The sequence below is a fragment of the Streptococcus sp. AS14 genome, from assembly GCF_000286495.1.
Classification (GTDB): domain Bacteria; phylum Bacillota; class Bacilli; order Lactobacillales; family Streptococcaceae; genus Streptococcus; species Streptococcus sanguinis_P.
Genome location: NZ_ALKI01000013.1, coordinates 1 through 56,923, shown reverse-complemented (window position 1 = coordinate 56,923; position 56,923 = coordinate 1). Strand labels below are relative to the sequence as shown.

The window sequence follows — 56,923 nt, the reverse complement described above, 5'->3', positions numbered from 1 at the left end:
CAAAATCGAATGATAGCGCATAACCGGCTGTCCATCCTCTAGCCCCTCATAGATAGGAGATTTTCCCTCAAAACGCAGAATACTTTGTTTGCCGTGCATGACTTTGGGAGCCAATCCTAGCTTTCCGCCAAATACTTCTGCAATGGCTTGGTGCCCCAAGCAAATCCCCAATATCGGCTTTTTACTAGTAAAATCACGGATAAGTTCTTCCATCCGTCCTGCATCTGCTGGCCAGCCTGGACCCGGAGATAGAACCAAAGCATCAGCTTCTTCTGCCGCTTGATAAAGGCCTGCATCATCATTACGCAAGACCTTAACTTCTGCAAAATTGCCGATATACTGGGCTAGATTGTAAGTAAAAGAATCATAATTATCAATCAATAAAATCATTGCATCTCTCCTATCTTGGTCATTGATTTGGCCTTGTTGATGGTTTCTTGGTATTCATTAGTAGGGATCGAGTCATAAACAATACCCGCTCCAGCTTGAACGTAAGCTCTGCCATTTTTCAAAACCATAGTGCGTATAGTGATGGCAAAATCCATATCGCCTGTCGCAGACAGATAGCCAATAGCCCCCGCATAAACGCCACGTTTTTCCTGCTCTAGCTCATAAATCCGTTTCATGGCTCGAATCTTAGGCGCACCCGAAACGGTGCCGGCCGGCAGGGTTGACTTGAGCGCATCCATAGCTGTCAGTTGAGGCAGAAGCTGACCACGGACCACACTGGTCAGGTGCATGACATAGCGGAAATACTCTACCTCCATGTACTTAGTGACTTCCACGCTGTTATTCTGGGCAATTTTACCGATATCATTACGCCCTAAATCAACTAACATACGATGCTCAGCCACTTCCTTCTCGTCAGCCAGCAACTCCTTCGCCAAGGCTTTATCTTCTCTTTCATCCTGCCCGCGCGGTCTGGTCCCAGCAATAGGATTGGTCGTAACCTGCCCCTGCTTGACAGAGACCAGACTTTCTGGGCTGGCTCCGATGATCTGATAATCCCCGAAATCATAAAAGTAGAGATAGTTGGAAGGATTGGTCACACGCAGATTGCGATAGTAATCCAGTGGCCTACCAGAATACTCTGCTGAAAAACGCTGACTGAGAACGCATTGGAACATGTCTCCCTGCCGAATCAAGCTACGCGCTTCTTCCACCATTTTTTCAAAAGTTGCTTGCTCGATATGACTCTGGAAGTTCAAACTGGATAGTTCCAGCGGTGAAAATTCATCTACCGCTGGCTGCGCCAGCTCAACCATAATCCTCTCCAGACTGGCAGCTAAATCAGCTTCGCTTCTATCACTGTAGAGGGCCTCCTCAAGGATATAGACCTTGTCTTTTTTATGGTCAAAAACCATGTAACTCTCATAGACGAAAAAGTGCATATCCGGCGTCCCAATCACATCAGCTGGAATCTGGCCAATCTCCTCATAGAGGGAAATCATATCGTAACCGACAAAACCGATGGCTCCACCGCCAAAAGGCAGGTCTGAATGATGATCTTTTTTCACTGCCAACTCATGCAGATAGTCCAATGGATCTGCCTCGATTACTTGCCCGTTCTTTGTTAACTGGCCGTTTTCATAGCGAACTTCAAAGACCGGGTTATAAGCTAGGATAGAAAAGCGAGCTGTCTCGCTATCTCTCGGAATACTCTCCAAAATCACCTTGTGGTCGCCCTGAATCCGCATATAAGCTAGAATCGGCGATAAAATATCAGCTGGTAAAATCTTTTGCATAATTTTTCTTTCTATTTAAATCAGAAGCGTTTAAGGAGGAACAAACTGCTAGCTATGACCGCATTCCACAAGAACAGATAGCACCTGTCTACTGTCATAACTTGCTCCAGAACTACAGAAAAACGCCCGCACAGTTCATCCTGTGAGGGCGTATCATCGCGGTGCCACCTCAGTTATGGAGTTTTCAGGCTCCACATCTCATTTACTTATTTACAGTCATTTAGCTTCCTTTTAGTAGAAGGCAGCATACTGGTTTACAACAAAGCATGCTAACAAAGTAATAAAAGATCAACTAAATGACAAAATTTTGACTCCAGCAGCCCATTTCATAACTTCTCCTGCCTGTTTTCAGCAACCACAGACTCTCTGAAAGGAGGGATGTTACTACTCTTCTGCTGGGTATTTTATTTCCGTTTTTCTAGATAGTCGGCAATGGCTGCCACATCCTTGTCTCCACGACCGGATACATTGATAATGATGATTTGGTCAGATGACAGTTGCGGAGCTCGCTTGATGGCTTCAGCAATGGCGTGAGAACTTTCGATTGCTGGCAAAATTCCTTCCTTTTGTGTCAAGAGAAGCAAGGCGTCCACAGCTTCATCATCTGTCGCTGCCACGTATTCTACTCGACCAGAATCTTTAAAGAAAGCATGTTCAGGACCAACTCCAGGATAGTCCAAGCCTGCCGAAATGGAGTAAACCGGCGCTATCTGACCATCTTCAGCAAAGACAGCGTAAGTCTTCATACCGTCCACTACTCCGACACTTCCCTTGGTCATGGTAGCTGCGTGCTGGTCTGTATCAAGACCACGCCCGGCTGCTTCAACACCAACCAGCTTGACTTCTTCATCCGCTACATACTGAGAGAAAGCGCCGATAGCATTGGAACCACCACCTACACAGGCGATTACATAATCCGGCAAGCGGCCTTCCTTGTCCAAAATCTGACGGCGTGATTCTTCACTAATCACCTTTTGGAACTCATGGACAATCGTCGGATAAGGGTGAGGTCCGACAGCCGAACCCAAAACATAGAAGGCTTCCAAATCACTCATCCAAGCTCCAAAGGCTGCATCCACTGCATCCTTGAGGGTTTTGGTGCCTGTTTCCACAGCGTGAACAGTCGCTCCCATCATTTCCATGCGGAAGACATTGAGGCGCTGACGTTCTACATCTTCTGCTCCCATGTAAACATCGCACTTCATACCAAACTTGGCTGCGGCTGCCGCAGTTGCCACACCATGCTGGCCAGCTCCAGTTTCAGCGATGACTCGGGTCTTGCCCATGCGCTTAGCCAGAAGAATCTGTCCCAAAACATTATTGAGCTTGTGTGAGCCCAGATGATTGAGATCTTCCCGCTTCAGATAAATCTTAGCTCCGCCTAGGTGCTGGGTCAGACTTTCTGCATAGTAGAGCGGGGTTTCCCGACCTGAATAATCTGCCAAATAATGTCGGTATTCATTTAAAAATTCTGGATCATCCTTGTACTTCTCAAAAGTAGCTTCTAATTCATCCAGCAAGGTCTGGATAGGCTCTGGTACAAAGGAGCCACCGAATTGCCCAAAATATCCTTTAGTTTCTGTCATATTAACTGCCTCTTTTCTTTATTTTCAAGCAAAAGCAAAACAAAAGCCCACACACAGAAAAAACTCTGTGTGAGGGCGTAAAATCGCGGTGCCACCTCAATTATGGAGCAAAGTATAGACTGCCTCCATATCTCTGTCTTGTCTAACAACAAGCTGCACTATAAGGTGTGCTCACCGAATTTTTATTGCTTCAAATTCATTTTTTGCATCAGCCCATTTCATAACCTTCCACTGCCTGTTTCCACCAACCACAGACTCCCTGAAAGTAGAAAAATTATTACTTTTCTGATGATTTATTTTATTATAGGCCTTTCCCTTTTTCTTGTCAAGAAAAAATTTATTTTTTCTCCCAAATCCGAACCTTTCGCTGGCTAATCTCTTTTGAAAGCGTCGTCTTGACGATTTTTCCAGATTTTCTGACCAAGCTGAAATGCCCGCCAAGCCAGATAGCCACCCAAAGTGTTAGTCCAGAGATCATCAATCTCAAAGACTCGATTAGCGTTGATAAGGAGGTCCAGCAGAATCTGAGTCACTTCGATAGACAGACTCATCCCAAAGCTCAGCCATACAATCTTCTTGGTCTTCCGCAATTTCGGAAAGAGGCAAAGCAATTGAAAAATTAAAGGCGATAGCAGAAAGATATTGGCTAGATTTTGGATAAATACCTTGACCAGCTGAAGCCAGGAAGTAATCTCCCCAATGTTGACAAAGGAATTAAAAGGAATTAACAAAACCACTATTCGGCCAAAGTACTGGATTCCCGGCGTCTCCATTCCCGGCTCTGGAACTTGAGGAATAAAGCACAAAATGCAAAGCATCAAGAAATAGAGCCAGTTTCCCCCTACCAGCAATCTCCGTCCCTTAGCAGTCAGCTCACCGTCTGAAGTCAGATAGTTCTTAAGGCTGAACATTTTCTACCAATGCTTTCTCGCGATCACGCTTCATGGTATTCGAACGCAGCTGACCGCAGGCCGCATCAATATCTGTACCATGTTCCTGACGAACAACACAGTTGACTCCGTTTTTCTTGAGGGTATCGTAGAAGGCCATCACGCGCTCTTTGGGACTGCGACTGTATTGGTCGTGCTCGCTAACTGGATTGTAAGGAATGAGATTGACATAAGATAGTTTCTTAATGTTCTTGAGTAGCTCAGCCAGCTCCTTGGCCTGCTCTACCCCGTCATTGACTTCATTGAGCATGATGTACTCAAAGGTCACACGACGGTTCGTCGTCTCAATATAGTATTCGATAGCTGCAAAAAGCTTTTCGATAGGGAAGGACCGGTTAATCCGCATGATGCTGGTCCGTAAATCATTATTCGGGGCATGGAGGGATACAGCTAGATTGACCTGCACACCTTCATTAGCAAAGTCACGAATCTTATGAGCCAGCCCTGAAGTTGAAACCGTGATATGGCGGGCACCGATAGCCAAACCTTTGTCATCATTGACCGTCCGGACAAACTTGAGCACATTGTCATAATTGTCAAAAGGCTCACCGATTCCCATAACCACGATATGACTGACCCGCTCATCCTGACCACGCTCGTCAAAATACTTCTGAACCAGCATAATCTGAGCTACAATCTCACCGTTATTGAGGTCTCGTTGCTTTTTAATCAAGCCAGAAGCACAGAAGGTACAGCCGATATTGCAACCAACTTGGGTGGTCACACAGACAGAAAGTCCATAGTGCTGGCGCATGAGCACCGTCTCAATCAGCATACCGTCCGGCAGCTCAAAGAGGTACTTGACCGTACCGTCAGCAGACTCCTGAACAATGCGCTGTTTAAGCGGATTGACGACAAACTGATCATTTAACTTGGCAATCAAGTCCTTGGATAGATTGGTCATCTCTTCAAAAGACTGGACCCGCTTGCGGTAGAGCCACTCCCAAATCTGGGCAGCACGGAATTTCTTTTCTCCCTGAGCTTCCGCCCATTCAATCATTTCCTGGCGCGTTAAGCTATAAATAGATGGTTTCATTTTTCTCCTTTATTCTGGCGAATCACAAAATGGCGATTGCTGTCTTTTTGCTTTTTCTGCCTATCTTGCTGGGAATTGTTGCGAGAGCGCTTATTGTCTCTTTTAGAGCGGCTGTCTCGGTCTCGCTCGCTTCTGCGATTGCGGTTGCTCCCAGAACGGCTGTTGCGAGAACGTTTTGACCGACCTTCTGTCTCTTTCTTGCCATGCGATTTCTTATCAAAGGAAGCGCGCTGGGGATTTGGATTTTCTAAGACAAAATAAGCACAGCCATAACTGCAGTACTCCAGCAAATAGTCTTCTAAGCGGCTGATCTTCTCATCGCTTTCATTAGCCCGCTCGTCCTTGTAAAAACCACGCAGGCGCAGCTGCTCATTGCCCCAGTCACCGACAATATAGTCAAACTTGGTGAGAATTTCTGAAAAACGCTGATGAAAGGCAGTCAAGTCAAAGCCTTCCTTATAGTTCTCAATCAATTCAAACTCGAATTTTTCTGCAACAATCTTGCTATCAATCTGTTTAAACTCCGGTCCTGGGAATTTATTATAATTATACAATTCAGGTGAAATATCTTTACGCATACTCTTCCTTTAACAATCTTGGATAGTTTATCTACAACACTTTATTTTATCATAAATCAGCCAGTATTTCGCGGACTTTTCATCAAAAATATCTTTCTGAAAAAAGTCAGACGATTTAAAGTAGAAAAGGTCGTCTAATTTTGTCTATTTCACAAGAAAAATCTTAGCAAAAGCTAAGATTTTATTTGTTCTTTTTCAGATAGTCAATGGCGTCCTGCAGCGTTTTAACTGGAACAATTTTCATATCCGTTTTAATCTTCTTGGCTGTCTCCAGAGCCGTTTGGTAGTTGTTTTTCCCATTTGGAGAAAGCTTCTTCTCTTCCTCTGTAAGTTCATTGTTGGGTGCAAAGAAGATATCTGCTCCGCTTTGGGCTGCTGAAACAACTTTCTTATCAATTCCGCCGATTTCGCCAACTTCACCTTCCCGACTGATGCTGCCGGTCCCTGCAATATCGCGGCCGTCACGAAGAGTCGGATCAGCCAACTGGGTATAAATAGCTAAGCTAAACATGAGACCAGCACTAGGACCGCCGATACCTTCAGTTGAAAATGTAATCGGAATATTACTGCTGACTTCCGTCCTGTCTATCAGACTAATCCCAATCCCGTTCTTACCGTTCTCCAACTTGATAATCTTGCCGGTTGCTGATTTCTCCTGACCATCTTCTTGGAAAGTCACCTTGACCTTATCTCCAAGCTTCTGCGAGTTGACATACTTGACCAGCTCCTCAGAGCTTTCAAAGATCTTGTCATTGACACCGGTTACCGTATCAGCAATATTGAGAACTCCCTTGAAAGTTGAGTTATCTGCCACCTGCAAGACATAAACTCCCAGATAGTCCATCTTGATCTCTTTACCAGCCGTCGTTAACCCTTGATATTTGGCCATATTTTGCGATGTTTCCATGTAAAATTGGTTGATCCGATTAAACTCATCGTCCGTGGAGCCACCGGTCATATCCTTAGCGGAATAAATATCTGTAAAAGGGGTCAGCCAAGCATAGACCAGATGAGCAAAGGTTGCCTGCTCTACTCCGACCGTCACAAAATTGTAGGAGCCCGCTTCCTTGTCGGCCTTATTATCAACTATCAAGACCTGACGAACATCCTCGGCACCACCAGGAACTTCTATGTAATAAGGCAGACGAACGTAAAGAGCTGCTATAAAAAAGGCAATAGTGACGCCAATGACCGTCGGCAATATAAACTTCTTAATTCTTTTCATTGTTGATTCTTTCTAATTCTTTGATTACACTTTGGGGCACATAGGCCGCGATATCCTGCTGAAAAGCAATCAGCTCACGAATACGTGATGAACTGATATGCTGATAGACTGGCTTGCTGAGTAAGAAAATCGTCTCCAGCTCTCCTGCTAGTTCATGATTGAAAAAGTTCATATTGGCTTCATAGTCTAGGTCTTGACTATTGCGGAGACCGCGTACAAAGGCCTGGGCTCCCAGTCTTCTGGCCACTGTCACTGCTAGCTCATTCTGAGAAGTGATGACCTCGACATTATCCAAATGCTGCAGAGCTTCTTTGACCATGCGCTCTCTGGCCTCAATTGTAAAAAAACCTGACTTTTCCCGGTTATAGAAAATCCCTACATAGAGCTTGTCAAAAAGCCTGCTGGCCCGCTCAATCAGGTCCACATGGCCCTTGGTCATCGGGTCAAAAGACCCTGTGAATAATCCAATCTTATCTGACATACACCGTCACCTTTGAAATTCCATATATCTTCTGCTTCCAAATGCCCAGCCCTGCAATTTCTTCTGGCAATTCAACATCCTTATCTGTCTCACAGACTACTAGGGCATCTTGACTCAAGAGCTGGCCTTCCTCCAGTTTCTCAAGGTCTGCCACAATCTGCTCCTTAGCATAAGGTGGATCTAAGAGAACCAAGTCAAAAGCTCCCGTCAAGGTATCTAGAGCGCGGCCAGACTCCATCTTGAGCAAGTCAAAACGTTCCGGCTCCTTGGTCATCTGAATATTCTCTGAAATAATAGCCTGAGCTCTGCGATCCTTTTCGACTAAGACAGCTTCCTCCATGCCTCGCGAAATAGCTTCAATGGCCAAACCCCCGCTCCCAGCATAAAAATCCAGCACCCGACCGCCATCAAAATAGGGACCAATCATATTAAAAATCGCCCCCTTGACCTTATCAGTCGTAGGCCTGGTCGTTTTGCCGTCCAAAGTCTTGAGGGGCCTACCCCCATATTTACCTGCAACAACTCTCATAAAAAACATTATAACACACATCTTACAAGAGGCCAATTTTTTGAAAACTTGACAGATTAAAAACAGAAGCACCCCAAATTAGAGACTTCTGTTTTCTTTTAATTTCAGTAAAAAATCAATTAATTCAGGCTGACAGTCTGCCTTATCCAAGATCAGTCCCATTGACCGACCAACCATAATATAAAAAGTTTCTGGCTTGTCTATAATCGCCATAATATCTTGGTAGTCAAATCTGGCATTGTTATTCCGATTAACGACACGAAAGTCTGTCTCATAGAAGCTAAACTCCTGCTCTATATCATGCCAGAGGGGGTTGCCTCTATAAAACTTTTTAATATGTCGATTCATGGACAGATAGTAAAGAAAAGGAAGGACTGCCACAGTAACAAGAAAAGCTACGCCTGGCAAAGGTTCCCCGATAAAAAAACAGATTGCACCGCATATCAGCACCACTATCTCAGGGAGAATCAGTGAGAAGATGCCATTCTTTTTATACCAGAAATTGGTCCAAGCGAAACGGCGATAAGCTTCTTCTGTCATGATCGTCTTTGCTGTCATAGGAAACATCTCGCTACCTCCAGGTTATATTCCTCCCTACAGTTTACCACACTATTGCTAGAAATAACAATACTCAAAAAAGAACTTGCTTTTCTTGATTCCATTTGTTATACTATATGTAACTTTTAAAACGTTACATAGGAGGTGGATATGTTTTCTCATGAAAAATTAAAAAAACGCCGTTTGGAGCTTAATCTGGCACAGGCTTCCATTTACCAAGAGCTGGGCATCTCTCGAAAGACTTACTCTGCTTGGGAAAATGGTCTAGCAGAACCCCACGCAAAAAATCTCAGGAGGTTAGCCACCTGTCTCAAGGTCCAAGAGAACTACTTTGTGGATGAGACCAGCGCGCTCTACACCTACCCTTTACTAACCCCACCGCATAAAAAAGAAGTAGACCAGCTCGCTAGTCAGCTCCTAGAAAGACAGCGCAAGGTTAGCTCTCTTACAGCCTATAAGGTTCTATCAGTTGAGCTGGCTGCAGGTCTCGGTCACAGCTACTATGACAATGAAACAGACTATGAAACTGTCTACTTTGATCAAGATATCCAGCACGACTTTGCATCTTGGGTCTCTGGGGATTCTATGGAGCCCAAGTATCCCAATGGCTCTGTTGCCCTTATGAAACAGACGGGATTCGACTACGATGGGGCTGTATATGCTCTTATGTGGAATGGCAAGACCTATATCAAAAAAGTCTATCGAGAAGCTGAAGGACTTCGTTTAGAGTCTATCAATCCTGACTACGAGGATCTCTTTGCTCCCTACGAAGACCAACCTAGCATTGTTGGTATCGTAGTCGGACATTTTCTGCCGATTGAGGTATAAGCTATGGTCCTATTTGATTATTCACGCGAGCCCCGTTCAGATATTGCTTTTGTGGATATGAAAAGTTTTTATGCCTCTTGCGAATGCATTTCCCTCGGCCTTGACCCTTTAAAAACCTCGCTCTGTGTCATGAGCCGAATTGAAAATTCTGCTGGACTGATACTAGCTGCCACCCCTCTCTTTAAAAAGAATTTCGGCAGCCAGAATGTCAGCCGAAGCTATAATCTTCCTTTTGATGTCCACACCCGCAAGTTCAACTATGCTGCTGCTCGCAAGCAGGGACTGCCTATTACAGCAGATTATGTGCGCTTTATTGAAGATGCTGCTCAAAAGACCTTATTGGTCCCACCTCGGATGAACTACTACATCCAGAAAAACATGGAAATCCAAAAAATTTTCCAGGATTTCGCAGCTCCCGATGATATTTTCCCCTACTCAATTGATGAAGGCTTCCTAGATTTGACAAGCTCTATCAACTACTTCATTCCTGATCAGACGCTGGACCGCAGGACCAAACTGGACCTGCTGGCTGCCCGTATTCAACAGGCTATCTGGAAGAAAACCGGGATTTATGCCTCTATCGGCCTGAGCAACGCCAATCCTCTTCTCGCCAAGCTAGCCTTGGACATTGAAGCCAAACACACAAAAAAGATGCGGGTCAACTGGTCCTATGAGGATGTTCCCAGTAAGGTCTGGACTATTCCGACCATGACAGATTTTTGGGGCATCGGCCACCGAACAGCCACCCGTCTTAAGAAGCTAGGCATCCACTCCATTTATGATTTGGCCCACTTTAACCCCGACATTCTCAAAAAGGAAATGGGAGTCATGGGCCTACAGCTTTGGTTTCATTCTCACGGTATTGATGAAAGCAATGTGCACAAGCCTCATCAGGTCAAGTCACATGGCCTGGGAAATTCGCAAATTCTCCCCCGAGATTACAGACAGCAGGCAGAGATTGAGTTGGTTTTCCGAGAAATGGCTGAGCAGGTCGCCATTCGGCTCAGACGCTCTGGTAAGAAATGCCAGCGTGTCTCCATCTATGCCCGTTATTCCAAGCAGGAGCTCCTGCCTTCCATTCATACACAGAAAAAAATTGAGCCCACTAACAACAGCGATCGATTGGCTCAAATCGTCGTTCAGCTTTTCCGTTCCAAATATCAGGGCGGGGCTATCCGCCAGATTGGCGTTTTTTACAGTGACTTTGTCGATCAAGGTTATGGTCTGATTTCTCTCTTTGACGATCCTCTGCAAATTCAAAAAGAAGAGGAGCTCCAGCTGACGATTGACCGCATCAGAGATCGCTTCGGCTTTACCTCTCTGCTTAAGGGAAATGCCTTACTGGGCTCCTCCCGTGCCATCGCTCGAAGCAAGCTGACAGGTGGCCATTCGGCTGGAGGGCTGGAGGGCTTATCATGACCGACCGCTCCTACCTCCCCTATCAATCAGCTCGTGACTTTCAGGATCGAGGCATGGCTAAGTGGGCTGGCTTTTTCCTCTCTGAGCACAGCACTTCTTTGGCCAAAAAAGAACTAGATATGAGCCAATTGCCCCAACTTGATAGACAGGAAAAATTCCACTTACTCAGTCAAGCCTACAGCCAGCAAGTTCCCATCCGAATCACCTTTCTTAATCAGGAAAAGCTGATTGACGTTACTGCTACCGTCTTTCATCTGGACTGCAAGCAGGTCCTCCTGCAGGAAGGTGACCGTTACAAAGGCCTTGCTATCCATCAGATTCTTTCGATACAAGCTTCAGGAGGCGCAGATGACCACTCAGAATCTACATGAGGAACTTCAATTTGACTATTTTTCTCAGAATTACTATCAATTTCAAGAAGATTTTTATCAATTCTCCAATCTTCACCAGCCTCTGATGGCCATGGAAGACGATATCCTCCGCCATATGGCTAGCCGCCAGGTCACTTATTTCAAACTCTCTAAGGCTAAAAGTTTAGATCAGAAAGACCATTACTTCCACTTTACCATCAGCCGTCCAGACCAGGCAAAGCGGCTCTGCATTTACCACTATCAAGGCCAAACAGAAGATATAAAACACTAAGCTCCCAAACTAAGTCTGGGAGCTTATTGTATAGAGCTGGCCATCTACTAGTATCTTCTCAATTATTTCTTGCTTTAAGTCAGGCAAATAACACTAAAGATTTGAGCCAGCTATATTTAAAGCCAAGAAGCGCCATTCTTTTTAGGTTATCTATTCAGTTCATTTGTATAAACTAATTTCATACTAAAAACACCCCTATCGTTAGATTTTCTGTCTAACTTTTGGGGTGCGGGTCATAGCAATTTGTCTTTTCTTTTATTTTTTATCGATTTCAAGATTTTTACAAGAATTATTCATCAAAAAGCCCTTGCAAACCGGCGAAAGGATTGTTCTTCTCTTTTTGAGCTTCTTGAGCAGCGGCGAATTCCTCTTCCGTCATAACCTGCCAGTCCTGACCAGACAGAAAACCTTGACCAGCTTCTTCCTCAGCTGTTAGGATTTTCAGTGGAATATTCAGCAAGATATTATCAGCTACACTCTCGGCTACATTAATCTCGCCATTTTCAATCGGCAGCACCAAGTCCTGATCAATCATATCCTGCGATGCGGCCTGTCCTTCTTCCATGAAAATTTCGTTGACTAGATAAGACTCCTTGAGCTCCACCGGCTCCATGCTGCGACTGGACGTCAAGGTAATGGTATAAGACAGGTCATAATCTAGAAAATAAAGGCCGTCTTCATATTGAACCTTTCCACTGGCTACAATATCCTGAACATCTAAAATCTCAGGATTGCGCTCTTTTAACTCCTCTGCCAAGTCCAGCTTTTTCTCAAAGGCTAGTCCATCTGGATTCTTCCGAATTTCTTGAATATGCAACATAAGTTCCTCTTTGTTTTTTTCTTTTATTATATCATGTTTGGGCGCTCCGCTGTTATTGAAAATTATTTTGTTATAATAAATTGCAAGGAGGGAAGACAATGGAACATCTAGGACAGGTTTTTAGATTTTTTCGAGAGGCTAGGCACATCTCTTTATCCGAGGCCACTGGTGGAGAATTTTCAAAATCTATGCTCTCTCGCTTTGAAAATGGGCAGAGCGAACTTTCGGCACAGAAACTTTTTAGCGCGCTCAGCGCTATCCACACGGAAACGGAAGAATTTACCCTTGCAGCCGGCATCCAGAGCCATCATTCTCACAAGGAACTCTTAAGCCAAATCCACGACCTGCTGCAAGCCAATCAGCTTAAGCTCTTAGAAGAACTTTATCTGGAAAAAGAAAAAATTACTCAAAAAAGCAAGCGCGCTAGCGATTGGGTTGAGCGCCTAATTGTAAAGGCCTATCTCTGTGCCCTCAAAGAGTCTGAAAAGGCCAGTCCAGGCGAGCTTGATTTCCTGCATGATTACCTCTTTTCAGTTGATATTTGGGGGCGCTACGAGCTCAATCTCTTCTCTGTCTGAACTCCGGTTTTATCTCTAGATTTGTTTTCCCAATACACCAAAGAAATCCTCTCAAGAAAGGATTTCGCAGCCTTGTTTGCCAACAATCGCAACACCCTGCACACTACTTTTCTTAATGGTTATCTTCTGGCCATCAGTCAGGAAAATATCACCCAGGCAGACTATTTCCAACAAGTCATTGAGCGACACTTTTACGAAGAAAATGAGACTTACTTCCGAATTGTCTATCTCTTTGCTCAGGGAGAGTTAGCTTGTTTGAAAGGGCAAAAAGAAGAGGGACTCACTCAAATGAAGCAAGCTGTCGACATTTTCCGAATCTTGAACTGCCAGCATAGCGCTGACTATTATCAAGAAGCTCTTGATACTGCTTTTCAAAAATATAGCAAATAATGCAAATCTCCACTTTTAAACTCAGCGATGTTGAGTTGGGAAGTGGTTTTTTTGATGCAAAATACACTCCAAATTACTCATTTTAACAATTACACTCAAAAACCGTTGAATATATGCAACATATCCTGTGGCTTAGATTTTCTATTTTATACTAAAAACAGAAAGAGCTAGCGCAAGTCACTTTTAGAATTTTACCACTTACTTACGAGACCTGACCAGTTGCCGAAAAGTCCTTGTTTTTAGCCTTAAACAGTCTATAATGTTCATCAGAAAGAGAAAAAACAAAAGCCAGATTACAGATGCACCCAATCAGCTTTTATACAATCTTGCAGTTTAGAAAAGGAGTCTACGATGAAATTATTTTTTAAAAATGGGGTCTTTGCCTCACTCAGTCTTTCCCGAATCTTCAACACCTTGGGAGCTTCTATTTTCAATATTGTTTTTGTGGTATTTGCTTCCAGCATGCCCAATCCCAAGTTTGCTATTGCCGTGGCTAATTTTATCGTTCTGGTTCCGACCTTCTTTACTATCTTTGCTGGTATCAAAGCTGACAAAACCGTCCATAAGGCTCGCTGGCTGATTTATTTCGGTTATCTTCAAGCCCTGCTCTTTGTCCTTGTTGCCTTCATGACTCGCTCCAGCTCTTATCTAGCCTTTTCAGCCGTCTGCTTGATGAATATTCTTTCAGATATCATCAGCGATTACCGCAGCGGCCTGCAAATGCCGATTTTGAAAAAGAATGTTCCAGAGAAAGACCTTATGGAAGCCTTCTCTTTTACCCAGCTTATCAGCTTTCTCTGCAGCCTAGCCGGACAAGCTTTGGGAGTTTGGCTCCTAACCGTCAGCCAGCAAGACTTTTTTCTGGTGGCTTTGGTTAACGCTTTGACCTTTCTCCTATCCTCCACCATCCTCTACCTAGTCCGTCGCAGATTGACCCATGACCCAGTGGTAATTTCTGAGAAAAAAGCTCCTCTGAAGGAAGAATTGAAGAAAATGTACACATCGTCCAAGCTCATTTTTGAGCAGGAAGGTTCTAACAATTTTCTCAAACTGCTGGCTCAAATCTTGATCGTCAACGCTATGGCAGGTTCTCTTATAGCTCTTTATAATCTCTACTTGCTGGACAACCCCATCTTCCAGCTATCCTTTAGCCAGTCTCTCTTGGTTCTTCAGACCACTCTTGTCCTAGCCATGATTGCAGCCAGCCTGACTCCCAACGATTACTTTAGCCGTCTCTCTCTAAATCAACTAACCCTCTGGGCTGCTCTCACAATGATTCTGCTTGCTATCAGCAATTTCTTGCATCTACCTGTTTTCGTCGGCATTGCTTTTGGATTTTTACTAGCTTATATCTCCGGTAAGATCAATCCCAAAATCAACACCCTCTTACTGAGCAAATTGCCTTCTGATGTTCTCGCTCAGACTTCCAGCTTTCTGAGTCTACTCTTTTCTTTCTCTGTTCCCTTTGGTACTATGGTCTTCAGCAGCCTAGCCCTCTGGAATATGAACGCTAGCTGGCTCATCTTCAGCATTATCGGTGTGATTGCTCTGCTCCTATCTATTGAAAAAAAGAAAGATGTTAACGAAAGATGATAGCTTCAATCTTGTTTCTTTTAAATCAAAATTTATTCGCCTGTAAGACAGTCATAACAAAAAGGAATCAGGCAATAATCGTCTGATTCCTTTAGATAAAACACGCGCTCTACCCTCGTTTGATTCTTCCTTTTTCTTATAATTCTCTAGTATTTTCTGCCAAAATTACCGAGAAAATCGAAATTAGGGGAATCAGTGAGGGGAAAGGTGCGCGTGCGAATTTCAAGCTAAATTTTCACTATATTTACTAGAAATTATGGTACAATAGTCATAAGCAAGGAGCTGCCACTCCTTATTTATGACAAGAGCTTATTTGAATTTTCTTGGTTTACGAATTTTCTTAGGCTCTTTTTTTGTTTTCTCAATGAGCTTTAACAACGTAACTAGAGTAGCCAGAAGCGCTACTACTGAATTTACAAAGTTAGTTACTGATTGTAGCAAACTGTTCAATGCGCTTAGAGAAATTTGTAAAATTGGGAACAATTCAAACGATAGTTTCAAACTTGCTGCCAATAATAAGACTAAATTAATTACAGACATCTTTATCACTTCCTTCCTTTTCAGTCTAAATTAATTATATCGATTCTGTAGAATCGTGTCTATGCTAGAAACTATAACTTTACACACACTGTATATTTTATAAAATCAATACTACTGTTAGAAAGTTGATAAAAGTTTCTAGAAAACTGCTGAACCTCCTTTCACCTTGTATTCTACCATCGTTTCAAAATATTGTCTAAGGCAACTATAGGTCTTTTAGAGCAATCTTTAATTTTTTTTAGAGTAATCTTTAGCTTTTTTATAGCTAGGAGAACTTTTTATAGTCAGGATAGCTTTTTATGGTCAAAGAAGCTTATCTTTTTTTTATTCTATCATCCATCGTCATTTTTTTCATTTACTTTGGAAAACTTTTTTAAAGCGATTCATATTCATCACCTCCTTTTATTCTTGCTTTGATGGAAAGTTGCTTAAAGCACTCTCCTATCGCTTGATATAACTGCCTTTTTAAAGCTCTCCCTGTTTCCGCTTGAAAATTTCAATAATCTCCAAAACTTCCTTTTTTATTTCTTGAATTAGCTCAATAATCCTTTGAATCATCGAAACACATAACAGAATCTCTGGAAACGAATTACCGAATTGATAAAATTGAAAGATACAATATGCTAACAAAAGAATGTTGCATAATACACTAAGCAATTTTTTGCCAATTATTTGTTTTTCATAGGGAGTAAAGTTTGTTATAACTTTTACTAGATTTTTTATAGTATTTTTCAATATGGAATCTCCTTTGATTAAAATAATAAAATGAACGAAAACTAAAAATTTTTTATTTTGTTTCAAATTCTTTTTCTCCTTGGATTATAAAATTTGTGGGATAATCTATCCCACCTATTCTTATTATAGTTCCTTTTTCAGAACTGATAACAAGACGATAAAGTGCGTGTAATTAGAGAATTTGTCTGCATCACCTCCTTTTATTCTTGCTGATAAATTTAAATTACAAAAAGTATTATAATGAGAAATTTTTGAAATAATCGTATTTTTTAAAAATTCTTGTTAAAAATTGTTGGAAAGACGCTTAAAAAAATCTCCTATCGCTTGATACGACTGACTTTTCAAGCTCTTTCCGTTTCCGTTTAAAAATTTTAATAATTTCCAAAACTTTCTTTTTTATTTCTTTAATTAGCTCAATAATCCTCTGAATCCTCGAAATACATAAAAGAATATATGGAAACGAATTATCGAATGGATAAAATTGAAAGACACAATATACTAACGAAAGAATGTTCCGCAATAAACTAAGCAATTTTGTTCCGATTATTTGTTTCTCATAGGGAGTAAAATGTGTCATTACTTCTAATAAAAATTTTTTATTTTTTTTCAATAGTAAATCTCCTTTTATTATAAAATTTGTGGGATAATCTATCTCACCTATTCTTATTATAGTTCCTTTTTCGAAACTGATAACAAGACGATAAAGCGCGTGCGGTAAGAGTATTTTTCCCACCTGTTCTTATTATAGTTCCTTTTTCGAAACCGATAACAAGATGGTAAAGCGCGTGCGGTAAGAGAATTTTTCCTACCTGTTCTTATTATAGTTCCTTTTTCAAAACTGATAACAAGATGGTAAAGCGCGTGTGATTAAAGTATTTTTCCCACCTGTTCTTATTATAGTTCCTTTTTCAAAACTGATAACAAGACGATAAAGCGCGTGTGATTAAAGTATTTATCATCATCACTTCCTTTTATCCTTGCTGATGAATGCACTTTACAGTACATATTATAAAAGTAAATTTTTCAACCAACTTTTACACTAGATATTATAAAGGTAAATTTTTCAACCAACTTTTACACTAGATATTATAAAAGTAAAATAAATGCTATTTTTCAGTTGTTGACAAAAATAAAATAATCGTAAAAAAATTGATTTAGTTTGTAAATCTTTTTTATATTTCACAAATACAAGGTGTTTTCTAAGAGAAATGAACTTTACTTTTTAGTTCTCGCCCTTATTTTGATTTACCCTAGAATGTAGTAAAATAAAAAACGATAACTTCCAAATAAGAAGTTATCGTTTTTGTGTATTAGAAAGCTAAAGATTAAATTTCATTTAGCTATTCTATTGCTATTAGTTCCAGCCGAAGCGTCTGCCTCTACCATTGCGGTCAAAGTACATCCAACTTCCATCTTCTAGCTGAATCCATTTATTGCGCGCCATTTCTCCGGAATTGGCATCAAAGTAACGGTTAGCACCATTGACATAGACAATCTTACCTTTGACTTGCTTGCCATTTTGGTCGAAGTAAAGGGTTTGTTGGCCAATCTGCTGCAAACCAGTCACTGCTTTACCAGCCTGATCGAAGTAGTACCATTCGTTCTTGGCACCTTCAACAAACTTGTTGGCTGCCATTTCACCGGAGTTGGCATCGAAGTAACGGATAGATTTATCAGCCAGAGTTACTAGCTGTCCTTTGACTTGCTTGCCATTTTGGTCGAAGTAAAGGGTTTGTTGACCAATCTTCTGAAGACCTGTCACTGCTTTACCAGCCTGATCAAAGTAATACCATTCGTTCTTGGCACCTTCTGCAAACTTGCCGACTGCCATTTCTCCTGAATTAGCATCGAAGTAACGGATAGATTTATCAGCCAGAGTTACTACTTTACCTTTGACTTGCTTGCCATCTTGGTCGAAGTAAAGTGTTTGCTGGCCAATCTTCTGAAGACCTGTTACTGCTTTACCAGCTTGATCGAAGTAATACCATTCGTTCTTGGCACCTTCCGCAAACTTGCCAACTGCCATTTCTCCTGAGTTGGCATCGAAGTAACGGATAGATTTATCAGACAGAGTTACTACTTTACCCTTGACTTGCTTGCCATCTTGGTCGAAGTAAAGTGTTTGCTGGCCAAGTTTTTGAAGACCTGTTACTGCAACACCATCTGCTCCGAAATAGTACCAGTCACTTGGATTATCACCTTGGGCAAAGCGGTTAGCAGCAGCATTACCTGAATCCTTATCAAAGTAACGAAGTTTACCATCTTTGGCACGCGCAATCTTGCCTTTGACTTGGTAGCCGTTTTGGTCGAAGAATTGCTGATTGCCGCCCATGGTTACCAGACCTCTAGCCATGACACCCTTGGCATCAAAGTAACGCCAGTTTTGGCCGTCAGTAGTATAGTAACGGTTGAGAATTTGGGCGCCAGTCTTATCGTAGTAGTACTGATAGCCGTTTTCATCTTCACGGAGAGAATCACGCAGCTGAATACCATTCTTGAGGAAATAAACTTGCTTGCCATCAATTTCATGAGCACCTGTTGCTAGATAACCTCGTTTATCGAAGTAATACCAATTTCCATTTTCATCTTGGATAAAGGAATTTCTAGCTTGATAGCCACTAGTTGAATAGTACTTGAATCCAGTAGTATCTTTGACAAATCCTGTGTAAGCATTCTTATTAACTAATTGCTTAGGCAGTACCATCTCACCATTCTTGTTGTTGAGATATTCGTTGCTAGCCCAGTCTTTAAGAACATAGTAAGCTCCACGTCCTAAGATATTGGTACCGTTGAAGTGTTTAGCAGACCACTTGGTAATCTTCTCATCAGTCGTCATCTTTTGACCGTTGGAAATTTGTACTCGTTCAAAGATTTCTGGGTATTTAGCTTTGAGTTCATCCAAGAAGGCTCCACCATACTTGCCTTGATAGTCAGTACCATTCGTTTTAGTATTGGCAACGTAAAGATTTTCCTTGATTTCTGCGCCTTCACGGTAGGTTCCGTAGTTGTTGACGCGAGTGGCTGTTACCACTTCCTTGCCTGGCAGGTTGTAGATTTGGTCTGGCACCCAGTCCGCAATGGCTTGGATATTGACACTGTGAAGAGCACGGAGAGCATTGAGCAGGTCATCTAAAGAACCATATTTATTGTTCTTGCTCATAGCCATGTCATAGCGGTCTTCAAAGGCATAACCATTCTGGATGATAGAGTCTAGGAAAGTACCGTCTTGGCTAGATACGTACTGCGGTGGCAGCTCAAATGAAGTCACTCCCCATTCCTTGAAGAGGTTGACATTTTTAGCAATGACTTTATTGGTATACTGGTCATCGCGAGTTGCAAAGTCTTGGAAGTTAGAGAAGCCTTCGTAAATCAGCTGAGAATCAAGGGCTGCGCTAGATTCGTAAACCTGACCGCTGGCATTTTTTTTCTTGCTGGCTGTTACACGAGCATCCTGATCTGCCTTAGCACCAACTGGTACCCAAACAGCCAGATAACCAGAAACCTGGACATTGCTGTAGCCTGCGATATCATTCATATCAAAGGTCAAAATACCATTGGCATCTGTCTTCTTCCAGAGCGATTGCGGCACTTCTTCGTCAGTTAGATAGCGGGAAATGCCATCTTTGGTCGTCAAGAGCACAGGACGGTAGTATTGATTCTTATGGGCTGCTCCCATATTGACTTGCAGTTTATCCCACTCATTCAGCTTGAGATTCGGGTTGTTAGAAGCAATAACAGCCATCCCTTGGGTACGAGTTTCTGCTGTTCCTTCATCTGTTGCTTCATTAGCACCAGTACCGTAACGAACAGAAGTCAAAATACCATTGTAAGACCATTTATCAGCCTCACGAGGTACACCCATATAGGTGACTTTCATGTCCTGACCACCAGCTACATACTTAATCCGAGCCCGCAACAGGGCATCGATAGCATCGTGGTAAGGAGATTTTTTCTCCATGTATTGACCGTCATCTGTATAGAGATCACCATAGTAGACCCGAGTGATGGAGTCTTTGTTGGAGAGCATGAGAGCATGAGCAGTTGGGATATTGAACTGCGTATACTTCTTGTCGGCCTTGCGCATATCTTCGTTGTAGATCTTGAAGGCTTGCTTGAGCTCATCCATGGTAAAGGTCAAACCATCCGTGTTTGGATTGATATTTTCCCGAATGATATCAGCAATAACGGTCTGCACTTCACTATCATGAGCCCGAACAAAGATATAGTTAGCCATCCGTTCGCCATTTTTCTTTTCAGTAGAACGGTCATTCAGACTATTCGTAATCGTTGGCTCTACACCGCTACGGATAGAAAGCTTGCGCATGAACGAATAAAGCAAGGATAGACGAAGCTTATTATCAATCGGCAATTGTGCACCCTTGGTGTCTTTGTTGTAGTCAGGGTCGTTGTCAGACCAAGCTTCCAAGATAGACAAATGCTTGATGGCTTCTTCTTCACTTTCTCCAACCTTGTAGCGAGACTTGAAGTAGTCAGAGGCAATTTGGAGCAAGTCTGCATTGACATTGTCCACCGCATCGACACGAACTCCGTCAAAGTTAGCAGTCGGATCGTTGGCTACGATGCTGCCGAAGTTCATCATAAAGTGCAGCCAGTTGAGTTGCTCAGCCTGAACAGCTGGATTAGAGTTGTCAAAGTCGTTGGCCAACAGGAACTCATAACCACCATTTGACTTGTCAATGAAGTACTTAGGTGTACCAGTTTGGTTGGTAGGTGTGCGGTTCAGGATGCGGTACTTAGAATTAGCATGAGAAGTCTTATCACTATTGGTATAAAGCAGAGCTCCGCCTTGCAAGTGGTCCTTATTAGTACCAGTTGTTTCAGACTCTGTCTTGATGTTCCAGTTTGGCTGAGTTTTGACAAATGAGCCCATCAGTGTTCTCAGCCATTTAGTATCGCCTTCTTTACCGATTCTTTCTTCAATTTTGCGCTGAACCTGCTGAGAAGCACCTGTCAGGATAGCTTGTTCCACTTTGTTTTCAAAAGCTCCTGCTCCCAGACCTTGCTGGTTCATATAGTTGAGATAGCTAACCTGCGTTTGCTTATCAGGCCACCAAGCCATCAAAAGCGGACGTAGGTCTGTTTCTGTCGATGCTGTCCATGTTTTTCCGTCTTTCAAGATGAACTTTGGACGATACCAGCTATCTGCTGTCAGGTAGCCGTCAACTGTTTCAATATCCTTTTCCGTAGTGCCATGGAAGGCATTCTTTTGAGTGAATTCATTATTGAGACTGCTAGTACCTTGCTGGAATTGATACTCAGCTGAATCAATCAGTGCTCCAGTCTCTGCATCGAAATAAAGAATTTTTCCATTAAGCTCAACAGCGAAATTCTTTTTAACTGTACCGTCGTCCTGAACATAGTATTTCTTACCATCAATCGTCTTGATGTGAGATAAGACATCATCATCATGCTCAGTATTAACAGGCGCTGCTTGGGCTTGAGCAGCCACCATTCTTTCAGCTATCGCTCCCTGTCTTTGAGCCGGTTCTGGCAAGCGATCTTTCTTTGCAACCTTTGGATTTGCAACAATCTTGTCTGTAACAGTCTTCTTTGCTTGTTTGTCAGCAGTTGCTGGACTTACTTGTCTATCCTGATTAGCTGCTTCCGGTTTAGCAGTTTCTGATGTTACATTAGCTGCTTTTGCTTCTTCAGCAACGGCTGCTTTTTCTGTAGTTGCTGCTTCTGCTACTGCTGGTTTAGCTGGCTCTTGAGCATCTGTTTGAACCGCTGCTTCCGTATTTGCTGCAGTTTCAGCAGTTTTTTCACTGGCTACAGCAGCATCAACCACCTTGTCTGCAGAAGTTGCTTTTTCTGCTTCCAACTGAGAAGCTGAGTTAGCTTGTACTTGAACTGGCTGCCCTGAGCCACTATCCTGAGCTGCAGTTGGTTCTTGAACTGCCACCTGCTTAACATCATCAGCGTGGACAAGACCTGCTTCGAGACCAAGTACTTTTGGTGCTACGATAAGTGCTAAGGTAGTCACACCGATGGCTACCCAGTTCTTCTTAACTTTATGCATCTTATAATGAATTTTTTTCTCCATCATAAAGCCTCCTTCTGAATTTGGTATAAAGTTATACTCTTATTCTAGTATATTTTTAGAAATGAGTCTATTTTATTTGCACATCTGCAACTGCGAAAGGCAAATCCTTTCAAACTGAGCTTTGAGCTTCTGGGCAACACCGAAAGAATCTAAAAATTCCAAGAAAGATAAGCACTCCTCAATATCGCTCAGAGCATAGCTATTCCCAACCTTGTAGGAATAAAGAGCCCTATGATACTTAATCAGCATCCGATCATAAAGATCTGTCTCAGGGATTTTAGAATGGTCAAGATAATTGAGGAATCTCATAGCAACCAGCAAATGATTACTCTCTATGCAGACGCTGATAACATTAAGCAGCATCTTGATAATACGCCGGCGATTCTCCGGTAGATTATTATAAAACTGGGTGCGGTTAATCATCTCACTAGCAAAGGTCTCCAGTGTTTCCAAGGTCAATAGATCCACACTATTAGTAAAGAGCCAGAGCTCATAACGCCCCCACTCCTCAACGGAAAAGAGATAATCGGTCAGAAATTCTACATCTTTCTTGCTAATCTGAAAATCTGGACTGCAGGAAGACAATACTGCTCTAACAACAATTGTATTGAGCCTATAATTCTTCTTCTCAGGGAACTTTTTAGCCAAAGCTTCTGAGCTAGCCAATATACTTTGGAGCTTGACGACATTGTTTTCCTGATAAGCATCAGCTACTTTTTTTGAGAAAAGCGCATCATCTGCCTCAATGTAGTTATGGTAAACATACTGAAATTCGTCTAGAGAAACAGCCATATTCTTTAAGCAGCAATAGAAAGAATCAAGCGTAATACCACTGACTCCCCGCTCAAAACGAGACAGCTGAGCCACTGAAATATCTCCGGCTGCCGCCTCTTTAAGAGACATGTTTTTTGATTCTCTAATGACTTTGAAAATTTTTCCAAATGTTTTCAACATATTGAGCCCTCGGTTTCATATATGCAATAAAATTTTTTACTAAATTTAATATACTAGTAATATATTTCGAATATGTTACAAAAAAATTACTTTATATTTCAAAATAATACAAATAGATTAATTTGAAAGATAGGAATACTCAATATAGTGATTTTTTCTAAAAGTTTTATGGTTTTCAAGAAAATATTGATTTTATAAGATTCTCAGAAGGGTTCAACCTGACAACTTGAAAACACTAGCTTTTTTAAATCTAGCCTCCTTACTTATACAAAAATAAACTTGGACAATCTACGGTTCATAGATGACTGACATAAAACTGTAACAAAATCTAAACGAATATTTTTTAGACATGAATGAAAGGAAGTAAAACGAAAAGGACTTAGTCCTGTCCAATGCAGAACTAAATCCTTTTACTAGTTATTGGTCTAAGTTTTGGAAATAATTTATTCCCAGCTTTTACATATGTCTCAATCGCTCCACCCGTTCTGAGATAGGAGGGTGCGTATAGAAAAGTTTCTTCAGTCCGCCTTCTTTTTTGGGATCGCTGATATAGAGAGCTGCACTGGCATCATCAACATGATGTTCCATAGGCTCGCTGCGATCTAGCTTGAGCAGAGCATTAATCATCCCTTGCGGATTGCGGGTCAGCTCTACACTGGAAGCATCAGCCAGAAACTCCCGCTGACGAGAAATGGCCAACTGCACCAAGGTAGCTGCCAGAGGAGCTAAAACGATAGCAATCAGCGATACGATAAGGAGAATAATTCCCAAACCACTATCGTTATCTCGATCATTACTACTCCGACGTCCGTCACCAAACCACATCATCCGGCCGGCCAGGCTAGACAACAGGGTAATAGCACTGGCCAAAGCCACAGCAATCGTTGAAATTCGAATATCATAATTGCGAATATGACTGACTTCATGGCCAATCACTCCCTCAAGCTCCTCACGATTCATGATTTGCAAGATACCTGTAGTTGCTGCAACAGCTGCATTTTCAGGCTTAGAGCCAGTCGCAAAAGCATTGGGAGAGGGATCCTCTACGATATAGACACGTGGCATAGGAATCTGAGCGACCATGGCCATATCTTGAACAATATGATAGAGTTCAGGTGCTTCCTGCTCAGAGACCTCGCGAGCTCCGTTCATAGCCATGACCACTTCTGTAGACTGAAAAATCATCACTCCGGCATAAATCGCTCCGATGATCAAGGCTAGCAAGACACCACCAACAGCAGAGCGCAGCCAGAGATAGCCAATAGCTGCTCCAAGGAGAGCCAAGAGTCCGAAAAAAGCGATAAGGAGGAGCCAAGTCCTCCTTTTATTGCTGGCAATTTGATCAAATAGCATCTTAGTCACCTAGTCCAGTGCTGCCAAAGTCAACTTTTGGTACAGCCTTTTCTTCTTCTGGTGTCTTGAGGAAGTCCGCAGCTTTAAAGCCAAAGATTCCTGCAACAATATTGCTTGGGAATGTTTCCAACTTGACATTGTAGTTGCTAGTTACTGAATTATAAAGCTGACGAGAATAAGCAATTTTATTTTCAGTATTGGTCAGTTCTTCCTGCAACTTCAGGTAGTTAGTGTTAGCTTTCAGATCTGGATAGCTTTCAGCTACTGCAAAGATTCCAGAAATCTGACGAGAAAGGGCGTCGCTGGCTTGCATGGCTTCGGCTGGTGAAGCAGCTGAAGCTACCTGGTTGCGCAGTTGGGTTACCTTTTCCAAGGTTGCCTGCTCGTACTTGCCATAGCCTTTGACCGTTTCCAAGAGGTTAGGAATCAAGTCATTACGGCGTTTGAGCTGCACATCGATCTGACTCCAAGCTTCCTGAGTCTGCATGCGGCTTTTAACCAAGGTATTGTAAGCACCAACAACGAAGAATGCTAAAACCGCGACAATAATAAGAATAATAATAAAAGTCATGATATACTCCTTCAATTTTGATTAGACTTATTATATCAAAAAATAGAGGAACTGTCTTTATTCTTGACATTGATTTAGAAAAGATGTACGATAAAGGAAAGAATAAACCGACTGTCGGTCTAATAAAATTTTACTAATAAAAAGGATGCAAGCATGGCTAATAAAAAAGACTTTATCTTAGATACCGCACAAAAGCTTTTTATGGAGCAAGGCTTTGACCAGACCTCTATCTCCCAGATTTTAGAAGCAACTCAAATTGCCCGCGGTACTCTCTACTATTACTTTTCTTCTAAGGAAGAGATAATGGATGCCATCATTGAGCGAACCATTGAAAGAGCATTTACAGCTTCCCAAGCCTTTGCTGATAATCATGGACTGACTATCATAGAGCGCTTGGTTGGCAGTATGGCTGCTCTGAATCTCAATCACCAAGAGGGAGAGGGAGTACTGCTGCATCTCAATCAGCCACAAAATGCGCTCCTGCACGAAAAGACCAATCAAATTCTTCTTGAACGAGCACCCCAGATTCTACTTCCCATCATCCAAGACGGTATCACCGCTGGAGATATGAGGACCGACTATCCCTACGAAAGCCTGGAAATGATTCTTACTTATTCCCTGCAAGCTTTTGGCAGCAGTTTTCAGGCACTACCTCCAGAAAAACAGCAGCAAAAACTACAAGCTTTTCTCTATCTTTTAGAAACTCTTTTTCACAGCCGGCAAGGCTACTTCAATCCCTTTCTATCTTTGATTCAGACTCAAAGCAGCTAGACAGCTAAGCACTAGATTCACTATTTACAATTACTTGACATTGCAAACATAAGGAGGTAACTATGAAACAATCAGGTTTTAGACTCTTTTTATTGATTTGGATAGGGAGCCTCATCTCGGAAATCGGCTCTGGTATGACTTCTTTCGCTTTAGGAGTTTATATCTTCCAGCTGACCGGTTTGGTTTCTGTTTCTTCTTTTGTTACGCTTTGTGCTTTTCTACCCGGTCTTTTGGTTACTCCTCTGGCTGGAATTCTGGCAGATCGCTATGACCGAAGATTGCTAATGGCTCTGGGAGATGGACTGTCAGGCTTAGGCGTTCTCTGGATTTACTTTAGTCTGAAGAATCCTGCTTTGATTTTTATCTGTATCGGAGCTGCCATTAGTTCGCTCTTTTCAGCCTTGGTCAATCCGGCCTTTCGAGCTACAATTTCCGACTTGCTGCCTGAGGATCAGTTATCAAAAGCAACCGGTCTGTCCCAGATTAATGGCATTGCCCGCTATCTGATTTCACCAGCCTTGGCTGGAATGATTTTGGCGAGTGGACATATCAGCACGATTCTGTTGCTGGATTTTTCAACTATTTTCGTGACGGTAGCCTGCACCTTGCTCGCTCGTAGGGCCATTCATTCGCAAGTTTATAGCAGTGATAGTCGTTTCTGGGCAGATTTCCTTAAAGGTTTTCAAATCGTCTATGGAAAAAAAGGCATCTGGATTTTGGTCCTAGCCGGAACAGGCTTTTCCTTCTTTCTGGGAACAGTCCAAATCCTGCTTTCTCCCTTGGTGCTGGCTTTCGCAGATGCCAAAACAGTCGGCTGGGTCATGACCATCTCCAGCAGTGGGATGCTGATAGGAGGCTTAGTTCTGGGGATATTTGCTATCAAAAAGCACTTCCATCGTATGCTCTGTCTATCACTATTTCTACTGGGACTCTTCATGGTTGGGCTGGGAATGAAGGAAAACTTCATCTGGATTTGCAGCTTTGGCTTCCTCCTCTTTGCTGCCCTACCTTTCGCCAATACAGCCATCGACTATCTGGTTCGCATCAATATTAACAAAGCCGATCAAGGCAAGGTCTGGGGGACCATCGGGATTATCTCTCAGCTGGGCTATGTGCTAGCTTATGCCGGCATGGGTTGGGTAGCAGATACCTTTTTCAAACCCTCGCTAACTTACTTTGGCTGGCTGGCAAATTCTGTCGGAAAAATCATCGGTGTTGGTGGAGGCAGAGGCTACGGTCTGCTCTTTATCCTATCCGGTATCTCTATCAGCATCGGTGCTTACCTGCTCTCCCGAGCACGTTCAGTAAAGGAGCTGGAATATGTTTCAACGCTTGATAAAAAATGATTTAAAAGAAAACAAAGTCAGCATGTTGGTCATCGGTCTTTTCCTTCTTCTGACTCTGACCCTAAGCTTTGCAGCTACACGCCTGACCGTCAGTCTGACTAGCTCGATTGAGCGCTTTGTAGAAACAGCTAAAAGTCCTCACCTGCTACAGATGCACAGCGGAAGCGTTGACCAAGAACGCCTGCAAAACTTCGTCCAGCAGCATCCAGAAATTGCCTCTTGGCAGCTGACAGACTTTGTCAATGTGGAAGGATCAGCCATCCGCATCAATGAGAAAAACTCACTTCAGGATAGCTCCCAGGATAATGGCTTTTCCAGTCAGAACCAAAACTTTGACTTTCTGCTGGATCAGAATAACCAGCCTGCCCAGCCTCAGCCAGGGCAAGTTTATATCCCCCTTTATTATTACAATAGCGGAAAAATCAAAATCGGCGACCAAATAAGAGTCGGCAAGCTGCAGCTGACTGTCCAGGGATTTATCCGAGATGCCCAGATGAATGCCGGTCTAGTCTCCTCCAAACGCTTCCTCATCTCACAGACTGATTTGCAGACTCTGAAAAAAGAAGCATTTGCATCTAATGAGAACCTGATTGCCTTTCGAGTACATAAGCTTAGCCAGATCTCAGCTGTCGAGCAAGCCTATAAAAATGCCGAGCTCGAGTCCAATGGGCCGCCCATGATTACCTATCCGACGATCAAGATGATTAACGGCTTCAATGATGCTCTAGTCATCCTAGTCATGGGGCTGCTAGTTGTGGCCATTATCGGCATCACCTTTCTCTGCATGCGCTTTGCCCTATTGACCAAGATTCAAGAAGAACTGCAGCAGATTGCCGTTATGAAGGTGATGGGATTACCCCAAAGCTTTATCAGCAAGGTCTATCTAACCAAGTATTATTTCTGCCTAGATCTAGCAACCATCGCAGGCTGGGGACTGTCCTTTCTTCTGAGTGGTACTTTTAAAAAGCAGATGGCACTGTCTATGGGGCAAAGTCCGACGCCCTTCTATAGCTATCTTCTGGAAATGCTAGTAGCTCTGTTGCTCTGTCTCTTGGTCTTCTGGCTGACTGCCCGTCCTCTCAGCTCCTTTAAGAAAATGACACCCGGCCAAGCTTTAAGATTAGCTTCTTCCAACAGTCTGACCGAGACGTGTTCTACTCCCAAAATGGGATTACCGACTATCCCCCTCTTAGACAGGCCCTATTTCGCTCTGAAAACGATTCTGAATCATAAAAAACTCTATTTGACTATCTTGCTCATTGTCAGTCTGATTAGCCTTCTTATCCTGCTGCCAGCCAGTCTCTACAGCACTATGATGGATAAGAATTTCATTCAGTATCTGGGAGCTGGTCAGGCAGATGTATTGATTGATATTTCTCAGACTGAAGATATCGATACCAAGACTGCCCAGCTTCTGAAAGAACTGCGGGCAGACAAGGACATCGCAGAGATTAATCAGTACCAGAGCCAGAATTTCTCCTATCAAGACCAGCAAGGTCAAACCCAGAAGTTGCGGGTAACTTTGGGAAACCATGCAGGATTTCCAGTCAAATACAGCCAAGGCCGCTATCCTAAAAACGAGCATGAAATTGCCCTCTCCAAGCTTAAGGCAGAAGAGCTCAAGCTAAAAGTAGGAGACAGTCTGACCTTGACGGTAGACGGTCAACCCAGAAAACTAAAAGTAGTCGGTATCTACTCAGACCTGACCTACGGCGGCAAGACCGCCAAGGCTGTCTTTGTGACAAAGCAAGCGCAAACGCTCAATAGTCTGACGACCATCCGCCTTAAAGATGCTAGCAACAAAGCTCAAAAAATCAACGAATGGAAAAAACGCTATTCCAACTATAAATTAACCGATGTAGAAGACTTTTTCCATCAGACTTTTGATGACACTCTGGCCATGCTCCGCCTGATTCAGACCAGCGTTTTCTGGACAGGACTGGGAATCATCTTCATCCTTATGACCCTCTTTGTCTATATGATTTTCACCAAGGACCAAGCTGACTTGGCACTTTATCGGATGCTGGGATTTGGCAGTGAACGACTCAGGAGCCACTACCTGCTCGCCGTCTGCTTCATCTTAATGCTGGCTTTGGCAATAGCCGACCTGCTACTCCTTAGTCTGGGGCAAGAAGTCTGCAGTCTGCTGCTCAGCAGCTTCGGTATCAGCAAACTCCAGCTCATCATCAATAAGTCGCTTACTTTTCTATGGACACCGCTGGCTCTGCTTCTTAGCGGACTCACAGCAGCACACATCAGTCTCCGAGCGCTGAACAATCTGGAAATTGGACGTTATCTCAAGGAACATTGACCTTAAGCAGATAGCTTTCGAGCACTTAGCATTTATTTTACATCCGAGGAGAAGCCTATGTTATTAGAAGCACACAACCTCAGCAAAAGCTATCAGGAAAATCAGGAGCCCATTCTCCGTGATTTGTCGCTTGAGATTGAAAGCGGCCAATTCATCGCCATCATGGGGCCGTCTGGCTGCGGGAAATCCACTCTTCTCAATCTTCTGTCCACCATTGACAGACCTGACCAAGGACAGATTCTTTACCAGGGACAGGACCTGCTAGCTATGAAAGACAAGGACTTAGACCGCCTTCGCAGAGAGGCTTTCGGCTTTGTCTTCCAGCAGGCAACCTTCCTGAAGAATCTCAATATCCTAGACAATATCTGCCTACCAAGTATCATTGGTAAGAAAGGCAGTGAGCGAAAGGCAGCCTATGAGCGAGCCAAGGAGTTAATGGCTCTGACTGGCATTAAGGACATTGCTCACCGCTCTATCCATCAGGTATCGGGCGGCCAGCTCCAGCGAGCCGGCATCTGCCGGGCTCTCATGAACCAGCCTCGAATCATTTTTGCTGACGAGCCGACAGGAGCGCTCAACTCTCAGGCTGGCCGTCAAGCTATGGAGCTCATGCAGCACTTCCACCAGCAGGGTGCAAGCATTCTCCTAGTGACGCATGATGCCAGTGTGGCTACCTATGCAGACAAGGTTCTGCTCATTTTAGATGGCAAGATAAAAAAAGAAATTCTCTTTGCCCCAGCTACTAATCAAGATGATCGGCGCCAGCTGCTCTTGGCGGAGCTCAATCAGATTGGTATATAAGACAAGAGGCACTTTGACAGAATGCTGGGGTCTCCTTTTTATGATATAATAGGATGAATACTGACAAACAAGGATGAAACTATGACACCGCAAGAATTTCACCAGCTATTGAGCCTGCAGGGAATCGAGCTGACCGACCGCCAGAAAGACCAGTTTGAGCGTTATTTTGAACTATTGGTCGAATGGAATGAAAAAATCAATCTGACAGCTATCACCGAGAAAAATGAAGTCTATCTCAAGCATTTCTATGATTCAATTGCCCCCGTTCTGCAAGGCCTGATTGGTAATCAAGAGCTTAAGCTATTAGATATCGGAGCCGGTGCTGGCTTTCCCAGCCTCCCTATGAAAATCATCTGCCCTCAGCTGGATGTGACTATCATTGACTCGCTCAACAAACGCATCAACTTCCTCAAACTGCTAGCTGAGGAACTCGGGCTGGACAAGGTTCACTTCTACCACGGCCGTGCAGAAGACTTTGCTCAGGACAAGGCCTTTCGAGCTCAATTTGACCTGGTCACTGCCCGTGCAGTCGCTCGCATGCAGGTCCTGTCTGAACTGACCATTCCCTATCTGAAAGTTGGCGGGAAGCTCTTGGCGCTCAAGGCTTCCAATGCTCCAGAAGAACTGGAAGAAGCCAAAAATGCCCTCAACTTACTCTTTAGCAAGGTTCAAGACAACCTCAGCTATGCCTTACCAAACGGCGACCCCCGCTTTATCACAGTGGTGGAAAAGAAGAAAGAAACACCCAATAAATACCCCCGCAAAGCCGGTATGCCAAATAAAAGACCATTATAAGAAAAAAATCAGGCAATCCTTGCCTGGTTTTTTATGTCATCTTCAATAATTCAATTTGCTTCAGACGTTCCTTTTTAACAGCTTCAAAATCACCTGGATACATCTTGTTTATCAAGGTAATAGCAAAATCTGCTGCCCAAAGGCCATGATATTTAACATGGGGACTAGCCACAAGCTGAGCCATCGTTCGATAGAATCTCACTTTAACTACATCTTCTTCCTTTTTTGCTAAACGTGAAATCTCAAAGCTCAGATTTCTAGCAGCATGATAAGAACTCTCCCCAGCTAGCCAGTCATCCATAGAGATAAAAGCCTGTTTCATCTCTTTTGTAAATGCAAAAGCAGTTAGCTCCGAAAGATGAGCAGCATATACTTGGCAAAATCGAACTACTTCTTGGTGTGTTTTTTCTTCATAAACTTTAATAAAGGCTTTCTTCAAGTCTGGCGCGTCCTCTATTTTCCCCAAAGGTTTTTGATAAGCATAGATATCCATATTTCACTTTCCTCCATCCTACCTCCACGGGTTATAAAAGCGGCCGTGATTGACTGCGAAGAGGACAAAGCAGAGCAATAGAAAGGCGACTGCCAGTGTCAGTACCAGCATATCTCGTTTGCTTAGAGCCTGATAGGTATACCAGGTCCGTTTTTTATTTTTCCCGAAACGGCGCAGCTCCATGGCTGTGGCAATGGTATTGATGCGCTCTAGTGAGCTGAAAATCAGCGGAATGATAATCTGCAGATTTCCCTTCACGCGCTGAGCCAGTTTGGCTTTCTTGGATAATTCCTGCCCACGCGCTTCCTGAGACATTCTGATTAGGAAGAATTCTTCCTGCAAATCTGGAATATAGCGGAGCGTCAGACTGACCGCGTAAGCAATTTTATAGGAAATACCAAGCTGATGAAGGCTGGAAGCAAACTGACTGGGATGGGTTGTCATGAGGAAAATCACTGCCAGAGGTATAGTAGAAACATACTTGAGCAGGAGATTAAAGAGATAGAACAGCTCCTGAGCTGTTAGATTATAAGCTCCCCATCCGGTCCAGAGGACATCTTTGGCCCCGTAGATATCGACACCATACTGAGGCGCAAAAAGATAGACCATCACTAAGTTAAGAGCAGCAAAGGATGCCGCAAAGACTAAAACAAATGAAATGTCTCGGATGCGGATACGGGACAGCCGAAAGAGACAGAGGGAAAGCAGGGCTAGCCCCAGCAAAAAGCGAGTATCATAGCTGATCATGGCTGCCACTGATACCAGCACGAAGAACAGCATCTTGCTGGCACCGGACAGACTATGAAGAAACGTCTCGCCTGCATGGTAGCCGATTAATTTTCGCTGATTAAGCATGCTTGTCCTCCTTTTTTTGCATATAAAACTCTGTCAAAGCCAGAGGGTCGGCACCAATCTTCTCAGCCAGAGCAAAGATTGACGTTTCTTTTAGATGAGCCGCTGCAATCAACTCTTGATCTGTCAGCACCTGCGCAGGCGCCTTATCGGCTAAAATCTGACCATCCACCACAACTACTGCCCGATCTGAATAATCTAGCATCAGCTGCATATCGTGCGTAATCATGATAATCGTATGTCCCTGCTGGTTGAGCTCGTCTAGAAAGTCCATCATCTCGGTATAATGGCGCTGGTCCTGGCCAGCTGTCGGTTCATCCAAGAGGATAATCTCCGGATTCAGCACCAAGATAGACGCAATAGTCACCCGCTTCTTCTGGCCGAAAGACAGGGCCGAAATCGGCCAACTACGGAATTCATAGAGGCCGCACGTTTTAAGAGCCGCATGGACCCGCTCTTCGATTTCCGCTTCTGCCAGTCCGCGCAAGCGCAAGCCTAGAGCCACTTCATCAAAAATCATGGCTGCCGAAATCATCTGATTGGGATTCTGCAGGACATAGCCAATCCGCTCTGCTCGCTCCTTGATGGAGTCTCCTTTGATGTCCTGACCTTTCCAGCTATAGCTCCCCTCAGTCTCGATAAACTGACAGAGGGCCTTGGCCAGAGTGGATTTGCCAGCTCCATTTTTACCAACGATAGCTATCCGCTCTCCCTTGAAAATCTTCAGGCTCATATCCTGCAAAATAGGCTTGCCGCCGCTCTGGTAAGAAAAGGAAACGTGCTCCAGTTCCAGCAAGGGCTCCTGAGACTCTTTGTCAGAGTCAGACCAATCTCTGCCCTCAAAGGTCACATCTGCCAGCTGCAGCTGATCCAAGCGGGACAAGTCTTCAGTCTTTTCCACTTCAACGCCCAGCTGGCGCAAGGTAGTAATGTAGAGTGGTTCGCGGATGCCATTTTCAGCTAGCAGCTGGGTTCTGAGCAGGTCATCCGGCTGTCCATTAAAGAGAATGCGTCCGTCATTGACAAGCACTAGTCTGTCTACCGGTCTGTAAAGAACATCTTCCAAGCGGTGCTCGATAATCAGAGTCGTCGTTTCCGTCTCCCGATGAAGCTGGTCAATCAAATCAATGGTATCCTGACCTGACTTGGGATCCAGATTGGCCAAGGGCTCGTCAAAGAGCAGAATAGGACTCTCGTCAATCAAAACTCCAGCAAGACTGACGCGCTGCTTTTGACCGCCTGATAAATCCTGGGGTCGATGCTGTAAAAGCTCTGATAAATCCAGCTTCTCTGACCAGGTTTTGACTTTTTCGCGCATAAGCGATAGCTCCATGACATCATTTTCCAGCGCAAAGGCCAAATCTTCTGCTACGCTAAGCCCGATAAACTGGCCATCCGTGTCCTGCAAAACCGTGCTGACAAGATTAGACTTATCATAAATGCTGGACTCAAAAGCCGGCTGACCCTTAATCAAGAGCTGGCCGCCAGCCTCTCCTTTATAAATGTTAGGAATAATTCCATTGAGACACTGGCCAAGCGTTGACTTGCCAGAGCCAGACGGTCCGACAATCAGAACCTTTTCCCCCTCATAGATAGTCAGATTGATATTCTTGAGGGTTGGCTCAGACTGGGCCTGATATTGAAAGCTAAAGTCTTCAAATTGGATAATTGGTTTTTTCATCTTATTTCTCTATAGTGCCAGAGCGATTTGAATCGCTAGATTGGCAATTTTATCTTTTTCGTCTAAGTCTGCATGATTGGCCAGGTTGCGCATATCCCAAGCTTCCTCAGACAAGTGGTCGGCTGCATAAAAGAACTGGCAGACGGATATCTCTCGAAAGGCTGCCAAAGCCGCTACAGCTGAGCATTCCATATCCACACAGATAGCTCCCTCAGCCTTTCTCAGGCGAAGTTTAGCTGGCGTCTCACGATAAATGCCGTCTGTCGTCCAGACCTTGCCCTTGCTGTGGGAAATACCACGCTCATCCAGAAAAGCCGTCAAAAAATCTTTCAAGCCAAGATTGACTTCCTGCTCACGGCTAGCTGGCTGGTAGTGATAACTAGTCCCCTCATCACGCAGGGCCTCCGTCGGGATAATGACGGACGTTTCCTTAATCTCCTCATCCAAGATGCCACAAGTACCGAAAAGCACCAGCTTCTTCATGCCAAAAGCAATCATGTCTTCCAGAATAGCTACACAAGCCGAAGCTCCAACCGGGGCATTGAAGAGAGCCAGTTCTCGTCCATCCGCGAAAATACGATAGATAGGAATTTCAATATTTGCCATGCTGGTTGTCGTAATCAGCTCATGCTCAAAATCCGCTAGCATCCGAGCAAAAGTCTCTCTGGCAAAGCAAGAGACAGCCGTCTCCGGAAAGTCTTCTATAGATTCATTCAAATCTTCCGGATTGATGATGGCCTTGCGATTGTTGTCAAATTCTTCAAGTATCATAGGCGCGCTCTTATCCCTTTCTTCCTAATGAAACAGCCAGCAATTCTCTGCTGACTTCATCTTACCATTGTATCATAAAAAGGCGGTCTGCTGAACGCTGCCTGCATATTTTCTACATAGCCAAAGCCATAGGCAGACTCTATAGCCACAAATGACGTGAATACTTTGTCCAATGATTTTCCAAGAAAAAAAGACTGGGAATAACTCCCAATCTCATCTTACATAAGGGCTGTAGCAGCAGTAATCAAGCCAAATACGATGCCTGGCATATTAGCCGCTGCCAAAGGAATGTCCCGCTTCTCTTTAAATAGACCATAAATGACCCAGAGAGTACAGTTTAGAGCAGCCACTGAAGGCTGGATAAAGTCACCCTTATTACCAGCTAGATTATTCATAATCTGTGGAATATAGGAAACATACATCATAACAGACATAAAAGTAGCCACCCAGCCCAAGATTAGCATGTGTTTTTCTTTCATTTCGTTCTCCTTTTTATAAAACTGACCTCTATTCTATAGCTTCTTTTTGAAATTTTCAAGATATTTTCAATAATGTTATCAAAAAGAAAAGAGTCACAAAATTGTGAGAACTGCTGACAGACCTTAAAAAGCCGCCTTTTGGCAGCTCTGTTAAGATTCAAAAAGTAAATTTTCCTAGCGCTAAAACTTCGGTTCTCCATCGGGAAGTTGATCCAAAATGGCTTCCAGTTCCAGCCGATTGAGTGGCTGAATCCGGATCTGACTGGAATCCAGATAGGTACGGTGAGTCTCTGGAATCTTCTCCAAAAAAGCTTTTAAATCCTTTGTTGTCAGATATTTATAGCCCTGCGGACTGCTGGCATCCTCTATCAGGATATGAAGATGCCATTCCATGTCTTGACTAGCACCACTCTCAATCATCTCTTTAACCAAGTAGCCCTTGGGCATAGGCTGAGTTGGAAGGACTGTATCCACTCCTTCTGCCAGAACATAAGAACCCAGATATTTCCCACCCTGATCCTTATAGTACTTCGGAGTAGAAAATTGACTCTGGACCTGCTGCATCTCGGCCATCTGCCTGCCAAACTCCTCCACAGGATCTTCAGCTTTGAATAGTTCCAGAAGTTTTTCCTGCGACATGTACAAATCATGAACATAGCCCTCAAAAACATGCATAGGCGCAGCTGCAACTCTGGCATCGTTCAGGCCGTAGAGAATATCCGCTTCAAAATCAATATTAAAAATCCCGTCAGCAGTGTAAGTCGTGCCGTATTCATCGACAATATCCTGCTTCATCTTCTGAGCCAAACGACTCATGAAGAGAATCGCCCCTTTCCAGTCGCCCACTGTTGATGGTGTCAAGACGCGGACCTGGTAGGTTTCTCGGTCTGGCAGATAATAAACTTCAAACCCACGGCCTGCCCCTTCCCAGTAGACAGCCAGAAAAGTTCCGACCTGATCCAAGGATTGATAAGCCTTATCGCCCTCGAGGCCTACGACCTCAAGTCCTTCTACCAAGGAAACCAGAGACAAGGGTGTTTCGACCGCCTTATAGCTAAACAAACCCTTTCGGTTCTGAATGTAAAAAGAAATACTCATACCATGCTCCTTTCTAACTACAAAAGCCTTTCAGAAAGCGAGAAAATGCAAAATCAAAACTCAATACAGGTACAAACTAGCTTTTCTCCAAGACTTTTAAGACATGCTCCATTCTTAAAACGAACTCTGGTATTAGTATAACATTTTTGGAGGAAAAAGACGAAAAACCTGTATCCATGAAGAGACTTTCTGACTGAAAGCTTCATCAATACAGATTCTAAGAATATATTTGAACTTCGTAAAAAGGCAATGAATAAACTTCTAAGAAAGCAAAACTCATTCTGAGCACTTCTTACTTTTTATCCTGCTGTGTCAGCTCCTGATTGTAGGACAAGGCTAGCTTGATCCAGTAAGGCAGTTCTTTTTGTCCCTCGACATCTAAATCAATATAGCCATGATAAAGCCTACCCTTCATCACTGTGACACTGGCACCATTTTTAGACAGGACCTGCTTTTCCAGTTCCTTACCGATGCGGACCATGACAAGCTCTTGACTTCTCGAACTCACAGTAACGGTCATCTTACCTCGAACCATAAAAGCCAAGCCACCAAACATCTTCTTCTCTTCTACCTCTTCTTCAAAAACATGAGGAGGAAGTTCAGTAGCTAAAATGGCACGGACTTGCTGGGCTAAGGATTCACTATAAGCCATCCTTCTACCTCATTTCATCACATCCCAGCCGATACCAAAACGGTCAATCAAGCGGCCATAAAACTCTGCGAAAGCTTGTTCCTCTAAAGGATAGAGAATTTGCCCACCTTCAGCAAGCTTAGCAAAGAGCTCATCGGCTTCTTCTCTACTGTCTGGGCTCAGAACTAACCATTGATTGGGCTGATGATTGCTAGGAATAGATAGGTCGTTAAAAATGCCTACATCCTCACCATTCAGGGTCAAGTTTTCCGTATCTAAGGCAATCCAGGCAAGCTTATCCCGTTTTTCTGCAGGAAGGTCAGCTGGATCCATCATCTCACTGGCTCGGACAAGTCCCTTAATCTCTGTCTGAAAAAGGTCAGCATAAAAACGAAAAGCTTCTTCGGCCTGACCATTAAAACTTAAAAACACGTCTAATTTCATTATTGTTCCTCCAATTTTTTATATCTGAGAATAAATCTCTAGTATCAGTTTATCAATTAAGATAAAAATTTTCTTATTCTCAATTGCGCTTGTTTGGCTAGGGAACGCATAATTAAAACTGGAAGATTAACTGTAATAGGGGGATCGCTGGACAAGGGCCTACGCATGCTGATTTCCTCTTGATAGATGTTATCGCCTGAAAAAGTGAGAGGCTCATCGCTGCCCCAGCGAAAGTTATGCTTCAAGACATAGTTTTTAGTTAGGCGTAAATCCTCCAGCAATTCACAAGCCAAAAGATAGTAGTGACCATCGGGTACATTTTCAAAAGTAAACCGTCTCTCCTGACTCAATGCTACTCCGATAACTGGCTCTTCTTTGGGTATGCGGGTTTTAAAAAGCCCGACACAGCTAATGCGTGGTTCATACCCCTCAGGATAAGATAGCGCCACAGTCAAGCGATTGCCACTTTTACAGTCGGGATCCTGATGCAAGAAAGCTCCCTTCTCATCCAGCTGTTTGATCATAAAATCATAAGCCTTGGTTGATTCCTGATAATATTTTTTAGGCGAAAGTCCAGTATGCCGCTTAAAAGTATTGGAAAAACTGCCTAGACTATCATAACCAGCTTCCATAGAGGTCTCGGTCACATTTTGCCGACCTTCCACAATCTCCTGAATTCCTTTTTCCATCTTAAGAGCTTCCATATATTGCTTGATAGAAAAACCCATCTTTTTCTTGAAAGTTCTGGATAGATGGGAAGGACTATAATGGAAATACTGAGACAAATCAGTCAGACTCAGCTCTTCATCTGCATGCTGACGCAGATAAGCTGCCACTTCTTCCATGATAGCTTTAGACATAGACTTGCTCCTTTCCCATTTATTTAAGCCCATTATATCACATCAAAAAGAAAGGACAAAAAACCAAAACCGCATAAAGAAAAGAAGAAATCAAGTGATGCTCCGCGAGATGTCCCAAGAACGTGAGGAAATAGCCTGCTTTCCCAAATCCCTGTCCAACAAGACTTTTACCTGTAGATAAATGATGAAAAAAACTTTAGACAGTAAATTTGTCTAAAGTTTTTGGTATTTACTATTTAACAGAAACTCTTCCCTTTTCTTAAGAATTTACAAACTTGCCTTACCATCAAAAATAGTCAGCTTATGTAAATTTTCCATGCCTGCAATAATGGGTCTAGCTTTTGCAATGAGATTTTGAAAAACTGCCAAAGTCAGACTATCATTGTGAGCCTGCTCGCTCTCCCAAACTTCATAAATATAGATGCTGTTGGGTTCGTCTGCTTTCTCTCCTAAGATATAGCAGAAACAAGTATCAAGATTTTGCATTTCTTTGACAACTTCTTGCATATAAGCAGCAAGTTCCTGCGCCTTTCCTTCTTTGGCAATTAATTTACCATAAACGCAAAATTTTTCCATTAAGCTCTCTCCTTATTACTGAGCCACCAGTGTTTCCAAGCTTTCTCCAATCGCAGCCAAACGCTCCATCACTTCTGCCTGGCTCAAGCCGTTTTCAGCAACATAGCGGTTGCGAGGGTGAACACGGCATTCGTGAGAACAGCCACGGAGGTACTTGTCTTCATTTTCTTCTGAAGTCAGGATGCGGCGGTTACACTCTGGATTTCCACAGTTGACATAGCGCTCGCAAGGAGTACCGTCAAACCAGTCTTTCCCAATCACAACTGGATCAACATGGTTGATATCAACGGAGATACGCTCATCAAAGACATACATCTTGCCGTCCCAAAGCTCTCCTTGAACTTCTGGATCCTTGCCGTAAGTTGCGATACCGCCATGAAGCTGACCGACATCCTTGTAGCCTTCACGCACCATCCAGCCTGAGAATTTCTCACAGCGAACACCACCGGTACAGTAAACAACCACGCGCTTGTCCATGAACTTCTCTTTGTTATCACGAACCCATTGCGGCAACTCACGAAAGTTGCGGATGTCTGGACGAATGGCTCCGCGGAAGTGACCTAAATCGTATTCATAGTCATTACGAGTGTCTAGGACAACAGTGTCTTCGTCCAAGAGTGCTTCCTTAAATTCCTTAGGTGACAGGTAAGCCCCTGTCGTCTCCAACGGGTTGATGTCATTGTCAAAATCATTGTCTTCCAAGCCCAAGTGCACAATTTCTTTCTTGTAGCGAACAAACATTTTCTTGAAGGCTTGCTCGTTTTCTTCATCAATCTTGAACCAAAGGTCTTCCATACCTGGCAGGGAATGCACATAATCCATGTATTTTTGAGTGGTTTCATAATCACCAGAAACCGTTCCATTGATTCCCTCATCTGCTACCAAGATACGGCCTTTAAGACCGATAGATTTACAGAAAGCCAGATGATCAGCTGCAAATTTCTCAGCATTCTCAATCGGAACATATTTGTAGTAAAGTAGGACGCGAATATCTTTTGCCATAAGATTTCAACTCTCTTTTCTCTATAAAATTTTCTGAATTTTTTAATTCATCTATTTATTATAACCTGATTGAAAAAACTGGGCAAAATATTTGTTTGAAAAATAGCAGAGCTGGAAAGTTTAAATGAGAAGGACAAGTCAACGCTCTTCTTCCAATTGATCCAAATACTTCTCAAAGCGCTTTTTCTGCCATTCTCTTACAGATTCTCCTTTCACTTTATAAATTTCTATAATACAATATATAATTTACATTATGCTTTTTATTTTGTACAAAAAAGACTGGGAGTAATCCCAATCTGTCAATTTTTGATGTAATCAATCCTTTTTCAGACTTCCTGCGCGGGTGCGAGTGCGAGCATAGGCAGTCAGCAGGACAGTTCCGATGACTGCTACTGTCGCAGAATTCACCAGAATTGCTACAACACTTTGAGCAATAACCTTATTAACCGGCTCACCAGATACAATCACGTCACCAATTGGGCCGATAAGCCAAGCGATTGCATTGGCTCCAAACTGAATCAAGTTAAAGCGGATAATATCCTTGACTTCAAATTTTCCTTCTTCCACTTGGAAGAATTTTCTAAAGAGGCCAACCAATAGACCGAAGACTCCGCTACCGGCAATCCAGAACCACCAAAGTCCGCCACCGCTCATAGCGTCTTTAATGGCATGGCCAATGAAGCCCATCAAGAAACCGACGATTGGTCCAAAGATGACGCTAAAAAGAGCTTGCAGAGGGTATTGGAGCTGGATGCTGGTATTGGGTACAGGCGTTGGAATATTGATCATTCCGATGACCACGAATAGGGCTGCTCCAATTCCTGTTGCGACTACGTTTCTGATTGTATTATTTTTCATTTTCTTCTTCCTTAATTTTCAATTCTCTTGATTTCAATATGCCATTGGGCACCGACGCCAACATTGTAGGCCTTAGCAAAGGAACCTTGATTAATCGCTAAGCCGACCCGATAGAGGGAGTTGATATAGAGGATAGGCTGACCGATGCGGACATCCGCAAAGGACTTACCATAGGTTACTTGGTTTTGATAAACCAGCATGTCATTATTGTAAATAGTAACTTCGAAGCGGTCGCCAAATTCCGGTTTTAAGGTGCAGAATTCTTCGCGGGTAATAGATGTCCAGAGAGAGCCGAAACGAACATCCAGGATATCAATAGCTCCGCTGACATAATTATCCGCAAGCGTAGTTTCGACTACCTGAATTTCGACAATGTCTTCGACCTTGAGTTCTGGTCCAACCTCTTCAAAGCTGATATGGCCGCTGGCTAGCTTGGCACCTGTATAAGCATAGACATCACGACCGTGGAAAGTGTAGGAATGCTCCGTATCCTTACGGCGATTTTCCACCTCAGAAATTTCCCGAATGGCCTCAATTCCGACATGCTTCTTGATGAAAGACAGGGTACCATTGTCAGGCGTGACGATGTACTGTCCTTTTTTAGTCTTGGCTACCACACTCTTACGCTTAGAGCCAACGCCCGGATCCACTACCGACACAAAGGTCGTTCCTGCTGGCCAATAATTAACCGTCTGAAAGAGACGATAGCTCCCTTCAAAGATATTGTAAGGGGTGATATCGTGAGTCAGATGATGAATTTTCAGAGTGGGCGATTCTTCTAAGGCCACTCCGATCATGGCTGACACGGCTCCATCTACCAGACCAAAGTCCGACTGGAGTACGAGTAAATTGTTCATGTTTTCTCCTTAGTTATATTTTCGATGATATTTAGTCTGAAGCTGACTTGGAATGTCTCGCTTTAAGGATTTTCCTTCCTAACAGGGCTCCAAGTAAAGCCCCCAGTAAAATGCTGGCCATAAACCAGAGGACCAAGCTGGGTTCTGGCTTAAGCATGACTTTCTCGATATAAGCCTGAGTCTTTCCTCTGGCAAGAAGACTAGCTTCATACTGCTTGGGCGCCAGCCACATTAGGAAAATAGGACCCGCTGTGCTAAAGCTGAAAACCATAAAAGCCAGCAAGCTTCTAACAGTCTTTTGATAACCGCCTGACCGAGCTATCAGATCCGCTAAAATACCACAAATCAAACCAGGTAGAAAAGCTCCAAAGCCATGTCGGCTAAGCAGAAAGAAGAGACCCAGCAGACAGCCTAAGCCGCTGATTAGACCGAAGGTCTTTATTTTCTCAGTGTAGAAGATGAACAAAACTCCGCCAAAGAAAGCTGTAAAAGTTGGAGCATAAAACATATTGCCCGAGCGGTCAAATAAAAGCCCAACCAAGACGCCTAAAATCATGGCTAGGAAATAAAAGAGATAAAAGAAGCCAGCCTGCTTCAGTTTGTCTTTTCTTATAGAATATAGCATAAGTCTTCCTTTCCCGCTAGTCAGCTTGTCGATAACTGCAAATCAGCTCCTGAATGAGCTCTATATGCGTGTAGTAGTCAGCAATTTTCACATTCTCATCTCCGCCATGGTCCCGGCTGTTGGCATTTCCAAGTCCAAAAGCCGCCATAGGAACCTCCAAGGCCTCATAGACCGTGTGCATCGGACCAGTTCCAGCTGAGGTCGGCAGAACAGAGACGCCCTCTTGATAATAATCTTTAGCCAGCTCGATAAGATTGAGAATGGAAGGTGCGCTCATGTCGCTGCGATAGCTCATTTCTCCCAAGGTATAAGTCAGCTCAACTGCTGGATAGCCATTCTTGTCCAGCTGTTGACGAATCTTGTCTAACACATCCTCTGGCTCCAGACCAGGCACCAGACGAACCTCCATCTTGGCCTGGGCATCTGAAGGTAAAATAGTTTTAACCCCTTGGCCTTGATAGCCTGATCCGAAACCTTCAATATTCAGAGAAGGCTCAAAGTAAAAGCGACGGAGAAATTCTTTCCGTTCGTCCAACAAAACTGGTAATTTCAAGCCATAGACTTGACTCAACTCTTCAGGAGTCCGCAGGGCATATTCCTCAATTAGGGCCAGCTCTCGTTCATTTGGCTCTTGAACCTGCTCATAGATGCCTTCAACTAAGATGCGGCCGTCTGGACTGCGCAAGCTGGATAAAGCATTGAGCAAATACCAAGAAGCTGAATTGATAACGCCACCGAAGCTGGAATGGATGTCAACAGCTGCACTTTTGACTGTCATATCAAAGGTCACAATCCCCTTGTTACCGCCTGAGATTTCCAGTTGTCCCAGATTATTGCGGCTGCCTTGCTCCCAGACCAGTAAATCCGCTCCTCGCAGGCGTTTGCGATGCTTGGCCAAATATTTATCCAAGTCTGTCGAAGCAGACTCTTCTGCCCCTTCCATCATAAAAATAATATTGACCGGCAAATCACCGTGCTCTCGAATATACTTACGAACGGCCGTCAAACGAGCGGTAATGTGCCCCTTGTCATCATCCACTCCTCGCCCATACATAATCCCGTAATGAACTGACAGTGTAAAGGGATCATTGGTCCAAGGCTGGTCATCATCTGCCGGCACTGTATCGTAGTGGTTGTAGAAAATAATGGTCTTAGCAGCAGGATTTGAAGAAAGAAACTCCGCCAAAACAAATGGAGCAGTGTAGCTGTCGTCAATCATGACCTTGGCACCTGCAGCTGTAAAAATCTCTCCCAAATAGTTGGCTACTTCCTGCAGGCCAATCTGCTGGGCAAAGATTGATTTTTTAGAGATCAAGGTTCGCAGTACTTCAAAATAGTGCTGGGCTACCTCGTCGTTTTCAAATTTCTTGATTTGTTCAGTCTCAGTTGAGAAAGGCATGCGTTACTCCTATTAACAGCAGATAAAGGGCTGGGGAAATAAGCTTCCCCGCCCTTATCGTATTTCTTGTATCAAAGTCTAGTCAGCCAAATTGCAGACCGAACTTGATGGGATTTCTTACTTGATATCTTTTGCATCTGGCAGGTAAGAACCGCCAAAGAATTCTTGTGATAGTTTTTCAAGCGTACCATCCTCATAGAGTTCCTTGATTCGCTTGTTGACAAATTTTTGCAGGTCTTCCTGACCGCTTGCAATAATCGGATAGACATAAGGCTGCTGGTCGCTTGGAAGCTCAATCACTTCCAGATTATTCAAGCCTTGGTCTTTGATAATAGACTCTACAGTTATGCGCTCAAAAACTTTATAGTCCGTACGGCCGTCATTCAGATTGGCCAAGATTTGCTGAATGGTTCCGTCCGTATAATTGATTTTTGTCGGATTATCGCTATGTTCCTTGTTATAGTCCTCTAGTTGCTGAGCTGTTGAAGTCCCCTGAACAACCTCAGTAGACTTGCCGCCAATGTCATCCAGCGATTTAATGCCCTCACCCTTACGGACAACTAAAACTGTTGGATTTTTCGCATATGGACTAGCATAGAGATATTTGTTAGCCCGCTCCTCAGAATAGCTGATATTATTGGCACCGATCTGGTAGCGGTCACTGTCCAGACCTGAGAAAATAGAAGCCCACTTGGTCTTATTGAAATTGACTTCATACTTGTCTGAGTCCTTAAAGATAGCACGAAGGACTTCGATATCGTAGCCAGTCAGTTTACCGTCTTTATCCTCGTATGAAAATGGTTTGGTCGTTCCTACTGTTCCGACTTCTACCTTTATTTTCTCTGTTTTCTTCTCACTTGATGATGAGCAGGCCACTAGGGCACCAATGGCCAAGACACTGACAGCCGCCAGAGAGAAGTATTTCAAGGTTTTCTTCAGGTTCATATTTCGAATTCCTCCTAAAAAGTCTTTCTTTATCATATCAAATAAGGAGAAACTTGACCATTATATATTTTTTATGGAGGTGATAGCTTTTCTTTATCAGCTTTGAGGCAGCTATTTCTAGGCTTTTTGCTTGTAGTGCTGCAGGAGGAAGAGGGCGCTTTCAACATAGTAAGGAACGGAAACTTTGAAAGCTTCGTCGTCAATGACCATGCTGTCGTGATGGAGGTCAGGAGCATTTTCTGCCCCATTTGAGCCGATAAAGGCAAAGACACCTGGAAGTTTCTCCTGATAAAAGGCAAAATCTTCTCCAGCTGAGGATGGATTGGCTGGCAGGACCTCGGCTAGATTCTGTGAGTGCTCATAGAGCAGCTCGGCCAATTCGGGATCATTATAGGTCACTGGAGGAGTATGGTCCCAAGAAATCCTGACCTGAGCCCCAAAATTCTCCGCTGTATTCTCTACAATTCGGATAAAGTCTTTCTTGAGACGCTGCTGCAAGGATGGATTGAAGCTGCGAATGGTTCCTTCAAAAAAGCCCGACTGCGGCAGTACATTCCAAGTTGCCCCCGCTTCTATATGAGTTACAGACAAGACAGCTGCTTCAAAAGGAGACACAGTACGAGCCACTAGAGCCTGCAGATTTTGAATCATACTGGTTAAGGTCAATACTGTATCAACCCCCAGATCTGGTCTAGCCGCATGGCTGCTGACTCCTTCTACCTCCACCTTGAACTTCTCAACCCCAGCCATCATGGCTCCAGCTTTAAGTGCTAGCTGCCCTGCCTTAAGCTGAGGCATATTGTGAAAGCCGATAATAGCAGACACATCGTCCAGCAAACCAGTCGCAAGAACCTGACTGGCTCCCAGAGAAGTCTCCTCAGCCGGCTGGAAAATCAAACGAACTGTCCCTCTCAAATCTCCTTCCATAGCCTTGAGCAGCTCCGCTGCCCCCAAAAGGCTGGTCTGATGAAAATCATGGCCGCAAGCGTGCATGACGCCTGCATTCTGACTGGCGTAAGGCAGACCAGTCCGCTCCAAAATGGGCAGAGCATCGATATCAGCCCTCAGGGCAATAACCGGCTTGCCAGAACCAACCTCGGCAACCAAGCCCGTTTTCAGACCGGATTCTAAAATCCTAATCTCCAAATCTTCCAGATAGCCTTTTAGGAAAGCCGTCGTTTCAAATTCCTGCCCAGACAGCTCTGGATGCTGATGAAGATAATGCCGTGTTTGTATCAGTTTATCATAAAATTTTTTCATGGCCGACTCCTTTACTCGAATACACCTATCTATCAACCAGTATAGCACAAAGCTGGACGCGGAAACAAAAATAGAGAGCCAATCATCAATCATTAGCTCTCCAATTTTAGAATTATGATATATCACCTTCAAAAGAGATTACAATAGATTCATAAGAAAAATCACGCTCCAAGACCCATTTGCCATCAGTTTTGACAAATTTTAACTGATAATCTCGTTCTGGAGTGAGGAGCGGCCGTGAGTCCAATCCAGCCATCATGTCATCAGCATAATTCTTATCTTGTGCTTTATAGAATTCCGAAAGATTCGCATACTCAGAACGATGCTTGTCAGAAAACTCTTTACTGTAGTTCAGGATGGTTTTGCTTAGACTGACCGTTCTCGGTTTAATCTTAATCACTATCTCATTCGGCATGTACTGGGCTACTGTATAAGAAATTTCGGAGCGCTTTGCATTATTTTCCACATAGGCATCGATAAAGGCATTGACTTCCTTATCAGTAAAGGGATAGTCATGCAATTTACGTTTGAAGTCTTCAGCAAAAGCTGCTCTAAAGTCCTTTTTATCTTGCTCCAAATCGCCGCCCAAGACAAAATTTTCCTTGCTCTTGGACGACTTTGCCTTGTCTTTGCTTTTGGCGTCTCCACCTAAGAAAACGGCATTCAGATAATCAGAAGCTAATTTCTTTGAATCTTCGATTTGATCAGGATAACTCGAAGGATCAACATTTAGCTTGATTTCTTTGCTTTTCTCATCAGCATCATAAGTTTTCTTCTCATAGTGCAGTTCATATTTTTTATCCTTTTCAACCTTAAATACAAGATAACCAGACAGAGTCTTTCCCTTAGCTAAATCTTCATATTTTAGTATTTTAAAGTTTTCTGCATCATCATAAACTCCGACCGGTTGGATTTTCTCACCTTCTAAATCGTAGAAACCAATGTCTGAGGAGGAAATCATAATTTTTTCATCCGTTTTATTCTTAATTTCCAATGACAAAGCCAAGTATTTTGAATCAGCGGCCCCGTTGCTTGGCAAAATAAACTGGCCATCCTTAATCTTGATATCTACCTGTCCATTGCTGGCTACTTTCTTGTCCTTCTTCTCCTGACTTTGCTTACTTGTAAGATCCTGATTTGGAGTCGGAAGCAAGGCACAGGCAGTTAAGCTCATTCCTGCTAAAAGCAAGGTTGTGTATTGAAATACTTTTTTCATCATTGTCTCCTTAATAACTTAATAATATGACCTTTCTATTTTACCATACTTGGCTGCGCTGGTAAATACAGTTTGAGACTTCTCATCACAGAAAAACCTGTAGCTCAAACTACAGGTCAAGTATCTTTAGAATCCATCTACATTCGTATAGATTTTTTGGACATCTTCGTCGTCTTCTAAAACGCTATAAAGCTTTTCAAAGGTTTCGAGGTCCTCACCAGTCAACTCTACTTCAGACTGAGGAATCATTTCCAGCTCGGTTACTTGGAATTCTTGAATGCCAGATTCACGCAGAGCCACGATGGCCTTGTGAAGGTCGGTTGGCGCTGTATAGACAGTAATGCTTCCTTCTTCTGCTTCAACATCATCAACATCCACATCCGCTTCCAGCAGCTGTTCAAAGACGCTGTCAGCGTCGTCACCCGCAAAGACAATCACACCTTTATTATCAAAAAGATAAGCTACAGAGCCACTAGCTCCCATATTGCCGCCATTTTTACCAAAAGCAGCACGGACATTGGCTGCAGTCCGATTGACATTTGAAGTCAGAGTATCGACAATCAGCATAGAACCGTTTGGCCCAAATCCTTCATAGCGGCCTTCAGTAAAGGTTTCGTCCGTGTTTCCTTTTGCCTTATCAATGGCCTTGTCAATGACATGCTTAGGCACCTGAGCCTGCTTAGCTCGATCAATAACGAATTTCAAAGCTGTGTTAGACTCTGGATCTGGATCACCTTTTTTAGCTGCTACATAGATTTCCACACCAAACTTAGCATATACTTTTGAGTTCGCGCCGTCTTTGGCCGTTTTCTTTGCCACAATATTGGCCCATTTACGTCCCATTGGAGATTCTCCTTTTGATAAATTACATTTTTAATCTTTCTTATTATAACACAGGGAATCAGAAAAATCACTAAGAAAAAATGATAGCTCCTAGAAGATTCTGGTTGTATTGTTCAACTCCTGCTGGGCTGAAATCGAGACAAAATTGATTTCTGTTTTCCTTCCATAAAAAATCCAGCCGCTAAAAGAGCAACTGGACGGTACATTCTATTTCCTGAAACTAGCAGGCCTGTCATAACGGACCTTTGCCGAAATCCATCAAAATATCACTGATAATTTTTCACAATAGGCAAATCGGGTTTGCACCTGCTTAAGCAGTCAAAAACATCCTCTATTCTGCCATCCAAAAATGTGACATCTACTCGGACGGACTTGCCATGATAAGGCTTGACATATAGGTAGTCTCTCCGATAGCGCCTGACCCCCAGTCGAAAAGAAGCCTGCCCATCAGAAGTTCTTCCCCAAGCCGGCCGGTAAAAGACACTTTCCAGCTGATTCCAAGCAAAGCTATGCTCTTTCAAGAAAGCTCCTCGCACGGTCAAGCCCCATTCTGTTCCCGCAAGAACAAAGCACTTTTTACTCAGCTTGCGTCCCGCATGAACTATTGCAAAGATTTCGACTACAGCAGTCATGAAAAAAGCAAGTATAAAAGGCAAAATGAACGAGCGTATTCCTGCTCCAGGCATAGCCTTTTCGAAAGAAAATAGTATAAAGTAAGCTAAAGTTCCGAAAATAAGGCTTAAGGCTAAAAAAACAGATGCCAAGATGACTATGGTCAAATAGAGTCCTCTACGGTAGCAAAAAGCAAACAATAAAGGCATGGCTTTTCCCTTCTTTCTCAGCTAATAGTTTTGCTTATGCTTTACTGAGGCGCCTTAAACTCATCTTCCTCTACCTTATTCCAGTCAGAATATTGAGTATCTGTTTGAACATCCAAACTACCTTCTTCACCCTTATAAGATAAACCTAGTTTAAAGTCTTTTAAGAATAAGGTCTTTTTATCCAAGCGTACTTCTAACTTCTTATCCATATCAGCCTGAGTAACACCTGTTAGCTCTAGTTTGAATTCTTCACCAAAAAGCCCCAGCAAGTCAGCGTTTTTACTGCTTAATTTAAAGATATATTCATCACCGCTTTCCTTTACAGTGACATCATCAGCCATTTGATAAAAGCCATCCATGAGTTTGAAATAATCGGGCTGAACATAATAATCTGCTCCGCTTCCCATTTCTTGCTTAGACCATGTTCCATTTTTAGAAGAACGAGTATACAAAAGTTTATTCTCTCCGCCTGGCATAATCGCTTCTTGATAACTCTCCTGACCGCTCTCTTTTCCATCTATGATTAAATGCCCCTTGGCCAGTTCATCCATGCTTTTATCATAGAGAAGGTCTCCGCTCATCGTTTGAGTTTTATTGGAATCATCTACAGTGATAGATAATTTCACCTTCATTTTCATTGAAGTTAGATCTTCATTCGCAGTTTCTGCTTTCTCCAAGAGTTCTTCAATATCGTCAGAAGAAGTATTCTTTTGGCTCTCACGGGAGCTATTCTCAGTCCCACCCTGATTCTTTTGAGAATGCTTCTGCCCAATCAAGCTACAAGCCCCTAAACTAAGCGTCAGTAAAGCTGTAAGGGCCATAAAGGTAATCTTTTTGAATTTCATGAGTCTTCCTCCTTTGAGACATGGATAGGAAAGATAAGCATTCAATCAGCACAGCAATGTTTTATGGACCGAATGCTAGCTTTCATATCTACAGTCAAATCACTAAAAAGCAAATCGTGCTTCTTAGTGAAAACAAGTTTATTTTTTTATTATACCATTTTTTATTTACCGTCGCAAACAAAGCAAAAAGGCTGAACATTCAGCCTTACTTGTCTTTCATAATCGGAACTCGTCCAAAGTTCTGTTCCGTAAGTGCAGGATTGCCTAGTTGATAGACCTTATCAGCCTGCTGGGTTAGACTATCCCATGGCTTCTTGCCGATACGGCTGACCAATTCAGCTTTTCCCTTAAGCTTGGACAAATGCTGGCGTCCCTGCTCGGAAAAGCCTAAAATATGAACACCTGACGGAAGCTCTTCTTTCCTAGCTCCGACTAGGATATAGGTCAGCAGACGCCGGATCCGAGCCTTGGTATAGCGCTTGGTTGCCACCTGATAAACTAGCTCTTCTATGGTCTCACTGCTTCTCAAGGCCTCTCTAATCCTGACGGCCAACTCCTGATTGACCTGATAAGAGTCTGTTAAATCCGGACAGGTCACTATCTGGTAACGGAGATAAGGAAAGAGGTCCGACCAGGTCACCTTGGGAGCCGCTTCAATCAAGTGATGGGCTGGGGTGAATTTTTTGAGAAAGTCTGGCTGGTCCAGATTCTGACGAAGGGCAGTTGCAGAGGCAAATTCTTGATTAGCTGATAAGGAATGGTAGCCAGCTCCCTGACGTTGAATCGGGCACAGTTTTATATCTCTTCCCGCCACAGCCTTGGCATAAGCCAAGCCCAAGATATGATTGGGAGTAGAGCCTGAGAAATTGAGCCCTACAAACTCCTGCCACATGGCCTGAGTCTTCTGAGGATAAGATAGGGAATCAGGCAAGCTGGCCAGATAACCCTCCATCTGCTCTGCCTTTTCATCATAGACCTTGGAAATACTCTCGTAGTCCAGCACTTCCTCAGTTCCAAACATTAGATGATCAATGCCCAGTCTCTCTAAGATGTCTACCGCCCCCTTAGCGAAAAAGTCTGCCGCCTGAACGCTGACCAAGAAAGGCAACTCAAGGACCAAATCCGCTCCAGCTTCCAAAGCCATCTGTGTCCGAGTCCACTTGTCCACGATAGCCGGCTCCCCTCGCTGAACAAAATTGCCACTCATAGCGATAATTTTCAGACCAGAAGCCTGCTCCAGCAGATATTTGTGCCCATTATGAAAAGGATTAAACTCTGCGATAATACCAGTAACTGTCATCTCATTTCTCCGCCACAAAGAACCAGCGAGCGCTCTTGTCTGTTGGCTCCTTGTCCTCAAAGTCCGCGTAAACCTTGACATTCTTAAAACCAGCCTGCTCCAGCAAGATATCATAGGTCAGAATCTCATAGGTCCGCTCCTCATGCACCTCATCATGGCGCGTGAAGCGCCCATCCTCGTCTTGAACAAAGAAGGTCAGCTCATGCACGATAGAATGAGGCGGTTCGTCCGCATAGGAATCCCATACCATAGCAAAGGTTTCAGCATTTTCATGATAAGAATAGTCTGGAAAAACCTCGTCAATCTGGTAAATCGAGTGCACATCAAAGATAAAGCGGCCCCCTTCATTTAGATGCTGGTAAACTTGAGTGAAGACCTGACTGACATCGACTTCGTCCTCCATATAGCAAATCGAGTCTGAATAGCACGTCACCAAATCAAACTGACCGATGCCACTCAAATCCAGCATATTGCCCTGAATAAAGGGAATGTCCAAACTAGCCTCTCTGCTACGTTTTTCTGCCAACTCCAGCATTTCCTGACTCAGATCCAGCCCCGTCACCTCGAACCCTGCCTGCTTAAAATAAATAGACTGAATGCCCGTTCCACAGGCCAGCTCCAGCAGCTTTTTCTTATCCTTGGGAAAATGACGCAGGCTGAAATCCGTCCACTTCTCATACAAAGAATCATCCATAATCGCATCGTAAACCGACGCGAAGGTTTCATAAGTTGCCATACTTTTCCTTTCAAAAATAGCCCAGCCAGCAGGCTGACTGAGCTAAATTCTGCTTTCTGCCTAAGGGCAAAAATTCACTTGTTTTTTTCTTCCAATAAGGCAGCAACATCTACACCAGTTGCTTCGTGCCACAACTTTTCCAGATTGTAATGCGCTCGCATTTCCTCAGAAAAGACATGGACGACCACGCCGCCTAAGTCTAAGAGCACCCAGCCGCCAGCTGCGTCTCCCTCAACATGGCCAGCAGACAAACCTGCCGCTGCAGCTTTCTCACGGATATTTTCAGCTACCGCATCCAGCTGACGACTGTTCATCGAGCTGACAATGACAAAGTAATCTGTCACAGTAGTCAGACCTTGCAAGTCCAATGCCACAATATCTTCTGCACGTTTTTCATCGGCCGCTTTCACGACCAGTTCCAATAATTCTTGTTCTTTCATAGTTCCTCTTTAATTAAAAATGTTTTTGTAGTCTAGAACATCCGCAAAACGTCCGTCCCATATTTTTTGGTAAAAAGTATTTATTTTTTCTGCCGAAGAGTCTTCTCCATCAAAAGTTGTAAAAGCACCTTCTGGAATAACAAGTTTATAATCAAATTCGAATCCAACTTTAATTGATGCATCTACACAATATTCTGTCTGCATTCCACATAAAACTAGACGGCCAATATCTTCTTTATCCAAGTAATCTTTCAAACCTGTCTCTTTAAAAATACTATTATACTTCTTCTGAAAGACCTTTTCATCTGACTTTCGATTCAAGAGAGGAGACAACTGCCAATCTTCCAATGCATTGTCTTCTGGATTTTCCATATGCTGAATATAGATAATTTCGACACCTTTACTCCTAGCCTGACGCTGCAGAAAGGAAATTTTATCCATCATTTTATCAGACTGAAAACCTGTTTCCACTAAGATATTTTGTACATCTATAATGATTAGAGCTGTTTTCATTCTTCTATTTCCTTCAAATATCCTACAAAGGCATTATAGGTCTCCAAAGTTTGCGGATAGATGGGCATTCCCTTATGGGCTAGATGCTCCACAGTCCTTGCTGTTTCGTAGGCCACAGCTTGATTGAGCGACCGCTGGGCCAGCTCTCTGGCCTTGTCTACTCCCGGAAAGTCCCGGTTGTGCTCTATATAGTCAGCGACATAGACCACCTTGTCCAGCTCAGACATGGTGCCACTGCCCACTGTATGAATCTCGATGGCTCGCAGAATCTCAGCATCTTTGATGCCTAAATCTTCTTGGATCTTATAAATGCCCACCATGCCATGCCAGACATTATTGCACCAGTTTTTCAGGTCAGGATCCAGCTGGTATTTGTCAATCAAGGCCAGAAATTCCTCATCTGAAACCTTTTTGGCATAATCGTGTAGGAGGCCTGCAAGACCAGCTTTTTCGACATCAAGACCGAAGTGCTCCGCTAATTCACGAGCAGCCTTTTCCACACCTAGACAATGCCGCAGGCGTTTCTCCGACATGACTGTTTCCATCTTAGCCAGCAAGGCCTCACGGCTCATGCTGATATAGCTTTCATAGGTCATAGGTAAAGCCCTTCTTTCTCGATATAGTCTAAGACTGGCTGAGGCAGCAGGAAATTAGGAGTCCGTCCCTGAGCCAGAAAATCCCGCACCATACTGGAGGAAATATCCATAAGGGGCACATCCACCCAGATGACAGGGTAAGAAGTTCCCGCCTTGTAGCGCGGCCGCTGAACACCGACAAACTGAACCAGCTCAACCAGCTCATCAATCCGGTACCACTTAGGAAGATAGTCCACCATATCTGCACCGATGATAAAGTAATAGTCCGTATCGGGATGTTGCTCTGTCAGAAGCTTCATAGTGTCGTAGGTATAGGAAATTCCCTTGCGCTCCAGCTCAATGGTTTCAATTCCTAGGCCTTCAATACCCTCAATAGCTAGCTCCAGCATTTTCAGCCGATGCTTTTCATCGATGGTCTCTTTCTTGTCCACATGGGGCGGCTCATACTCTGGCATAAGCAGGACCTGATCTAAGCCTAACTGTTGTCGGACCTGATCCGCCACGACCAAATGAGCATTGTGGACAGGGTTGAAATTCCCTCCTAGTATGCCAATCTGCTTGCGTTTTTTATCTTTAACTTCTGGTTCTAAATCCACCTTGGTAAAGGGGGTCAGTAATTCAATAGCCATAGGCTGATATCTCCACAGAAATTTTTCCTTAAATTTGCTTTACTTTGACAGAGAGTTTGCGATTTTCCTTTTTGCTGGACTGCTTGTAGAGAATCAAGATCCGGCCAATCTTCTGCACCGTATCCACTCCGATTTCCTCTTCCAGAATCTCAGCAACTTCATGGATATTCTCATCTGTATTCTGCAAGAGCGTAACCTTAATCAGCTCTCTGGCATCCAGTGCCTGACGGACGCTGGTTTTGATTTGGTCGTTGAGTCCATTTTTCCCAATCTGAATGATAGGTTTGAGACTGTGTGCCTGACTGTTGAGAAAGGCCCGTTGTTTTGATGTTAGTGTCATGTTCTTCTATAAGGTATGAGACAGTTGGGACCTGCTTTTTCCCCACTGTTCATAGCCTTTTCCTTCCTTATTCTAAGGAGATTTATTCCCCTTGGTTTCTTGAGTATTATATAATAGCTTTCCGAGTGACAACCGCCACACCCTCTGGCGCCCAGCCAGCTACTCGGGCAGGTCCACTGACGCGAATCCAGCCCAAACCTGAGAAGACGATATCCGTCTTGTCCTTGATGGTAAATTCATGCTTGACCAAAGCTGGAAATTCTTTCTTTTCCTTGCCAACTGGCGGCACCAAGAGACTGCCGACATGCTTATCATAAAAGTCACTAGCACCTTCTAACTTGGTCCGGTGGAGCTTGAGCTCATTGTCAAAATATGCTGTGAAGCCCTGCTTGTCGCCTGCCACAAAATCGAAACGGCCTAGGCCACCCAAAAAGAGGGTTTGATTTGGATTAAGCTGGTAGGTTTTGGGCTTGATTTCCTTTTTGGGACTGATGTATTTGAGATTCTTAGCAGATAGATAGTGAGCCATCTGGTGACGATGGATGATACCCGGTGTATCATAGATATGACTGCCATCTGCCAAAGGAATCTCGATTTTATCCAGAGTTGTTCCCGGGAAGCGCGAAGTCGTAATAATATCCTTGTCGCCCGTGATTTCCTGAATAATGGCGTTAATCAAAGTAGACTTGCCCACATTGGTCACGCCGACTACATAAACATCACGTCCCTTGCGGCAATATTCAATCTTGTCAATCAAGTCCTTGATAGCCTGCTTGTTCTGAGCAGAAGTCAATACCACATCGACTGGACGCAGGCCTTCTTCGTGAGCCCGCTCCATCAGCCACTGGGTCACCTTGCTATCCTTGACCGACTTAGGCAGAATGTCCTTTTTATTCCCAACCAAGAGAACATCGTTTCCAGCAACAAAGCGAGGCAGGCCAGGGATAACCGATCCATTAAAGTCAAAAATATCGACAACATTGACGACCAAAGCGTCGCTATCTCCAACCTCATGGAGAAGCCGCAGAAAGTCATCATCCGTCAGCTGGACATCGCTGATTTCATTATAATGGCGCAGGCGGAAACAGCGCTGACAATAGAGTTCACCTGTCTCCAAGCCTTTTTCTAGAGCTGACTGGGGCGTGTAGCCTAGCTTGCCCTTATCTTCTGTCTGAATAGTGGCTCCGCAGCCGATACAGAGAAGTTCTTCCATACTTAAATTCCTTTTTTGTATTGAATTGGGCCGTATTTTTCAGTGATTTTCTTGAGCACACGGCGTTCACGCGCCCGATTGATCTGGGTCTTGATAGAGTCGTGCTCGACCAGTGGTTTAACCAAAATCGAGCGAATCCCAGCCCGATGAGCAGCCCGAATATCCGTCATGAGCTGGTCACCCACCATGACCACTTCATTTTTTTCGAAATGAAAAAGCTTGAGTGCTCGATCAATTCCCCAAGTGAAGGGTTTCATGGCCCAGTAGACATAGTCAATTTCAAACTTTTCAACAGCCCGCTTGACCCGTTTTTTGTTATTATTGGACACTACGATAATCCTAATACCCGCGTCCCGCAAATCATGGAGCCACTTCTTCATCTCTGGGGTCCCGTCAGGATTATTCCAAGCAATCAGGGTATTATCCAAATCCACCAAAACCGCTTTGATCCCCTGTCTTTTCAAACTCTCTACTGTTAAATCGTAAACTGCCTCGACCGCAAAGTCCGGCATATAATCTTCAATCGCCACATCTCTCTCCAAAAATTCGTATTCTCATTATTATAGCATAAAATGGGCTTTTTGGCACTTACAGCCTCAAAGATTACAAAAAGGGCAAAAGATGATATAGTAGTGATAGTATAAATGTTCTGGAGGTTTGTATGGCAGAAAAAAACAGGCAGATGCAGGCTGTTTCCCCTCTTTTGCAAAAGATTATCAACTGGTCGTCCGCTATTGGCGCTCTAGGAACGGTAGCCTTTTGTCTCTGGGCCTATTTCGCTGGCATCCTCCAGTCCAAGGAAACTCTCTCAGCCTTTATCCAGCAGGCGGGCATTTGGGGTCCACCCCTCTTTATCTTCTTGCAGATTCTACAGACAGTCGTGCCCATTATCCCTGGCGCCCTGACCTCTGTCGCTGGCGTTTTCATCTACGGTCATATCATCGGCACCATTTATAACTATATCGGTATTGTCATTGGTTGCGCCATTATATTTCACCTGGCGCGCACCTACGGTCCAGCTTTTGTTCAGTCTGTTGTCAGCAAGCGTACTTATGATAAATATATCAGCTGGCTGGATAAGGGCAACCGATTTGAGCGCTTCTTTATTTTCATGATGATTTGGCCCATCAGTCCAGCCGACTTTCTATGTATGCTGGCCGCCCTGACCAAGATGACTTTTAAAAAGTACATGCTGATTATCCTTCTCTGCAAGCCTATCACTCTCGTCATCTATACCTACGGATTGACCTATATCATTGATTTTTTCTGGAAAATGGTCTCCAAATGAAAAGAAGTTGAATTGCACCGCACCCCAAAAGTTAGACAGAAAAAATCTAACTTTTTGGGGGGTTAAAATGAAACTAACTTATGAGGATAAAGTTCGAATCTATGAACTAAGAA

General features: G+C 43.6%; 58 protein-coding genes, 1 pseudogene and 1 other annotated feature (1 of these 60 cut by a window edge). Of the genes and pseudogenes, 12 read left to right on the top strand and 47 right to left on the bottom strand.

Going from position 1 to position 56,923, the window contains the following annotated elements:
- The 10 genes from HMPREF1150_RS04925 to HMPREF1150_RS04965 form a co-directional block, all read right to left on the bottom strand.
- Positions 1-390 carry the 5' portion of an aminodeoxychorismate/anthranilate synthase component II gene (locus HMPREF1150_RS04925; protein ID WP_002900940.1) on the bottom strand. The gene continues 174 nt to the left of window position 1, outside the view, so only the first 390 of its 564 coding nucleotides appear in the window; the start codon lies at positions 388-390; the stop codon falls past the left edge of the window.
- A complete protein-coding gene (gene trpE, locus HMPREF1150_RS04930) occupies positions 387-1,745 on the bottom strand; it encodes an anthranilate synthase component I (RefSeq protein ID WP_009659967.1) in 1,359 nt (452 codons plus the stop codon). The genes HMPREF1150_RS04925 and trpE overlap by 4 nt, the downstream gene beginning before the upstream one ends.
- A 404-nt stretch (positions 1,746-2,149) precedes the next feature.
- The gene (trpB, locus tag HMPREF1150_RS0111220; protein WP_032905494.1) at positions 2,150-3,331 is read right to left on the bottom strand and encodes a tryptophan synthase subunit beta; all 1,182 of its coding nucleotides are present in this window, start codon (positions 3,329-3,331) and stop codon (positions 2,150-2,152) included.
- A 68-nt stretch (positions 3,332-3,399) separates the two neighbouring features.
- Positions 3,400-3,634, bottom strand: a binding site (T-box leader).
- Positions 3,635-3,702: 68 nt separating this feature from the next.
- Complete coding sequence (locus tag HMPREF1150_RS04935; protein ID WP_009659882.1) at positions 3,703-4,242, bottom strand: VanZ family protein; 540 nt, start codon at positions 4,240-4,242, stop codon at positions 3,703-3,705.
- Positions 4,229-5,317, bottom strand: coding sequence for a 23S rRNA (adenine(2503)-C(2))-methyltransferase RlmN (gene rlmN, locus HMPREF1150_RS04940; protein WP_002911938.1), 1,089 nt, complete (start codon positions 5,315-5,317; stop codon positions 4,229-4,231). Before rlmN ends, HMPREF1150_RS04935 begins: the two co-directional genes overlap by 14 nt.
- Positions 5,314-5,895 (bottom strand): YutD-like domain-containing protein, encoded by a 582-nt coding sequence (locus HMPREF1150_RS04945; RefSeq protein WP_002932663.1) that lies wholly within the window; start codon positions 5,893-5,895, stop codon positions 5,314-5,316. The genes rlmN and HMPREF1150_RS04945 overlap by 4 nt, the downstream gene beginning before the upstream one ends.
- A gap of 181 nt (positions 5,896-6,076) precedes the next feature.
- Entirely contained in the window at positions 6,077-7,120 is a 1,044-nt protein-coding gene (locus HMPREF1150_RS04950; RefSeq protein WP_032905492.1) for a SepM family pheromone-processing serine protease, read from the bottom strand.
- Positions 7,107-7,601: a pantetheine-phosphate adenylyltransferase gene (gene coaD / locus HMPREF1150_RS04955; protein WP_009659892.1), complete on the bottom strand. Its 495-nt coding sequence runs from the start codon at positions 7,599-7,601 to the stop codon at positions 7,107-7,109. Before coaD ends, HMPREF1150_RS04950 begins: the two co-directional genes overlap by 14 nt.
- A complete protein-coding gene (gene rsmD / locus HMPREF1150_RS04960; RefSeq protein WP_009659938.1) occupies positions 7,591-8,139 on the bottom strand; it encodes a 16S rRNA (guanine(966)-N(2))-methyltransferase RsmD in 549 nt (182 codons plus the stop codon). The genes coaD and rsmD overlap by 11 nt, the downstream gene beginning before the upstream one ends.
- A gap of 69 nt (positions 8,140-8,208) precedes the next feature.
- Positions 8,209-8,697, bottom strand: a complete 489-nt coding sequence (locus HMPREF1150_RS04965; RefSeq protein WP_002921995.1) for a YcxB family protein — start codon at positions 8,695-8,697, stop codon at positions 8,209-8,211.
- 141 nt (positions 8,698-8,838) lie between these two features.
- On the opposite strand from HMPREF1150_RS04965, the gene HMPREF1150_RS04970 reads away from it, so the two are divergent.
- From HMPREF1150_RS04970 to HMPREF1150_RS04985, 4 genes are read left to right on the top strand one after another with little or no spacing between them, the layout of a single operon-like run.
- Positions 8,839-9,516 (top strand): XRE family transcriptional regulator, encoded by a 678-nt coding sequence (locus tag HMPREF1150_RS04970; RefSeq protein ID WP_009659906.1) that lies wholly within the window; start codon positions 8,839-8,841, stop codon positions 9,514-9,516.
- Between the two features lie 3 nt (positions 9,517-9,519).
- Positions 9,520-10,935 (top strand): Y-family DNA polymerase, encoded by a 1,416-nt coding sequence (locus HMPREF1150_RS04975; RefSeq protein ID WP_032905490.1) that lies wholly within the window; start codon positions 9,520-9,522, stop codon positions 10,933-10,935.
- A complete protein-coding gene (locus HMPREF1150_RS04980; RefSeq protein ID WP_009659974.1) occupies positions 10,932-11,306 on the top strand; it encodes a hypothetical protein in 375 nt (124 codons plus the stop codon). Before HMPREF1150_RS04975 ends, HMPREF1150_RS04980 begins: the two co-directional genes overlap by 4 nt.
- The gene (locus HMPREF1150_RS04985) at positions 11,284-11,577 is read left to right on the top strand and encodes a DUF5960 family protein (RefSeq protein WP_009659891.1); all 294 of its coding nucleotides are present in this window, start codon (positions 11,284-11,286) and stop codon (positions 11,575-11,577) included. The genes HMPREF1150_RS04980 and HMPREF1150_RS04985 overlap by 23 nt, the downstream gene beginning before the upstream one ends.
- A 289-nt stretch (positions 11,578-11,866) precedes the next feature.
- Here the strand turns inward: HMPREF1150_RS04985 and HMPREF1150_RS04990 are convergent, their stop codons facing one another.
- Positions 11,867-12,397: a DUF177 domain-containing protein gene (locus tag HMPREF1150_RS04990; RefSeq protein WP_009659842.1), complete on the bottom strand. Its 531-nt coding sequence runs from the start codon at positions 12,395-12,397 to the stop codon at positions 11,867-11,869.
- A 98-nt stretch (positions 12,398-12,495) separates the two neighbouring features.
- Between HMPREF1150_RS04990 and HMPREF1150_RS0111215 the strand changes: the two are divergent.
- Both HMPREF1150_RS0111215 and HMPREF1150_RS04995 read left to right on the top strand, forming a co-directional pair.
- Positions 12,496-13,365 (top strand): annotated as a pseudogene (locus tag HMPREF1150_RS0111215) (XRE family transcriptional regulator).
- Positions 13,366-13,716: 351 nt separating this feature from the next.
- On the top strand, positions 13,717-14,958 hold the full coding sequence (locus HMPREF1150_RS04995; protein WP_009659924.1) for a hypothetical protein: 1,242 nt from the start codon (positions 13,717-13,719) through the stop codon (positions 14,956-14,958).
- A 309-nt stretch (positions 14,959-15,267) separates the two neighbouring features.
- Here HMPREF1150_RS04995 and HMPREF1150_RS0111210 read toward each other — a convergent pair whose 3' ends face one another.
- The 6 genes from HMPREF1150_RS0111210 to HMPREF1150_RS05020 form a co-directional block, all read right to left on the bottom strand.
- Entirely contained in the window at positions 15,268-15,498 is a 231-nt protein-coding gene (locus HMPREF1150_RS0111210) for a hypothetical protein (RefSeq protein ID WP_032905488.1), read from the bottom strand.
- A 465-nt stretch (positions 15,499-15,963) separates the two neighbouring features.
- Positions 15,964-16,299, bottom strand: a complete 336-nt coding sequence (locus HMPREF1150_RS05000) for a hypothetical protein (RefSeq protein WP_009659878.1) — start codon at positions 16,297-16,299, stop codon at positions 15,964-15,966.
- A gap of 1,288 nt (positions 16,300-17,587) precedes the next feature.
- Positions 17,588-22,300 (bottom strand): glycoside hydrolase family 70 protein, encoded by a 4,713-nt coding sequence (locus HMPREF1150_RS05005; protein ID WP_009659964.1) that lies wholly within the window; start codon positions 22,298-22,300, stop codon positions 17,588-17,590.
- Between the two features lie 69 nt (positions 22,301-22,369).
- A complete protein-coding gene (locus HMPREF1150_RS05010; protein WP_002898077.1) occupies positions 22,370-23,251 on the bottom strand; it encodes a helix-turn-helix domain-containing protein in 882 nt (293 codons plus the stop codon).
- 456 nt (positions 23,252-23,707) lie between these two features.
- Complete coding sequence (htpX, locus tag HMPREF1150_RS05015) at positions 23,708-24,604, bottom strand: zinc metalloprotease HtpX (RefSeq protein WP_009659923.1); 897 nt, start codon at positions 24,602-24,604, stop codon at positions 23,708-23,710.
- Between the two features lies 1 nt (position 24,605).
- Positions 24,606-25,175 carry a LemA family protein gene (locus HMPREF1150_RS05020; protein ID WP_002898080.1) on the bottom strand — a complete coding sequence of 190 codons (570 nt, stop codon included), beginning with the start codon at positions 25,173-25,175 and terminating at the stop codon, positions 24,606-24,608.
- A gap of 153 nt (positions 25,176-25,328) precedes the next feature.
- Between HMPREF1150_RS05020 and HMPREF1150_RS05025 the strand changes: the two genes are divergently transcribed.
- The 5 genes from HMPREF1150_RS05025 (at position 25,329) to rsmG (ending at position 31,199) form a co-directional block, all read left to right on the top strand.
- Positions 25,329-25,946, top strand: coding sequence for a TetR/AcrR family transcriptional regulator (locus HMPREF1150_RS05025; protein ID WP_009659909.1), 618 nt, complete (start codon positions 25,329-25,331; stop codon positions 25,944-25,946).
- A gap of 62 nt (positions 25,947-26,008) precedes the next feature.
- Positions 26,009-27,292 carry an MFS transporter gene (locus HMPREF1150_RS05030; RefSeq protein ID WP_009659855.1) on the top strand — a complete coding sequence of 428 codons (1,284 nt, stop codon included), beginning with the start codon at positions 26,009-26,011 and terminating at the stop codon, positions 27,290-27,292.
- Positions 27,267-29,603 carry an FtsX-like permease family protein gene (locus tag HMPREF1150_RS05035; protein WP_009659902.1) on the top strand — a complete coding sequence of 779 codons (2,337 nt, stop codon included), beginning with the start codon at positions 27,267-27,269 and terminating at the stop codon, positions 29,601-29,603. Before HMPREF1150_RS05030 ends, HMPREF1150_RS05035 begins: the two co-directional genes overlap by 26 nt.
- 57 nt (positions 29,604-29,660) lie before the next feature.
- Complete coding sequence (locus HMPREF1150_RS05040) at positions 29,661-30,404, top strand: ABC transporter ATP-binding protein (RefSeq protein ID WP_009659867.1); 744 nt, start codon at positions 29,661-29,663, stop codon at positions 30,402-30,404.
- 81 nt (positions 30,405-30,485) lie between these two features.
- The gene (gene rsmG / locus HMPREF1150_RS05045) at positions 30,486-31,199 is read left to right on the top strand and encodes a 16S rRNA (guanine(527)-N(7))-methyltransferase RsmG (protein WP_009659914.1); all 714 of its coding nucleotides are present in this window, start codon (positions 30,486-30,488) and stop codon (positions 31,197-31,199) included.
- A gap of 31 nt (positions 31,200-31,230) precedes the next feature.
- On the opposite strand, the gene HMPREF1150_RS05050 is transcribed toward rsmG, so the two are convergent.
- From HMPREF1150_RS05050 to HMPREF1150_RS05190, 30 genes are all read right to left on the bottom strand, one after another.
- On the bottom strand, positions 31,231-31,692 hold the full coding sequence (locus tag HMPREF1150_RS05050) for a putative immunity protein (protein WP_009659920.1): 462 nt from the start codon (positions 31,690-31,692) through the stop codon (positions 31,231-31,233).
- Between the two features lie 18 nt (positions 31,693-31,710).
- A complete protein-coding gene (locus HMPREF1150_RS05055) occupies positions 31,711-32,547 on the bottom strand; it encodes an energy-coupling factor transporter transmembrane protein EcfT (RefSeq protein WP_009659880.1) in 837 nt (278 codons plus the stop codon).
- Positions 32,540-34,225 carry an ABC transporter ATP-binding protein gene (locus tag HMPREF1150_RS05060; protein ID WP_009659922.1) on the bottom strand — a complete coding sequence of 562 codons (1,686 nt, stop codon included), beginning with the start codon at positions 34,223-34,225 and terminating at the stop codon, positions 32,540-32,542. The genes HMPREF1150_RS05055 and HMPREF1150_RS05060 overlap by 8 nt, the downstream gene beginning before the upstream one ends.
- Positions 34,226-34,234: 9 nt before the next feature.
- On the bottom strand, positions 34,235-34,996 hold the full coding sequence (locus HMPREF1150_RS05065) for a nucleoside phosphorylase (RefSeq protein WP_009659944.1): 762 nt from the start codon (positions 34,994-34,996) through the stop codon (positions 34,235-34,237).
- Between the two features lie 218 nt (positions 34,997-35,214).
- Entirely contained in the window at positions 35,215-35,475 is a 261-nt protein-coding gene (locus HMPREF1150_RS05070; protein ID WP_002898091.1) for a SemiSWEET family transporter, read from the bottom strand.
- Positions 35,476-35,655: 180 nt separating this feature from the next.
- Entirely contained in the window at positions 35,656-36,573 is a 918-nt protein-coding gene (locus HMPREF1150_RS05075; RefSeq protein WP_009659916.1) for a DUF4299 family protein, read from the bottom strand.
- A gap of 292 nt (positions 36,574-36,865) precedes the next feature.
- Complete coding sequence (locus HMPREF1150_RS05080) at positions 36,866-37,225, bottom strand: TfoX/Sxy family protein (RefSeq protein ID WP_009659976.1); 360 nt, start codon at positions 37,223-37,225, stop codon at positions 36,866-36,868.
- Positions 37,226-37,234: 9 nt separating this feature from the next.
- Positions 37,235-37,648 carry a VOC family protein gene (locus HMPREF1150_RS05085; protein ID WP_009659930.1) on the bottom strand — a complete coding sequence of 138 codons (414 nt, stop codon included), beginning with the start codon at positions 37,646-37,648 and terminating at the stop codon, positions 37,235-37,237.
- A gap of 56 nt (positions 37,649-37,704) precedes the next feature.
- Positions 37,705-38,508 (bottom strand): helix-turn-helix transcriptional regulator, encoded by an 804-nt coding sequence (locus HMPREF1150_RS05090; protein ID WP_009659948.1) that lies wholly within the window; start codon positions 38,506-38,508, stop codon positions 37,705-37,707.
- A 267-nt stretch (positions 38,509-38,775) separates the two neighbouring features.
- Positions 38,776-39,084, bottom strand: coding sequence for a putative quinol monooxygenase (locus HMPREF1150_RS05095; protein WP_002925617.1), 309 nt, complete (start codon positions 39,082-39,084; stop codon positions 38,776-38,778).
- Between the two features lie 15 nt (positions 39,085-39,099).
- Positions 39,100-40,086, bottom strand: a complete 987-nt coding sequence (locus tag HMPREF1150_RS05100) for a rhodanese-related sulfurtransferase (RefSeq protein ID WP_002915762.1) — start codon at positions 40,084-40,086, stop codon at positions 39,100-39,102.
- Positions 40,087-40,401: 315 nt separating this feature from the next.
- Entirely contained in the window at positions 40,402-40,944 is a 543-nt protein-coding gene (locus HMPREF1150_RS05105) for an ECF-type riboflavin transporter substrate-binding protein (RefSeq protein WP_009659966.1), read from the bottom strand.
- An 11-nt stretch (positions 40,945-40,955) separates the two neighbouring features.
- Positions 40,956-41,801 (bottom strand): S-adenosyl-l-methionine hydroxide adenosyltransferase family protein, encoded by an 846-nt coding sequence (locus HMPREF1150_RS05110; protein ID WP_002911906.1) that lies wholly within the window; start codon positions 41,799-41,801, stop codon positions 40,956-40,958.
- A gap of 31 nt (positions 41,802-41,832) precedes the next feature.
- Positions 41,833-42,426: an MptD family putative ECF transporter S component gene (locus tag HMPREF1150_RS05115; RefSeq protein WP_009659890.1), complete on the bottom strand. Its 594-nt coding sequence runs from the start codon at positions 42,424-42,426 to the stop codon at positions 41,833-41,835.
- A gap of 16 nt (positions 42,427-42,442) precedes the next feature.
- Positions 42,443-43,825 (bottom strand): M20/M25/M40 family metallo-hydrolase, encoded by a 1,383-nt coding sequence (locus HMPREF1150_RS05120; RefSeq protein ID WP_009659856.1) that lies wholly within the window; start codon positions 43,823-43,825, stop codon positions 42,443-42,445.
- Between the two features lie 117 nt (positions 43,826-43,942).
- A complete protein-coding gene (locus HMPREF1150_RS05125; RefSeq protein ID WP_009659877.1) occupies positions 43,943-44,770 on the bottom strand; it encodes an amino acid ABC transporter substrate-binding protein in 828 nt (275 codons plus the stop codon).
- A gap of 117 nt (positions 44,771-44,887) precedes the next feature.
- Positions 44,888-46,030 (bottom strand): M20 peptidase aminoacylase family protein, encoded by a 1,143-nt coding sequence (locus HMPREF1150_RS05130; protein WP_009659958.1) that lies wholly within the window; start codon positions 46,028-46,030, stop codon positions 44,888-44,890.
- Positions 46,031-46,142: 112 nt separating this feature from the next.
- Positions 46,143-47,249: a DUF4352 domain-containing protein gene (locus HMPREF1150_RS05135; protein WP_185773814.1), complete on the bottom strand. Its 1,107-nt coding sequence runs from the start codon at positions 47,247-47,249 to the stop codon at positions 46,143-46,145.
- 123 nt (positions 47,250-47,372) lie between these two features.
- Positions 47,373-48,089 (bottom strand): YebC/PmpR family DNA-binding transcriptional regulator, encoded by a 717-nt coding sequence (locus HMPREF1150_RS05140; RefSeq protein WP_002907099.1) that lies wholly within the window; start codon positions 48,087-48,089, stop codon positions 47,373-47,375.
- 266 nt (positions 48,090-48,355) lie between these two features.
- Positions 48,356-48,721, bottom strand: a complete 366-nt coding sequence (locus tag HMPREF1150_RS0111200; protein ID WP_032905527.1) for a hypothetical protein — start codon at positions 48,719-48,721, stop codon at positions 48,356-48,358.
- A 230-nt stretch (positions 48,722-48,951) separates the two neighbouring features.
- Positions 48,952-49,755 (bottom strand): DUF6612 family protein, encoded by an 804-nt coding sequence (locus HMPREF1150_RS05145; RefSeq protein ID WP_009659861.1) that lies wholly within the window; start codon positions 49,753-49,755, stop codon positions 48,952-48,954.
- Positions 49,756-49,960: 205 nt separating this feature from the next.
- Entirely contained in the window at positions 49,961-51,055 is a 1,095-nt protein-coding gene (locus tag HMPREF1150_RS05150) for a nucleotidyltransferase (protein WP_009659903.1), read from the bottom strand.
- A gap of 1 nt (position 51,056) precedes the next feature.
- The gene (locus HMPREF1150_RS05155; protein WP_009659918.1) at positions 51,057-51,791 is read right to left on the bottom strand and encodes a class I SAM-dependent methyltransferase; all 735 of its coding nucleotides are present in this window, start codon (positions 51,789-51,791) and stop codon (positions 51,057-51,059) included.
- A 74-nt stretch (positions 51,792-51,865) separates the two neighbouring features.
- On the bottom strand, positions 51,866-52,231 hold the full coding sequence (gene rsfS, locus HMPREF1150_RS05160; protein WP_009659848.1) for a ribosome silencing factor: 366 nt from the start codon (positions 52,229-52,231) through the stop codon (positions 51,866-51,868).
- 9 nt (positions 52,232-52,240) lie between these two features.
- A complete protein-coding gene (locus HMPREF1150_RS05165) occupies positions 52,241-52,744 on the bottom strand; it encodes a cysteine hydrolase family protein (RefSeq protein WP_009659959.1) in 504 nt (167 codons plus the stop codon).
- Positions 52,741-53,340 carry a bis(5'-nucleosyl)-tetraphosphatase (symmetrical) YqeK gene (yqeK, locus tag HMPREF1150_RS05170; protein ID WP_009659965.1) on the bottom strand — a complete coding sequence of 200 codons (600 nt, stop codon included), beginning with the start codon at positions 53,338-53,340 and terminating at the stop codon, positions 52,741-52,743. Before yqeK ends, HMPREF1150_RS05165 begins: the two co-directional genes overlap by 4 nt.
- Entirely contained in the window at positions 53,337-53,969 is a 633-nt protein-coding gene (locus HMPREF1150_RS05175) for a nicotinate-nucleotide adenylyltransferase (protein ID WP_009659864.1), read from the bottom strand. The genes yqeK and HMPREF1150_RS05175 overlap by 4 nt, the downstream gene beginning before the upstream one ends.
- Positions 53,970-53,997: 28 nt before the next feature.
- Positions 53,998-54,309 carry a ribosome assembly RNA-binding protein YhbY gene (yhbY, locus tag HMPREF1150_RS05180; RefSeq protein WP_002896287.1) on the bottom strand — a complete coding sequence of 104 codons (312 nt, stop codon included), beginning with the start codon at positions 54,307-54,309 and terminating at the stop codon, positions 53,998-54,000.
- A gap of 106 nt (positions 54,310-54,415) precedes the next feature.
- Positions 54,416-55,522 (bottom strand): ribosome biogenesis GTPase YqeH, encoded by a 1,107-nt coding sequence (gene yqeH / locus HMPREF1150_RS05185; RefSeq protein ID WP_009659946.1) that lies wholly within the window; start codon positions 55,520-55,522, stop codon positions 54,416-54,418.
- 2 nt (positions 55,523-55,524) lie between these two features.
- Positions 55,525-56,052, bottom strand: a complete 528-nt coding sequence (locus tag HMPREF1150_RS05190; RefSeq protein WP_009659961.1) for a YqeG family HAD IIIA-type phosphatase — start codon at positions 56,050-56,052, stop codon at positions 55,525-55,527.
- A 131-nt stretch (positions 56,053-56,183) separates the two neighbouring features.
- Between HMPREF1150_RS05190 and HMPREF1150_RS05195 the strand changes: the two genes are divergently transcribed.
- Positions 56,184-56,810: a TVP38/TMEM64 family protein gene (locus HMPREF1150_RS05195; RefSeq protein ID WP_009659851.1), complete on the top strand. Its 627-nt coding sequence runs from the start codon at positions 56,184-56,186 to the stop codon at positions 56,808-56,810.
- Positions 56,811-56,923: the final 113 nt, after the last annotated feature.

Coding starts and splice junctions, on each gene's coding strand:
- trpE (WP_009659967.1), bottom strand. CDS start 1,745: ATGCAAAAGATTTTACCAGCTGATATTTTATCGCCGATTCTAGCTTAT.
- trpB (WP_032905494.1), bottom strand. CDS start 3,331: ATGACAGAAACTAAAGGATATTTTGGGCAATTCGGTGGCTCCTTTGTA.
- HMPREF1150_RS04935 (WP_009659882.1), bottom strand. CDS start 4,242: ATGTTCAGCCTTAAGAACTATCTGACTTCAGACGGTGAGCTGACTGCT.
- rlmN (WP_002911938.1), bottom strand. CDS start 5,317: ATGAAACCATCTATTTATAGCTTAACGCGCCAGGAAATGATTGAATGG.
- HMPREF1150_RS04945 (WP_002932663.1), bottom strand. CDS start 5,895: ATGCGTAAAGATATTTCACCTGAATTGTATAATTATAATAAATTCCCA.
- HMPREF1150_RS04950 (WP_032905492.1), bottom strand. CDS start 7,120: ATGAAAAGAATTAAGAAGTTTATATTGCCGACGGTCATTGGCGTCACT.
- coaD (WP_009659892.1), bottom strand. CDS start 7,601: ATGTCAGATAAGATTGGATTATTCACAGGGTCTTTTGACCCGATGACC.
- rsmD (WP_009659938.1), bottom strand. CDS start 8,139: ATGTTTTTTATGAGAGTTGTTGCAGGTAAATATGGGGGTAGGCCCCTC.
- HMPREF1150_RS04965 (WP_002921995.1), bottom strand. CDS start 8,697: ATGTTTCCTATGACAGCAAAGACGATCATGACAGAAGAAGCTTATCGC.
- HMPREF1150_RS04970 (WP_009659906.1), top strand. CDS start 8,839: ATGTTTTCTCATGAAAAATTAAAAAAACGCCGTTTGGAGCTTAATCTG.
- HMPREF1150_RS04975 (WP_032905490.1), top strand. CDS start 9,520: ATGGTCCTATTTGATTATTCACGCGAGCCCCGTTCAGATATTGCTTTT.
- HMPREF1150_RS04980 (WP_009659974.1), top strand. CDS start 10,932: ATGACCGACCGCTCCTACCTCCCCTATCAATCAGCTCGTGACTTTCAG.
- HMPREF1150_RS04985 (WP_009659891.1), top strand. CDS start 11,284: ATGACCACTCAGAATCTACATGAGGAACTTCAATTTGACTATTTTTCT.
- HMPREF1150_RS04990 (WP_009659842.1), bottom strand. CDS start 12,397: ATGTTGCATATTCAAGAAATTCGGAAGAATCCAGATGGACTAGCCTTT.
- HMPREF1150_RS04995 (WP_009659924.1), top strand. CDS start 13,717: ATGAAATTATTTTTTAAAAATGGGGTCTTTGCCTCACTCAGTCTTTCC.
- HMPREF1150_RS0111210 (WP_032905488.1), bottom strand. CDS start 15,498: ATGTCTGTAATTAATTTAGTCTTATTATTGGCAGCAAGTTTGAAACTA.
- HMPREF1150_RS05005 (WP_009659964.1), bottom strand. CDS start 22,300: ATGATGGAGAAAAAAATTCATTATAAGATGCATAAAGTTAAGAAGAAC.
- HMPREF1150_RS05010 (WP_002898077.1), bottom strand. CDS start 23,251: ATGTTGAAAACATTTGGAAAAATTTTCAAAGTCATTAGAGAATCAAAA.
- htpX (WP_009659923.1), bottom strand. CDS start 24,604: ATGCTATTTGATCAAATTGCCAGCAATAAAAGGAGGACTTGGCTCCTC.
- HMPREF1150_RS05020 (WP_002898080.1), bottom strand. CDS start 25,175: ATGACTTTTATTATTATTCTTATTATTGTCGCGGTTTTAGCATTCTTC.
- HMPREF1150_RS05025 (WP_009659909.1), top strand. CDS start 25,329: ATGGCTAATAAAAAAGACTTTATCTTAGATACCGCACAAAAGCTTTTT.
- HMPREF1150_RS05030 (WP_009659855.1), top strand. CDS start 26,009: ATGAAACAATCAGGTTTTAGACTCTTTTTATTGATTTGGATAGGGAGC.
- HMPREF1150_RS05035 (WP_009659902.1), top strand. CDS start 27,267: ATGTTTCAACGCTTGATAAAAAATGATTTAAAAGAAAACAAAGTCAGC.
- HMPREF1150_RS05040 (WP_009659867.1), top strand. CDS start 29,661: ATGTTATTAGAAGCACACAACCTCAGCAAAAGCTATCAGGAAAATCAG.
- rsmG (WP_009659914.1), top strand. CDS start 30,486: ATGACACCGCAAGAATTTCACCAGCTATTGAGCCTGCAGGGAATCGAG.
- HMPREF1150_RS05050 (WP_009659920.1), bottom strand. CDS start 31,692: ATGGATATCTATGCTTATCAAAAACCTTTGGGGAAAATAGAGGACGCG.
- HMPREF1150_RS05055 (WP_009659880.1), bottom strand. CDS start 32,547: ATGCTTAATCAGCGAAAATTAATCGGCTACCATGCAGGCGAGACGTTT.
- HMPREF1150_RS05060 (WP_009659922.1), bottom strand. CDS start 34,225: ATGAAAAAACCAATTATCCAATTTGAAGACTTTAGCTTTCAATATCAG.
- HMPREF1150_RS05065 (WP_009659944.1), bottom strand. CDS start 34,996: ATGATACTTGAAGAATTTGACAACAATCGCAAGGCCATCATCAATCCG.
- HMPREF1150_RS05070 (WP_002898091.1), bottom strand. CDS start 35,475: ATGAAAGAAAAACACATGCTAATCTTGGGCTGGGTGGCTACTTTTATG.
- HMPREF1150_RS05075 (WP_009659916.1), bottom strand. CDS start 36,573: ATGAGTATTTCTTTTTACATTCAGAACCGAAAGGGTTTGTTTAGCTAT.
- HMPREF1150_RS05080 (WP_009659976.1), bottom strand. CDS start 37,225: ATGGCTTATAGTGAATCCTTAGCCCAGCAAGTCCGTGCCATTTTAGCT.
- HMPREF1150_RS05085 (WP_009659930.1), bottom strand. CDS start 37,648: ATGAAATTAGACGTGTTTTTAAGTTTTAATGGTCAGGCCGAAGAAGCT.
- HMPREF1150_RS05090 (WP_009659948.1), bottom strand. CDS start 38,508: ATGTCTAAAGCTATCATGGAAGAAGTGGCAGCTTATCTGCGTCAGCAT.
- HMPREF1150_RS05095 (WP_002925617.1), bottom strand. CDS start 39,084: ATGGAAAAATTTTGCGTTTATGGTAAATTAATTGCCAAAGAAGGAAAG.
- HMPREF1150_RS05100 (WP_002915762.1), bottom strand. CDS start 40,086: ATGGCAAAAGATATTCGCGTCCTACTTTACTACAAATATGTTCCGATT.
- HMPREF1150_RS05105 (WP_009659966.1), bottom strand. CDS start 40,944: ATGAAAAATAATACAATCAGAAACGTAGTCGCAACAGGAATTGGAGCA.
- HMPREF1150_RS05110 (WP_002911906.1), bottom strand. CDS start 41,801: ATGAACAATTTACTCGTACTCCAGTCGGACTTTGGTCTGGTAGATGGA.
- HMPREF1150_RS05115 (WP_009659890.1), bottom strand. CDS start 42,426: ATGCTATATTCTATAAGAAAAGACAAACTGAAGCAGGCTGGCTTCTTT.
- HMPREF1150_RS05120 (WP_009659856.1), bottom strand. CDS start 43,825: ATGCCTTTCTCAACTGAGACTGAACAAATCAAGAAATTTGAAAACGAC.
- HMPREF1150_RS05125 (WP_009659877.1), bottom strand. CDS start 44,770: ATGAACCTGAAGAAAACCTTGAAATACTTCTCTCTGGCGGCTGTCAGT.
- HMPREF1150_RS05130 (WP_009659958.1), bottom strand. CDS start 46,030: ATGAAAAAATTTTATGATAAACTGATACAAACACGGCATTATCTTCAT.
- HMPREF1150_RS05135 (WP_185773814.1), bottom strand. CDS start 47,249: ATGATGAAAAAAGTATTTCAATACACAACCTTGCTTTTAGCAGGAATG.
- HMPREF1150_RS05140 (WP_002907099.1), bottom strand. CDS start 48,089: ATGGGACGTAAATGGGCCAATATTGTGGCAAAGAAAACGGCCAAAGAC.
- HMPREF1150_RS0111200 (WP_032905527.1), bottom strand. CDS start 48,721: ATGACTGCTGTAGTCGAAATCTTTGCAATAGTTCATGCGGGACGCAAG.
- HMPREF1150_RS05145 (WP_009659861.1), bottom strand. CDS start 49,755: ATGAAATTCAAAAAGATTACCTTTATGGCCCTTACAGCTTTACTGACG.
- HMPREF1150_RS05150 (WP_009659903.1), bottom strand. CDS start 51,055: ATGACAGTTACTGGTATTATCGCAGAGTTTAATCCTTTTCATAATGGG.
- HMPREF1150_RS05155 (WP_009659918.1), bottom strand. CDS start 51,791: ATGGCAACTTATGAAACCTTCGCGTCGGTTTACGATGCGATTATGGAT.
- rsfS (WP_009659848.1), bottom strand. CDS start 52,231: ATGAAAGAACAAGAATTATTGGAACTGGTCGTGAAAGCGGCCGATGAA.
- HMPREF1150_RS05165 (WP_009659959.1), bottom strand. CDS start 52,744: ATGAAAACAGCTCTAATCATTATAGATGTACAAAATATCTTAGTGGAA.
- yqeK (WP_009659965.1), bottom strand. CDS start 53,340: ATGACCTATGAAAGCTATATCAGCATGAGCCGTGAGGCCTTGCTGGCT.
- HMPREF1150_RS05175 (WP_009659864.1), bottom strand. CDS start 53,969: ATGGCTATTGAATTACTGACCCCCTTTACCAAGGTGGATTTAGAACCA.
- yhbY (WP_002896287.1), bottom strand. CDS start 54,309: ATGACACTAACATCAAAACAACGGGCCTTTCTCAACAGTCAGGCACAC.
- yqeH (WP_009659946.1), bottom strand. CDS start 55,522: ATGGAAGAACTTCTCTGTATCGGCTGCGGAGCCACTATTCAGACAGAA.
- HMPREF1150_RS05195 (WP_009659851.1), top strand. CDS start 56,184: ATGGCAGAAAAAAACAGGCAGATGCAGGCTGTTTCCCCTCTTTTGCAA.